Annotated in this window: 42 protein-coding genes and 3 riboswitches; of the genes, 8 read left to right on the top strand and 34 right to left on the bottom strand. The window is 37.6% G+C overall.

What is annotated here, in order from left to right; all coding sequences use genetic code 11:
* Nucleotides 1-352: 352 nt before the first annotated feature.
* Together H9635_RS18515 and H9635_RS18520 are read right to left on the bottom strand one after the other, a co-directional pair.
* Entirely contained in the window at nucleotides 353-883 is a 531-nt protein-coding gene (locus H9635_RS18515) for a GNAT family N-acetyltransferase (protein WP_191701799.1), read from the bottom strand.
* Between the two features lie 146 nt (nucleotides 884-1,029).
* Nucleotides 1,030-2,361 (bottom strand): NCS2 family permease, encoded by a 1,332-nt coding sequence (locus tag H9635_RS18520; RefSeq protein WP_191701800.1) that lies wholly within the window; start codon nucleotides 2,359-2,361, stop codon nucleotides 1,030-1,032.
* A gap of 137 nt (nucleotides 2,362-2,498) precedes the next feature.
* Nucleotides 2,499-2,600: riboswitch (purine riboswitch) on the bottom strand.
* Nucleotides 2,601-2,799: 199 nt separating this feature from the next.
* Here H9635_RS18520 and H9635_RS18525 point away from each other — a divergent pair.
* The gene (locus H9635_RS18525; protein ID WP_191701801.1) at nucleotides 2,800-3,207 is read left to right on the top strand and encodes an NUDIX hydrolase; all 408 of its coding nucleotides are present in this window, start codon (nucleotides 2,800-2,802) and stop codon (nucleotides 3,205-3,207) included.
* An 86-nt stretch (nucleotides 3,208-3,293) separates the two neighbouring features.
* Nucleotides 3,294-3,695, top strand: coding sequence for a hypothetical protein (locus H9635_RS18530; protein ID WP_191701802.1), 402 nt, complete (start codon nucleotides 3,294-3,296; stop codon nucleotides 3,693-3,695).
* Nucleotides 3,696-4,012: 317 nt separating this feature from the next.
* Here H9635_RS18530 and H9635_RS18535 read toward each other — a convergent pair whose 3' ends face one another.
* The 9 genes from H9635_RS18535 to H9635_RS18575 form a co-directional block, all read right to left on the bottom strand.
* Complete coding sequence (locus tag H9635_RS18535) at nucleotides 4,013-4,516, bottom strand: general stress protein (protein WP_191701803.1); 504 nt, start codon at nucleotides 4,514-4,516, stop codon at nucleotides 4,013-4,015.
* Between the two features lie 238 nt (nucleotides 4,517-4,754).
* On the bottom strand, nucleotides 4,755-4,904 hold the full coding sequence (locus tag H9635_RS18540; protein WP_191701804.1) for a hypothetical protein: 150 nt from the start codon (nucleotides 4,902-4,904) through the stop codon (nucleotides 4,755-4,757).
* A 297-nt stretch (nucleotides 4,905-5,201) separates the two neighbouring features.
* The gene (guaA, locus tag H9635_RS18545) at nucleotides 5,202-6,740 is read right to left on the bottom strand and encodes a glutamine-hydrolyzing GMP synthase (protein ID WP_191701805.1); all 1,539 of its coding nucleotides are present in this window, start codon (nucleotides 6,738-6,740) and stop codon (nucleotides 5,202-5,204) included.
* A 134-nt stretch (nucleotides 6,741-6,874) separates the two neighbouring features.
* Nucleotides 6,875-6,976: riboswitch (purine riboswitch) on the bottom strand.
* A 31-nt stretch (nucleotides 6,977-7,007) separates the two neighbouring features.
* A complete protein-coding gene (locus H9635_RS18550) occupies nucleotides 7,008-9,161 on the bottom strand; it encodes a transglutaminaseTgpA domain-containing protein (protein WP_191701806.1) in 2,154 nt (717 codons plus the stop codon).
* Nucleotides 9,158-10,345, bottom strand: a complete 1,188-nt coding sequence (locus tag H9635_RS18555; RefSeq protein ID WP_191701807.1) for a DUF58 domain-containing protein — start codon at nucleotides 10,343-10,345, stop codon at nucleotides 9,158-9,160. The genes H9635_RS18550 and H9635_RS18555 overlap by 4 nt, the downstream gene beginning before the upstream one ends.
* Nucleotides 10,342-11,286 (bottom strand): AAA family ATPase, encoded by a 945-nt coding sequence (locus tag H9635_RS18560; protein ID WP_191701808.1) that lies wholly within the window; start codon nucleotides 11,284-11,286, stop codon nucleotides 10,342-10,344. The genes H9635_RS18555 and H9635_RS18560 overlap by 4 nt, the downstream gene beginning before the upstream one ends.
* Nucleotides 11,287-11,416: 130 nt before the next feature.
* Nucleotides 11,417-11,752 (bottom strand): hypothetical protein, encoded by a 336-nt coding sequence (locus tag H9635_RS18565; protein WP_191701809.1) that lies wholly within the window; start codon nucleotides 11,750-11,752, stop codon nucleotides 11,417-11,419.
* Between the two features lie 103 nt (nucleotides 11,753-11,855).
* Nucleotides 11,856-12,683, bottom strand: coding sequence for an ammonia-dependent NAD(+) synthetase (nadE, locus tag H9635_RS18570; RefSeq protein WP_191701810.1), 828 nt, complete (start codon nucleotides 12,681-12,683; stop codon nucleotides 11,856-11,858).
* 18 nt (nucleotides 12,684-12,701) lie between these two features.
* Entirely contained in the window at nucleotides 12,702-14,165 is a 1,464-nt protein-coding gene (locus tag H9635_RS18575; RefSeq protein WP_191701811.1) for a nicotinate phosphoribosyltransferase, read from the bottom strand.
* Nucleotides 14,166-14,526: 361 nt separating this feature from the next.
* Here H9635_RS18575 and H9635_RS18580 point away from each other — a divergent pair, with 361 nt between their 5' ends.
* The 3 genes from H9635_RS18580 (at nucleotide 14,527) to H9635_RS18590 (ending at nucleotide 17,607) form a co-directional block, all read left to right on the top strand.
* Nucleotides 14,527-14,868: a P-II family nitrogen regulator gene (locus tag H9635_RS18580; RefSeq protein WP_191701812.1), complete on the top strand. Its 342-nt coding sequence runs from the start codon at nucleotides 14,527-14,529 to the stop codon at nucleotides 14,866-14,868.
* A 29-nt stretch (nucleotides 14,869-14,897) separates the two neighbouring features.
* Nucleotides 14,898-16,241 (top strand): ammonium transporter, encoded by a 1,344-nt coding sequence (locus H9635_RS18585; protein WP_191701813.1) that lies wholly within the window; start codon nucleotides 14,898-14,900, stop codon nucleotides 16,239-16,241.
* Nucleotides 16,242-16,632: 391 nt separating this feature from the next.
* A complete protein-coding gene (locus H9635_RS18590; RefSeq protein ID WP_191701814.1) occupies nucleotides 16,633-17,607 on the top strand; it encodes a proline dehydrogenase family protein in 975 nt (324 codons plus the stop codon).
* A gap of 52 nt (nucleotides 17,608-17,659) precedes the next feature.
* On the opposite strand, the gene H9635_RS18595 is transcribed toward H9635_RS18590, so the two are convergent.
* The 11 genes from H9635_RS18595 to H9635_RS18645 form a co-directional block, all read right to left on the bottom strand.
* Nucleotides 17,660-18,265, bottom strand: coding sequence for a response regulator transcription factor (locus H9635_RS18595; RefSeq protein WP_191701815.1), 606 nt, complete (start codon nucleotides 18,263-18,265; stop codon nucleotides 17,660-17,662).
* Complete coding sequence (locus H9635_RS18600) at nucleotides 18,262-19,398, bottom strand: sensor histidine kinase (protein WP_191701816.1); 1,137 nt, start codon at nucleotides 19,396-19,398, stop codon at nucleotides 18,262-18,264. Before H9635_RS18600 ends, H9635_RS18595 begins: the two co-directional genes overlap by 4 nt.
* 83 nt (nucleotides 19,399-19,481) lie before the next feature.
* Nucleotides 19,482-20,525, bottom strand: a complete 1,044-nt coding sequence (locus tag H9635_RS18605) for a fatty acid desaturase (protein WP_191701817.1) — start codon at nucleotides 20,523-20,525, stop codon at nucleotides 19,482-19,484.
* Nucleotides 20,526-20,655: 130 nt separating this feature from the next.
* Nucleotides 20,656-21,168 (bottom strand): GNAT family N-acetyltransferase, encoded by a 513-nt coding sequence (locus H9635_RS18610; RefSeq protein WP_191701818.1) that lies wholly within the window; start codon nucleotides 21,166-21,168, stop codon nucleotides 20,656-20,658.
* Between the two features lie 68 nt (nucleotides 21,169-21,236).
* Entirely contained in the window at nucleotides 21,237-24,665 is a 3,429-nt protein-coding gene (metH, locus tag H9635_RS18615) for a methionine synthase (RefSeq protein ID WP_191701819.1), read from the bottom strand.
* Nucleotides 24,658-26,502, bottom strand: coding sequence for a bifunctional homocysteine S-methyltransferase/methylenetetrahydrofolate reductase (locus H9635_RS18620; RefSeq protein ID WP_191701820.1), 1,845 nt, complete (start codon nucleotides 26,500-26,502; stop codon nucleotides 24,658-24,660). Before H9635_RS18620 ends, metH begins: the two co-directional genes overlap by 8 nt.
* Nucleotides 26,503-26,611: 109 nt before the next feature.
* Nucleotides 26,612-26,709, bottom strand: a riboswitch (SAM riboswitch).
* Nucleotides 26,710-26,805: 96 nt separating this feature from the next.
* Nucleotides 26,806-28,191, bottom strand: a complete 1,386-nt coding sequence (hemG, locus tag H9635_RS18625) for a protoporphyrinogen oxidase (protein WP_191701821.1) — start codon at nucleotides 28,189-28,191, stop codon at nucleotides 26,806-26,808.
* 180 nt (nucleotides 28,192-28,371) lie between these two features.
* Nucleotides 28,372-29,604, bottom strand: a complete 1,233-nt coding sequence (locus H9635_RS18630; RefSeq protein ID WP_191701822.1) for a globin-coupled sensor protein — start codon at nucleotides 29,602-29,604, stop codon at nucleotides 28,372-28,374.
* Between the two features lie 373 nt (nucleotides 29,605-29,977).
* Complete coding sequence (locus tag H9635_RS18635; protein WP_191701823.1) at nucleotides 29,978-30,469, bottom strand: chemotaxis protein; 492 nt, start codon at nucleotides 30,467-30,469, stop codon at nucleotides 29,978-29,980.
* Between the two features lie 89 nt (nucleotides 30,470-30,558).
* Nucleotides 30,559-31,416: a tetratricopeptide repeat protein gene (locus H9635_RS18640; RefSeq protein ID WP_225231406.1), complete on the bottom strand. Its 858-nt coding sequence runs from the start codon at nucleotides 31,414-31,416 to the stop codon at nucleotides 30,559-30,561.
* Nucleotide 31,417: 1 nt separating this feature from the next.
* Nucleotides 31,418-32,305, bottom strand: coding sequence for a LysR family transcriptional regulator (locus tag H9635_RS18645; RefSeq protein WP_191701824.1), 888 nt, complete (start codon nucleotides 32,303-32,305; stop codon nucleotides 31,418-31,420).
* Between the two features lie 195 nt (nucleotides 32,306-32,500).
* Here H9635_RS18645 and H9635_RS18650 point away from each other — a divergent pair, with 195 nt between their 5' ends.
* Nucleotides 32,501-33,247, top strand: a complete 747-nt coding sequence (locus H9635_RS18650) for an alpha/beta hydrolase (protein ID WP_191701825.1) — start codon at nucleotides 32,501-32,503, stop codon at nucleotides 33,245-33,247.
* Between the two features lie 194 nt (nucleotides 33,248-33,441).
* Here H9635_RS18650 and H9635_RS18655 read toward each other — a convergent pair whose 3' ends face one another.
* The 3 genes from H9635_RS18655 to groES form a co-directional block, all read right to left on the bottom strand.
* Complete coding sequence (locus tag H9635_RS18655) at nucleotides 33,442-34,815, bottom strand: S-layer homology domain-containing protein (protein ID WP_191701826.1); 1,374 nt, start codon at nucleotides 34,813-34,815, stop codon at nucleotides 33,442-33,444.
* Nucleotides 34,816-34,989: 174 nt separating this feature from the next.
* Nucleotides 34,990-36,621, bottom strand: a complete 1,632-nt coding sequence (gene groL, locus H9635_RS18660; RefSeq protein ID WP_191701827.1) for a chaperonin GroEL — start codon at nucleotides 36,619-36,621, stop codon at nucleotides 34,990-34,992.
* A gap of 117 nt (nucleotides 36,622-36,738) precedes the next feature.
* Nucleotides 36,739-37,023 (bottom strand): co-chaperone GroES, encoded by a 285-nt coding sequence (groES, locus tag H9635_RS18665; RefSeq protein WP_191701828.1) that lies wholly within the window; start codon nucleotides 37,021-37,023, stop codon nucleotides 36,739-36,741.
* Nucleotides 37,024-37,297: 274 nt separating this feature from the next.
* Here groES and H9635_RS19510 point away from each other — a divergent pair, with 274 nt between their 5' ends.
* On the top strand, nucleotides 37,298-38,026 hold the full coding sequence (locus H9635_RS19510; protein ID WP_191701829.1) for a CPBP family intramembrane glutamic endopeptidase: 729 nt from the start codon (nucleotides 37,298-37,300) through the stop codon (nucleotides 38,024-38,026).
* Nucleotides 38,027-38,349: 323 nt separating this feature from the next.
* Here the strand turns inward: H9635_RS19510 and tatC are convergent, their stop codons facing one another.
* From tatC to H9635_RS18685, 3 genes are all read right to left on the bottom strand, one after another.
* A complete protein-coding gene (gene tatC / locus H9635_RS18675) occupies nucleotides 38,350-39,171 on the bottom strand; it encodes a twin-arginine translocase subunit TatC (protein ID WP_191701830.1) in 822 nt (273 codons plus the stop codon).
* A gap of 16 nt (nucleotides 39,172-39,187) precedes the next feature.
* Nucleotides 39,188-39,415 carry a twin-arginine translocase TatA/TatE family subunit gene (gene tatA / locus H9635_RS18680; protein WP_318245232.1) on the bottom strand — a complete coding sequence of 76 codons (228 nt, stop codon included), beginning with the start codon at nucleotides 39,413-39,415 and terminating at the stop codon, nucleotides 39,188-39,190.
* Nucleotides 39,416-39,498: 83 nt separating this feature from the next.
* Nucleotides 39,499-40,131 (bottom strand): redox-sensing transcriptional repressor Rex, encoded by a 633-nt coding sequence (locus H9635_RS18685; protein WP_191701832.1) that lies wholly within the window; start codon nucleotides 40,129-40,131, stop codon nucleotides 39,499-39,501.
* Nucleotides 40,132-40,345: 214 nt separating this feature from the next.
* Between H9635_RS18685 and H9635_RS18690 the strand changes: the two genes are divergently transcribed.
* Nucleotides 40,346-42,286, top strand: coding sequence for an ABC-F family ATP-binding cassette domain-containing protein (locus H9635_RS18690; RefSeq protein ID WP_191701833.1), 1,941 nt, complete (start codon nucleotides 40,346-40,348; stop codon nucleotides 42,284-42,286).
* A gap of 567 nt (nucleotides 42,287-42,853) precedes the next feature.
* Here H9635_RS18690 and tsaD read toward each other — a convergent pair.
* From tsaD to H9635_RS18720, 6 genes are all read right to left on the bottom strand, one after another.
* Nucleotides 42,854-43,867: a tRNA (adenosine(37)-N6)-threonylcarbamoyltransferase complex transferase subunit TsaD gene (gene tsaD / locus H9635_RS18695; RefSeq protein ID WP_191701834.1), complete on the bottom strand. Its 1,014-nt coding sequence runs from the start codon at nucleotides 43,865-43,867 to the stop codon at nucleotides 42,854-42,856.
* Nucleotides 43,867-44,310, bottom strand: coding sequence for a ribosomal protein S18-alanine N-acetyltransferase (rimI, locus tag H9635_RS18700; protein WP_191701835.1), 444 nt, complete (start codon nucleotides 44,308-44,310; stop codon nucleotides 43,867-43,869). Before rimI ends, tsaD begins: the two co-directional genes overlap by 1 nt.
* Complete coding sequence (tsaB, locus tag H9635_RS18705; RefSeq protein WP_191701836.1) at nucleotides 44,310-45,014, bottom strand: tRNA (adenosine(37)-N6)-threonylcarbamoyltransferase complex dimerization subunit type 1 TsaB; 705 nt, start codon at nucleotides 45,012-45,014, stop codon at nucleotides 44,310-44,312. Before tsaB ends, rimI begins: the two co-directional genes overlap by 1 nt.
* Nucleotides 45,011-45,463, bottom strand: coding sequence for a tRNA (adenosine(37)-N6)-threonylcarbamoyltransferase complex ATPase subunit type 1 TsaE (tsaE, locus tag H9635_RS18710; protein WP_191701837.1), 453 nt, complete (start codon nucleotides 45,461-45,463; stop codon nucleotides 45,011-45,013). The genes tsaB and tsaE overlap by 4 nt, the downstream gene beginning before the upstream one ends.
* A gap of 154 nt (nucleotides 45,464-45,617) precedes the next feature.
* Nucleotides 45,618-45,956 carry a hypothetical protein gene (locus H9635_RS18715; RefSeq protein ID WP_191701838.1) on the bottom strand — a complete coding sequence of 113 codons (339 nt, stop codon included), beginning with the start codon at nucleotides 45,954-45,956 and terminating at the stop codon, nucleotides 45,618-45,620.
* A 140-nt stretch (nucleotides 45,957-46,096) separates the two neighbouring features.
* Nucleotides 46,097-47,188, bottom strand: a complete 1,092-nt coding sequence (locus tag H9635_RS18720; protein WP_191701839.1) for an NADH-dependent flavin oxidoreductase — start codon at nucleotides 47,186-47,188, stop codon at nucleotides 46,097-46,099.
* Nucleotides 47,189-47,613: the final 425 nt, after the last annotated feature.

Below are 47,613 nucleotides of genomic sequence, written 5' to 3' on the forward strand. Positions count from 1 at the left end.
TGAAAGCTCATTTGCTTTGCTAGCGATTTAACTTAATTAAAAGTTAAAATCTATTGTTTGCTTCATTTAAGAAGCTTATTTCATTAACGTTGCTTGTTCAGTTTTCAAGGTTCATTTGTCAGTCGTTTGTGCGACTGTTTCAAATTATAACTGAGTTGTTTTTACTTGTCAACAACTTTATTAAAATTTGTTTTTCGTTTGTGTTGCTTGCTTCAGTGTGTCGCAGCAACGTGATTAACTATACACCCGTATGTAAGCTTTACGCAACCCCTTTTTAAAAGAAAAAATTTTCTGATATTTAGACTGGCATTCATATAGAGTTTCTTCCTATTATATATAACGTAAAGTTCTTTTACTTGTCACCCCCAAAATTCATCTTCCCCCCCTCCCATCTAGAAGAAAAAAGATATTTAATATCGATTCGCATTCTTCTACTAATAGCTTTCATGCCTTGTTTCTCATAAAATGCTAATGCATCTTCATTAAATTCCCACACATTCAACTCCACTGACGTTACATTTTTTTCTTCCGACCATTGAATACACCTTTCAAAGAGCTTCGAACCGATTGATCGACGTTTCTTTTTTTGATCAACGCCAAAATCATGTATGTAGGCATAATTCCGAGAAACTAACGAAGGGAATGGCGGTGATACTTCCAAACTTATTATTGCAAAGCCAACCGTCTCTTCTTCTAATTTTGCAATAAATATTTTACTATTATCATTCTTTAATAGTTCATTGTAATAATCTTCAGGCATCACCGTTTCTACACTTCGAAAAATAGACCGATCCCCTTCTACGTGTTCCTCATGCCCTTCCCTTACAATTCGGTTTACTTCTATATAGTCAGTTGTACTAGCTTCAATAATTTTTACTTCCATAATCTACTCACCCCTTATACATTTATCTTCTACCTCGATATTGGTTGTCCTTCTAATCATCCGTAACTTAATTTGTAATCGGGAGGTACCGCCGAATAAAAAAAGCTACTTAAACGAATTGTCTAAGTAGCTAAGATTAAATTTTATTAATGTGCTGCAGTACCTAAGTAAAGCAAGAATATAAATCCGAACACGTACATAATTGGATGAACTTCTTTTGCACGCCCTGCGACAATCATTGTTAATGGGTAGAATACGAAACCTACAGCAACACCTGTTGCAATCGAGAATGTTAAAGGCATCATTAACATAGTGAAGAATGCCGGTACTGCAATTTCGAATTTTTCCCACTCAATTTTCCCAAGTGATGCAACCATTAATACTCCTACAACGATTAACGCTGGAGCCGTTACCGCTGAAGTTACAACACTTAGAATCGGTAAGAAGAATAGTGCTAATAGGAAGAATACACCTGTCACAATTGCTGCAAAACCAGATCGAGCACCAGCAGCTACTCCCGAAGAAGACTCAACAAATGAAGTTACTGTCGATGTACCAAAAATAGATCCTGCAATTGTTGCAATCGAATCAGAAATTAAAGCTTTACCTGCACGAGGTAGTTTATTGTCCTTAACAAATCCAGCTTGGTTAGCTACAGCCATTAATGTTCCCGCATTGTCAAAGAAGTCAACGAATAGGAAAGTTAAGATAACTGAAAGCATTGCTAAAGTATAAAACTCTGCGTCTCTAAAAGCCGAGAAAAGCGCACCGAATGTTGGTTCTAAAGATGGTGGCATCGCTGCAATTTGTGATGGTAATTCCACTAATCCAAAGATCATACCCGCTACAGCGGTAATAGCCATCCCGACGAATACTCCGGCTTTCATACCACGAACTAAGAAAATAACCGTAATAACTATACCAAATATAGCCAACAATACTTCTGGATCTGTTAAGTTACCAATACCAACAAATGTTGCTGGATTCGCAATAACAATTCCGGCATTTTTTAAACCGATAAATGCGATGAATAAACCAATACCTGCACCAACTGCTAATTTTAATTCCATTGGAATTGCATTAATTAATTTTTCACGTAAACCTGTTAAAGTTAAAATCAAGAAGAACACACCTGAAACGAATACCGCTGCCAAAGCATGCTGCCATGGACTTCCGTTTGTTAAAACAACTGTATAAGCAAAGAATGCGTTTAGTCCAAGTCCCGGTGCCAAAGCCAACGGATACTTTGCCAAGAATCCCATTACAAACGATCCAACAGCTGCTGATAAGGCTGTTGCTACGAATACTGCACCATAATCCATACGCATTGAATCCGGAAGATCAGGTACATCCGCTAATGTTAATGTTAATGGATTAACAATTAAAATATAGGCCATCGCTAAGAATGTAGTGAAACCACCTAATATCTCTTTGCGATAATTTGTCCCAAGTTTATCAAACTCGAAATACTTTTTCATAATGAAATTTTCCTCCGTGTTGTCGTCTTACAACTATCGAGGGTTTCGATCCTATAAAACAAAAAGACACGCTAAGCTGTTAGGCTGCATGTCTACGATTTATGGAAATAAGAATAGTTTCTATTAGTTAAATAGAATCGAAACTTATTTTAAATCGTAGTCGAATCATTTACGGTGATTCGGTAGAAACTTACGGGCCATATTCCCGACATTATACGACGACATATTTAATTTACGCTAGTAATATAACATTTCATTTTTCAAATTACAAGCCCATATCCGAACATTTTTTAATTTTTATTGAAAAAGGTTCGTGAAAACATTCATAATTTAGCCAAGTCTTTTCTTAAAATTTACTAAACGCCTTTTTGCCGACTTGGTATATACTGTAATTCTACCTATTTTTCTATTACATACATTTACTTTGGAGGGGATTTTTTGAATGAAATAAAGGTTGTTGTAAAAGGCGTTCTTATTAGAGATAACAGAATATTAATTATTAAACGGTCACATACCGATTCTTTCGGCGCAGAAACATGGGAGGTAGTAGGAGGAAATTTAAACTTCGGTGAATCCTTGGAAGAAGCACTTAAAAGAGAATTTCTCGAAGAAGTAGGATTGAGAATAACCGTGAAAAGCCTCTTATTTTCCACCACCTTCTTTACAAGTAATGACCGACAAATTGTTTTACTTTCCTATTTATGCGAGAGTGAAGAAAGTCAAATATCTTTATCAAGCGAACATGAGCAGTATCTTTGGGCATCAAAAGAGGAATTGCTCACTTTCTTACCTAAAGAGATATTAGCTGACTACGAGCTATATGATGTGTTAGATTTACTGGAATAATAGAATATTTTCTTAGGAAAGTTTATAGAGATGTCATATTACTCTTTTATAGTTAACTTGAAATGAATTTTTTTGGAGGGATTTTTTTGACACAACAACGAATATGGGCGATGCGTTTAATTCGCTTCGCGGCAATTTTTGGCTTTTTAGGTGTTTTAATCGGTTCTATTATGAGTGGAGAAATGAATTATGCTTTACGTCCAATTCACGCTCACTTTGTATTAGTAGGATGGTTATCGGTATTTGCGTGGGGAATTTTCTATTATTCTGTACCAATCCGCAAACTACTTTACGTAAAGATTCAAAGTATTTTAGGTATGATTGGTGCCGTTGGGTTATGTATAGGAATGTGGCTACACTACTTAGATCCTTTGAACACTAATGAAACATTAAATATGATATTTTTCATTGTAGGTGGATCAATTTTATTAATCGCATTCTTCCTATTTTTCGTCATAACGTTCTTCATCGAAAAAAAAGAAAACTAATCATATTAGCCTGAGTATGCCTATAAGCTACTTAGGCTTTTAATTTATTTTGTTAACTTCACCAGCTCTAAATTGTACATTCTATCTTTTTAATATGTTAAAATAATATTCGTTAAAGATAGTTTAAAGGAGGGCTTTAATTGCCGTATTGGTTGCATAACACATTATTTGTACTTTTATTAATTGTGACATTAGGTTGTGTATCGAGTGGAATTGAGTGGAAATCCCGCCCAAAAGATACTATTGAAGAGTAAATACTTTTAAACATAAAAAGGAAGCCTATACAATATAGACTTCCTTATATTTAATTACAGCTCTTAATATTGACGATTTGTTCGATTTAACGACTCATCTAAATTTGTTGATGTGTTGTGAATATCATTTTTTTCACGTTGTAGCAACTCTTCTTCATGAAGGGCTAACCGCTCTTCTTCAGTTTTATTTACCCCGTAATTTTCTGTACCTTCATCGAAGTAAGTTCCATAATCTTTATCCACATACAATAAATACTTACCTTCTTGTAAATCTTTATAATAACGATTTCGTTCATCTTCTGTTAAACCCATTTGTGTGAAATATTTATCACGCACTAAATCTTCCCCCATGATGAATGCTTTGAAGCGATCCCACCATGAACCCTCTTTTACATCATTTCCATATGAAGACGATCCTCGATACATTGAAAGCTGTTGGTTATGATTCGACACGATGTACATGTCCTCTTCACCATATCCTTGTGTACGAAGGCGATCCATTTCTGCTTGTAATTCCATTTCCGTATTGTAAATACCATGTAATTTTTTGTTTTCACTTGTTTCCATGTTTCATTCCTCCATTTTTTTAATAGTTTAGTTCATACCGCTCGTTTATCTTGATTATAGGTATACTAATCAATACCTTTTCTCAGAAATACTAAACCCGAGTAATATAAATTTAACAATTCGCAATAAAACTGAAAGAATAAAAATGTTTATTTAACCGCTATCTTTTTTAAGTCCTACTTGTTCAAAAACAAGAAAAACATAGGGGAAAAAGCATCCTCCTATGTCTACAGTTATCCTATTTATCTGTTTGTTCTTGTTTCTTCTTCAAATACTCTGCACGTATTTTTTCAAGTTGCTGTTTTTTATCAAATTTGGCAGGTTTGTTTTTTTCATGATACTTTGTCACAGCTACCTTACCTTTTGTATCCAATTGATATTTCCCCACTTTGTTCACCTACTTTTCTAATCCTTAAAGAGAATCCATCCAACAAATATACTATACCTTATTTTACTGAAGTAAACCTTATAGTGCACTGTTAACCTTACATATATTCGCAAAAAAATTTAAAACTAAGTAAAAAAGCTCAGCAGAAACCTTATCAAATAAGGCTCTACTAAGCTTTTTTCATTGTTAATTAATTTATTGTGCTCCTGCGCCGCTTTGCTTGCTCGTCGCAAACGCTCGCTTTGCTACCGCAAAAAACTTCTGCGGTGCAGTGGCTCCTCGAAATTTGGCGAGCGTTTATTCCCACTCAATCGTTGCTGGTGGCTTAGAAGTGATGTCATACAGCACGCGGTTTACGTGTTTCACTTCATTTACGATACGCACAGAAATCTTCTCTAATACATCATAAGGGATACGTGCCCAGTCAGATGTCATGCCGTCGATTGACGTTACGCCGCGGATACCGATTGCGTAGTCGTACGTACGACCATCCCCCATTACACCTACTGAACGGATGTCAGGTAATACGCAGAAGTATTGCCAAATATCACGGTCAAGACCTGCTTTTTTAATTTCTTCGCGTAGAATATAGTCAGCTTCACGAACGATATCTAGTTTTTCTTCTGTTACTTCACCAAGTACACGGATACCTAAACCAGGGCCTGGGAATGGTTGACGCCATACTACTGCTTCAGGAAGACCTAGCTCTAAACCTAAAGCACGCACTTCGTCTTTGAATAATGTATTTAAAGGTTCGATTAATTCAAACTTCATGTCTTCTGGTAATCCACCAACATTATGATGTGATTTAATTGTTTGAGCAGTTGCTGTACCTGACTCGATAATGTCCGTGTAAAGCGTACCTTGGGCTAAGAAATCCATATCTTTTAGTTTTGATGACTCTTCATCAAACACGTAAATGAACTCGTTACCGATAATTTTACGCTTTTGCTCTGGGTCAGAAACACCTTTTAACTTGTTCATGAAACGTTCACGAGCATCGATTTTAATTAGTTTCATATCAAAGTCTTCTGTGAAGGTTTTCATTACTTGCTCAACTTCGCCTTTACGGTTTAGGTTGTGGTCAACGAACATACAAGTTAACTGATCACCAATAGCTTTGTGGATTAATACCGCTACTACAGAAGAATCTACTCCGCCTGATAATGCACAAAGAACTTGCTTATCGCCAACTTGCTCACGAATTTTCGCAATTTCGATATCAATGAAGTTAGCCATTGACCAATCGCCTTTTGCTTCACATACATTGAATACGAAGTTTTTCAGTAAATCATTTCCGTATACAGAGTGGCGTACTTCCGGATGGAATTGGACTGCATATAAGTTACGAGATGTATCAGCCATTGCTGCTATCGGACATGCAGGACTAGTCGCGATTACTTCAAATCCTTCTGGTACAGCTGTTACATGGTCACCGTGACTCATCCAAACAACTTGATTTTTTGGTAAATCCGCGAAAAGTTTATTATCTGAAGGCACGTTAATTTCTGCTTTCCCATATTCACGAGTAATGGCACCTTCTACTTTACCACCCTGAGTGTGTGCCATTAACTGCATTCCGTAACAGATACCTAAAATCGGTAGCCCTAATTCAAAAATTGCCGGATCAACATGAAATGCTGATTCATCATACACAGAGTTTGGACCCCCTGAGAATATGATACCTACAGCATTCATTTCTTTGATATCTTCTGCTGTAACCGTATGTGGATGTAATTCTGAGAATACGCCGAACTCACGGATACGACGCGTAATTAACTGATTGAACTGACTACCGAAATCAAGAACGACAATCTTTTCAAGTTCTTTTAACATAGGAGTTGACACAATTTCCACCTCTTCTAATTTTTTGCGGCCTATAATTAAGAAAAAAACGCGTAAGAAAGTAAATTCTACGCGTTCATATTTCATCTCTTCTTCAAGTGGGTATACCTGTCCCTATTAAGGGATATAGTGAAACCCACCGTCATAGATAAGTTATTTAGGGTAACTTAGTAGAAACATCTGGACCATATTACCAGACTTATATGAAGGCACAATACTATTCATTTTTCTAAATTTTACTCTTTCAATGAGCTAAAATCAACCACTCGTGCGATTGATTAAATATTCCCAAATTTCTTTCATTTCTGTCGTGTCTAATTTTTTGGTTTTTTTGTCATAAATCAGTTTCTCATAAAAGGCAGTTAACTCTCTCATCTTTGTTGTATTTAACTGATTATCAACACGTAGCGCAAATTGTTGTAACGTCTCATCTTGACGACGCTTCAAATGAATACGTTCCAATTGTTTTAACAATACTAAATAACCTTCTTCAAATGTGTCCGAGTGATCTAATTTTGAACGGTTCATTTTCACAGCAAGTTTCGGTTGCCACGTGCCGCGCTTTCTCCACATAACGATAAACCCTATTAGTAGTATGGCTAATAATCCATAAACTACCCATTTGAAATTAGACCAGTTGATTGTATTTGCAGCACCATTAGCAGGCTGCTGTGAATCTTGTTCTTCTAGTTCTGGTTGCACGACTTCCGGTTGTTCTTCCATTTCAGGTAATTGTTCTTCTTCAGGCATTTCTAAATCGACATCATAATTAATATTCATCGGGTTACTAAAACCAATTGTCGGCTCAAAGGGTACCCAGCCAATGCCGTCAATATATGCTTCCACCCATGAATGGGCATCATTATTTGTCACTACATACGTATACATACCATCGTTTTCTTGTACTCGTTCTCCACTTGAGAATCCCTTAACCCAACGTGCCTGGATCCCTACCGAACGAAGCAATACAACCATTGAAGTTGAGAAGTTATCACAGTAGCCGAGTTTTGTTTCAAACAAAAACTGGTCTACGTAATCTTGATTTCCTTTAGGAACTTGTACGTTTGTCGTTTCATATTGAAAGCCACTTCTCGCAAAGTAACCTTCCACTGCACGCGCTTTATCATAAACACTTTCATACATATCTGTAATTTCATACGCTAAGTCTGTAACTCGCTGCGGTAAATTATCAGGAAGCTGCAAATAGCGCGAATCATTTTCCGTGGAAGATAAAGAATCTTTTAATGCGGTATAGCTATATTCTGGTTGTTGGAATGTCATTTCATACGACGAAGGAGAAACCACATTATTATTTATAACCGGAACCATTTTTTCGTTACTCGCATCAAACCTAATTAAACTTTGTGGATCATAAAGTTCATAGGAAGTTGTTCCATATGCCTGTACCAAAAATCGGTAAGCTGGATTTACCGCTAGCACCTGTACAGATTGTGGGTCTTCCGGTCCTGGATTAATGGAAAGCGGTAACCTATCCGTCATTTGCAGCGTCTGTTGCATAGACTCGTCACCAGAATGAATCCACCCTTTTGATGTGTAAAAATCTTTCGTTTCTACACGCCAATATTGGCGAATCGGTGTTTGAATTTCATAGACAAGTGTATTATCGCCAACAAACGGACCTCCAAGACTTTCATCATTATCCCCGTAACCTACTGTGGCGAATGATTGTGAAGAAGATCCCCCAATCCCGGCAACCCCCTTCATATACGGTACTGGGTCCGGCCATTGCGGCTCTGATTTTGGTAAATAGATTGCTATAATCCCTGCGATTGTTACAAAAATAATAATCGGGGTCGCATAAACTAAATAACTCGTCCAATCCTTTTGCATATTAGCCGCTGCCATCAATCGTTTTATGAAAAGAAGAGCTGTAAGGATAAGCCCTAAAATCATTACTTTTATAATGGCCATCGTTCCATCATATTCGGTAAAAGTATCAAGTGTACCGATGAAAAACACTGTAAGCAGAAGGAAATAGTAGATGCTAAAGCGCACACTTACCCAATGCTGAATTAAATAAATCAGCATCCAAATTAAAATGAAAAACAAGCTTGTACGGAATGGATCACTTACATAAATCCATTCACCCGCTAAAATTGTATTCACATTATTTTTTAGTTCATTCGATAAAAATTGCATTGCCGTTAGTTGACCATCATTATAAACACTTACAATAAACCATGTAATATAAACTAACTTAATAATCCAAGATACCGCAAACGGTAATGAAAAAATCCCCAATATTAAACAGATGCCCATAAAGACTAAAAACTGCATAAAATAGCCTGTACTTGTCAATTCCATAATCGGTAAAAGCCATTCTCTTAAAATCAGGAAAATAATAATATAGAAAATAGTGAATTCAATCTTTTCGGAAGTACTGCGTCTCATGCGTGCTTCACCTCCGAATATATTGACTGCAGCTCATCCGAACCTACGTAATGAACCTCGTTGTTTTGACTAAAGAGCTGCACGGAATCTTTTTCGTCATTTACGACAAAGCAAATAATTTTACGGGCATATTTTGTTCCTGAATTTAAAATTTCCCGCAGTTCCGGCACGAGTTCACCCGTTACAATAACTACGACTGAGCGGCTCATGAATTTTTGTTCTTCATATAGCAGACGCTCTATACCAAACTGCGCATCAGGCTGTACAGTTACCAAGTGTTGAAGCACCTTCTCAAATTGTTTGTCTGTTTTTATTATTGGTGCAAAATATCGATCATCACCCGCACTTAAAAAAGAAACATCACCATTTCCTTTTACGATTTTATTAATATAGGATGCTGTATAATCGATTACTTGCTCGAAATTTTTATGAACAGCACGATCTATTAATATAAACATATTTTGCGATTTACGATCTTCGAATTCTTTCGTCCGTAGTTCGCCATTTTTCGCAAAGGATTTCCAATGTATCCAGGAAAAACGATCCCCCGGTATATATTCACGTACTCCGGTTGCCATCGTTGTATCCTTTACTAAAGAATAGCGCGACTGACTGGAGCCTTGATCATATTGCATCCCTATCGGCAATACGTTCACATCCGACACTTTCGGATAAACTAAAAAGAGTTGAGGATGATTCACTGCCACTTTACGAATCGTCCATCCAAAAAAGTCCGTACACGTAAACTCCAAGCCTTTAAAATGATATTCCCCGCGTTTTAATGCTTTCAATTCATATGTCCATTCGAATTCACGTTTCCATCCAACTAAAAATAACTTTGTCACATTTCCATTTGGTCTTTCATAAAGCCCATTGTCCATCGGCAACTCCTGCACCATCATAAACACGATTGGAAACCAACTCGTATTCCGAAACCTTACCGTCACCTGCACATTGTTCCCTCGTTCAATCCGATCCTTCGATAGTGTTCGGGATATTTCTTTAAAATGAATGGGGAAAACAGCAAGTAATATTGAATAGAGCAAAAAGGGTAAGATTGTAAAAAAGACAAACCAGCTGACAAAGCCCCCTTGGAACATCGCATAGCAATACGTTATAACTAGCAATAAAATAACGGTAACTAAGCGACCGCTATGCCGGAAAAACTGTTTGAATCCCCTCATTCCGGAACATACCTTTTCACGGGAACATGGGCATAGTGAAGCACATTTTCAATTACTTGCTCTTCTGTAATCCCTTCATAGCGTGTTTCTGGTTTTAGAATGATACGGTGACTGAATACGAATTTCACTAAATATTGGACATCATCCGGGATAACATAATCTCTCCCTTTCATAAACGCATAGCTTTGTGCAGCACGCATTAATGCAATAGAAGCACGGGGACTCACTCCTAAATATACATTGTGATGCTGACGAGTATTTTGAGCGAGTGACACAATATATTCTTTTATATTATTTTCTACATGCACTTCTTTCACTTGCCTTTGCAGTTCCATTAATTGCTCAATCGTTAATACTGCCGAAATATCATCAATCGGTACCGTTCTCTCGGCACGGCTCAGTACTTCGATTTCCTCTTCTTTTGTCGGATAGCCCATTTTAATTTTGAGCAAAAAGCGGTCTAATTGAGCTTCAGGAAGCGGGTATGTGCCTTCATATTCAATTGGATTTTGTGTAGCCATGACGAAAAATGGCTTTGGCAGTTGAATCGTATCACCATCTACTGTAATTGATGCTTCTTCCATACTTTCCAATAAAGCTGCCTGTGTTTTCGGAGATGTACGGTTAATTTCATCCGCTAAAACAATGTTCCCTACTATCGGTCCTGGACGAAACTCAAATTGTAAAGTTTTCGGGTTGTATATTGAAACGCCAATTACATCAGATGGCAGTAAATCTGGTGTAAACTGAATTCGCTTAAAACTAGTACCTAAAGATTTCGAAAGGGCACGTACCATCATCGTTTTCCCTACACCTGGTACGTCCTCCAATAATACATGTCCTCCAGCGAGTAATGAAACAATACTTAACTCAGCAATCTCTCTTTTCCCTATCATCACTTTTTCGATATTTCTGATTATTTTCTCGATTTGTTCGTTCATGAATAGTCCTCCCAGCTGAAATGTACCATATATTACATATAGTTTAAGCATAACTAAAACAAAATGTTAGTACAACTAGTTTACTTTATAAATGGAAAATCACCTCACTTATATTTCAAAGTGAAGTGATTTATATAGATGTTTTATAGGTTGTTATCCGGCGATTAGCATTATTGAGGGTAGTTACCCGCTCAGAATACTGCAACAAACGCCTTAAGGTTTCTGCTGAATTCGCATTGTACTGCATTCCTTTAATAATATAGTGACCCTTGTTATGTAAAAGCTTTTTAGGACGTTGCTGCGGTTTCTTTTTTTGTTTCTTTTTAGGTAGCTGCTCGCGAGGGTCACGAAAATGATCATGCATCCCACTGTTGATCACATCCACAAAATGCGTATCCGATAACATTGCACGCGTCGAGTTGCGATAAATACTACTTGGTGTAGCGGCAACTCTAGAAGTCCTCATAGTGTAGTTCCCCCTTCCTCCCTTTTATATCGACTTGTTCAAAAATTATTATATTTACAAATAAAAAAGCTGCGTCACTTTTCCCGTGACACAGCTTTAATTATCATTTCCAAAAATCATCAAAAATTGTAATTGGCATATGACGTTTATGCATCGAACGCAAATAATGTCCTTCCAGCGTAATACGCGCCTGTTCAGGAATCTCTTTACCTTCTAAATAATCATCAACCTGATCGTATGTGATCCCCAATGCCACTTCATCCGGTAATGCTGGACGATTTTCTTCCAAATCAGCGGTTGGGACTTTTTCATATAGATGAACCGGACAATTTAAATACTTCAATAGTTGACGGCCTTGTCGTTTATTTAAACGGAAGATTGGTACTAAATCTACGCCACCATCTCCATATTTCGTATAGAATCCTGTTACTGCTTCGGCTGCATGGTCAGTTCCAATTACGACCCCATTATGCATGGCTGCAATTGAATACTGCACCTTCATACGCTCACGGGCTTTTTCATTCCCTTTCGCAAAATCGCTCAGCGTTACACCCGCCGCTAATAAAGCGTTGACACTAGCATCAACAGATTCTTTAATATTCACCGTATAAATTTTTGTCGGTTGGATAAAGTCGAGCGCATCTTGACAATCTTGTTCATCCTTCTGAAGCCCATACGGAAGTCGTACCGCCCAAAATGAATATGTGTGTGTGCCGGCTTCTTCATTTAACTCATCCACCGCCATTTGTGCAAGCTTCCCTGTTAGCGTAGAATCCTGTCCACCACTAATACCTAGGACAAATCCTTTCAAAAACGGATGCTTTTTTGCATAATCCTTTAGAAAATCAATAGATTTACGGATTTCCTCTTCAACATTAATTGTTGGCATTACTTTTAATTCTTCAATAATTTGTTGTTGTAATAATGACAATGTACACACCCCTTAACGTTATTCGAGTTCTGTTACCATATCTCGCACTTCTTGAATGTTGCGCATTTTATTATCCCAGCATTTTTGACTCAAATCTACTGGATATTCTTCCGGGTTTAAGGAACGCTTATATTCATCCCATAATAAATCTAAATTGGCATGAGCGTATTTACGTATATCTGTTATTGATGGGTTATCATATACAATTTCCCCATGATCAATAATGAGTTGATGAAGCTCTTTCGCTTCAAAATTTGTAACGAATTTCGAAATGAATGTATGAACCGGATGGAACATTTTAATACGTTCTTCTGCTGCCGGGTTCTCATCAGCCATCGCGATATAATCGCCTTCCGATTTACCGTTTTTCTTATTAATAATACGGTAAACTCGTTTTAATCCTGGCGTTGTTACCTTTTCAGCATTAGCAGAAATTTTTATCGTATCTTCCATTTCACCATGTTCATTTTCAATTGAAACCATTTTATAAACCGCACCTAACGCCGGTTGGTCGTATGCAGTAATGAGCTTTGTGCCAATACCCCACATATCAACTCGTGCACCCTGCGCTTTCAGGTTTAGTATTGTGTATTCATCCAGATCGTTTGAAACAATGACTTTCGCATTAGGGAATCCAGCTTCATCAAGCATACGGCGCGCTTCTTTGGAAAGGAAAGCAATATCCCCACTATCCAATCGAATACCAACAAAATTGATTTTGTCCCCAAGTTCTTTTGCAACTTGAATCGCCGTCGGTACACCTGACTTTAGCGTGTTGTACGTATCGACTAAAAATACACAGTCTTTATGACGCTTCGCATACGAATGAAATGCATCATAGTCATTTTTATACGCCTGAACTAAAGCATGCGCATGCGTGCCCGATACAGGAATATTGAACAATTTACCTGCACGTACATTTGAAGTAGATTCAAAACCGCCTATTACTGCGGCACGAGCTCCCCAAATTGCAGCATCCATCTCTTGTGCACGGCGTGTTCCAAATTCCATTGCAATTTCATTGTGGACCACTTGCTTTATGCGACTCGCCTTCGTTGCGATAAGCGTTTGATAGTTGACGATATTCAATAAAGCCGTTTCGATTAACTGTGCTTCAACCAATGGTGCTTCGATGCGTACAATTGGCTCATTCGCAAATACAAGTTCTCCCTCCACCATGGAATACATCGAACCTGTAAAGCGGATAGTTTTTAAATAGTCAATAAAATCGTCTTTATAATGGAGTTCTTCACGTAAATAGTCGATATCTGTTTCACTGAATTTAAAATCTTTCAAATAATTCAACATGCGTTCCAGTCCTGCAAAAATAGCGTAGCCATTCCCGAATGGCAACTGCCTGAAATAGAGTTCAAATACAGCTTTGCGTTCATGTATACCGTCGGCCCAATAGCTTTCTGCCATATTAATTTGATATAAATCGGTATGCAAAGCGAAACTATCATCTACATACTTTTCATTCATCGTGAGTTCCCTTCTTCCAAAACATAATTAGTCATAGTATACACTATCTTGAATTAATTCGAAGTATGAAGATTTTTTATTTTCATTATCTGCATTTTCACACACATTTTAGTTTCAATACATTTCAGTTTTCCCCAAATGAATCAATAAAAAACGTTCGGTATGTAAAGCTTCCGTTGAATCGCTCCTCCTATTCTTTTATAAAGCTATTTCAAACTATTCACCCCTCCTTCTTCACTTCATCTCACAATGCGATTAAACCCATCGAATATCCATGTCATTTTTCCTAACATAAGATATTGATTTATTATGAAAATCGATTTATCATGTTAGATAACATAACACAAGGAGTTGGGGAGAAATGAAAAAGATCGAAGCAATTATTCGTCCTGAAGTTTTCGCAAGAGTGCGAGAAGGTTTAGCTTTGGAAGGTATTGATGGGCTGAGCATTTCCGAAATTGCCGGTGCAGGTCGACAAGAAGGAAAAATCGGATTGTTTCGCGGCAATTCCTTTTCAATGGAGTTCTCTCAAAAACTAAAGCTTGAAATGGTTGTAGACAACGCAAAAGTTCAAGCGATTATCGATGTTTTATTACGCGAAGCTTCTACAGGAGAAGTTGGTGACGGTAAAATTTTCATCTATCCGGTAGAGCAGGCGATTCGTATTCGCACGAAAGAACTCGGTTCCATTGCAATTGATTAATTAACCGTTAACTAAAGGAGGATATTTTTATGACAAACGAAGCTTTAGAATTATCGATTAACTTAGTATGGGTTATGCTTGGTGCATTTTTCGTTTTCTTCATGCATGCTGGGTTTGCAATGGTTGAAGCAGGCTTTACTCGTTCTAAAAATGCGGTCAATATATTAATGAAGAATATTTTAACAATTTCAATCGGCGGTATTGTCTATTTTGCAGTTGGCTACGCCATAATGTTTGGTGACACAGCAAGCGGACTTATCGGTACTACCGGTTTTGCATTAAGCGGTGTTGATGACATTGCCTTCTTCGTATTCCAAGCTATGTTCGCTGCAACATGCGCCACTATTATTTCCGGTGCCGTTGCTGAACGTATCAACATTGTTGCCTATATGGCATTAGTAGTAGTCATGACAGCAATCATTTATCCTGTTGTTGGGCATTGGATTTGGCAAGGTGATGGTTGGTTAACAGCATTAGGTTTCACTGATTTCGCAGGGTCCACAGTCGTTCACTTAACTGGTGCAGTTGGTGCATTAGTTGTTGCAGCAATGGTTGGTCCTCGTGTAGGGAAATATGCAAAAGGCGTCGTGAATGTTATTCCAGGTCACTCCATTCCACTTGGCGCATTAGGTGTATTCATTTTATGGTTAGGTTGGTATGGCTTCAATGGTGCTTCAACTTTAGCTGCCGACCCAGCATTAGTTCCAGGCGTTATTGCAAATACATTTTTAGCTGCATCAGCCGGTGTTATTGCTACAGCATTTTACACTCGTTTGCGTTACGGCTTTATCGATGGTTCATTAACATTAAACGGAGCTTTAGCAGGCTTAGTTAGTATTACAGCGGGCGCTGCAAACCTGAGTATTGTCGGTGCCATTATCTCAGGTGCAATTGGTGGCTTCATTTTAGTGGAAGCTGTACGCTTCATTGACCATAAGTTAAAAGTTGATGATCCAGTTGGAGCAGTAGCAGTACATGGCGTTGCCGGTATTTGGGGTACATTAGCTGTTGGTCTGTTCGATATTACTGGCGGAGGTCTTTTATATGGTGGTGGCGCAACACTACTTGGCGTGCAGGCATTAGGCGTTGTTGCAATTATTGCTTGGACGGCTAGCACAGTCGCTCTTGCCACTCTTGTCATTAAAGCTTTCATCCCATTACGTGTGACTCAAGAAGAAGAAATACAGGGCTTAGATATTGCAGAACATGGTGCCTATGCATATGAAATGCAAGATACATTTAAAGGTGTTACAAAATCAAATGATAGCTTTGCTCAACGTTTAACAAACTTAGGCAAAGTATCGACTCCTAGCAATGTGCAGGATAGTGGATCAAAAGGATTCCCAAAACCTTTAAGCTCTACAAAGGGCTAAAGCGAGAATGTGTTCCCCCTTCCCCTACACATTTTCGAACCGTTCTTTCCATAAATACTTAAACTGAACAAGGAGCTGCTCTGAAAAGATTTTCAGGCAGCTCCTTGTTATTTTGCTTTGTTTACTTAATGGCATTATCCAAAGCACCCTTTATATAGTTTTAGTGATTTCGTTAATTATTTTAGCAGCTACGTTAAATGCGCTTAAAAAAGGGGAAAACATTAAAAGTTATCACTTGGAAATTAATACTTATATTTATCAAGTTTGAAGCCGTTATTATGAATGTTCTGTGAAAATCAAAATGGGTGTAAAATAATTCAAGCTTTGTAATTTCCGCAAATAGCGCTATGGTATAATTTTAAGAAAATAACGAATTTAAGGAGATGTTATTATGGCAGCATTACGTGATTTTTTCATTTCGTTATCCGAAAACCAAACACTTTCAAACGCCGCACAACAATATGGTTTAAAATTAGGGGCACAAAGTGTTGTCGCTGGGACAACTATCGAAGAAGTAATCGACAGTATTCGTAAATTGAACGAACAAGGGATTTCATGTACCGTCGATAATTTAGGTGAGTATGTTATCGATGAATCAGAAGCAACGAAAGCAAAAGAAGATATTCTAGCTATGATTGAAGCTATTCAAGTTGAAGAACTGGATGCACATATTTCATTGAAACCTTCACAGTTAGGATTGGATATCGACATTGATTTTTGCTACGACAACTTATATGAGATTGTTGAACGCGCCCATGAATATGGTATTTTCGTCAACTTTGATATGGAGGATTATGATCGTCTGCAGCCATCATTTGATATGCTGGAGGAACTTTCAAAGTCATTCGATAATGTGGGGACTGTTATCCAAGCTTACTTCCACCGAGCAAAGGAAGATGTCGAGCAATTTAAAGACTTCCGTCTGCGTATCGTAAAAGGAGCTTATAAAGAGCCAGAAGAAGTTGCCTACCAAGACAAATTAGATATTGATATTAACTTTATTGAGCTAATTGAATACCATTTAGCTCATGGTCATTTCACTTCCATTGCAACACATGACCACAATATTATAAAACACGTAAAGTATTTCGTTGAGCAATATGATATTCCGAAAGAAAAATTCGAATTCCAGATGCTTTACGGCTTCCGAAAGGACTTACAGCTGGAGCTTTCACGTGAAGGATATCAAGTTTGTGTATACGTACCCTATGGTGAAGATTGGTACGGGTATTTTATGCGTCGCCTTGCCGAGCGCCCGCAAAATATTTCACTTGTTACAAAGCAAGTATTCAATAAAAAGACGAATACCTTATTAGCTGTAGCCGCTGGTGCATTCGTCCTCGGGCGCTTAACGAAAAAAGATTAACGCTAAAAGCAAAAAAATGCTTCGCCTACTTGTCAAAAGTAAGCGGAGCATTTTATTTATTCCAGCCCTTTTCTTTAAATCGGGCTATCGCCTCAATTCGATTCCCAACCCCCAGCTTATCAAGGATTGTAGAAATATAGTTACGGACTGTACCAGCAGACAAGTAAAGCTCAGCTGCAATTTCCTTCGTCGTCTTTCCTTCTGCAACGAGTTCGAGCACTTGGCTTTCACGTTCAGTTAATGGGTTTTCACTATCATCTTCATATACAAAGTCTACAAGCTCTGGTGCATAAATACGTCGACCATCCACGATAATACGAATAGAATTGACAAGTTCCTCAATCGGGCTATCCTTCAGTAAATACCCGCGCACTCCTGCTTTTCGCGCTCTCTCAAAATAACCCGGACGTGCAAAAGTCGTTAAAATGATTATTTTACAATCACTTTCCCGTAAAGCTTCAGCAGCATCCAACCCGGTTTTTATCGGCATTTCAATATCCATAATACAAATATCCGGCTTTAATTCCGTTACCATTTCAATTGCTTCTTCACCGTTTTTTGCAAGACCAACCACTTCCATATCATCTTCCATACTAAGCAGTGATTTCATTGCTCCTAGTAGCATTCCCTGATCTTCCGCAATAACAATTCGAATCATCTCTTGTTCTCCCCCTTTTGATGCGTAATAGCTAACGGTATTTTTAAAATAACCGTTGTCCCATCACCATTTTCTATTTCAAGTGAGCCATTTATAAATTCTATACGCTCCTGCATTCCCTTTAAACCATTGCCGCCTTCCAATTCATGTGAGCGCTTAAAACCAATCCCATTATCTTGAATCATCATTTTAAACTCATCATCACTTTGGTAAAAACTAATTCGGCAAATTGTCGCCTTACTATGCTTTACAATATTTGTTACAGCCTCTTTCAAACACATACTAATGACATTTTCCGCCAAAGTAGGCATATGAATTTCACTTTTATCACCATTTAATCGAAGTTTAATTTGCGCGGCTTTTAATATTTGCTCGACTCTGTACAGCTCTTCCTCAATACGAACAGCCCGCATATCCGCGACTAACTCACGGACTTCTTTTAAGGCAAGTCTTGCCGCTTGTCGAATATCCTTTATTTCCAAAATTGCCTGCTCAGGGTTTTTTTCCACTAACCTTGCAGCTAAGTCACTTTTCAGACCAATCATCGAAAGCTTTTGACCTAGTGTGTCATGTAAATCACGCGCAATACGCTGACGCTCTTCAAATATCGTTAATTCTGAAATTCTTTCACGCGCCGTTTCCAGTTCGCCTTCCAAATTTTCACGACGCGTTTTCGAATATAATGTAAACGGCAATAGTACAACACCAAGTACATTAATAATTATGAACGGGGTTTGCGATATAAATAATTCAAGGAAAATAAAATATCCTCCAACTATCGATAGAACGGTAAAACCGATATGTAAACCATACATAATATAAAATCCAACTGCCTGCTTTATATTACCAATAAAAAATGCAGTAAATAAGGATAAATACACATAACCAAATACAAGAGTCATTACGATATTGAGCACCATTTGGAAACTGATCCACATATATTTGAGTCCAGGCTTAGCCGTGAAAGAAAAGTAATGGCACAAAAAATAGGCCAATATTAAATTGATCCCCAATATAATTTGCCACAACGTGAAGGATTGGATAATAAAGAAGAATGGCATAATACAAAAGATTATCCATATATAAATACTTAACATCGGACTTTTCGGGATGATACTATACCAAGTTTGCATAATAACCTCTATTCTCTTTTTCTTTATTCTATAATAAAACAGGTATCTCAATCCATGGTTGAGATACCTGTTTTTTAATGAAGTTAGTTAGTAAGTGTTTTATTACGTGTTTTATCACGCTTTGTTTCGCGTTCTGCTGCTTCTTTAAATGTAACAAAACGGTAGTTGTCCGGATCATATAACTTGTAGCGAATTGATTCTAGACTTGTCTTTAATGTAATCGTTGTCGCCTGCTGAAGTGGTTTAATCGACTCATGTGCATCTTCAAGCTTGTAGTTTGGTACACGCGGTGATAAATGGTGCACATGGTGGAAGCCGATATTACCAGTAACCCATTGTAGGATTTTCGGTAATTTATAATATGAACTTCCTTCTACAGCCGCTTTAACATAATCCCACTCAGAATCTACTTCAAAGTACGAATCTTCGTAAGTATGTTGGATATAGAATAACCAAATCCCTAAAGCACCTGCGATAAATAGTGTTAATCCGTGTACTAATAAAAACGTCGTCCAACCAAAGATTAAAATAAGGGTTGTACAAATTACCAATAATACAATGTTTGTAAAATACGTATTTAAACGCTCTTTTCGTTTTGCATCTTTGCGGTTTACGCGATTTAATACAAGTACCATAAATAGTGGTCCTAAACCAAACATAACAATTGGATTACGGTATAAACGGTAGCCTAAACGTCCTAACTTTGATTTTTCGAGGTATTCGTCCACTGTAAGCATATCGATATCACCAATGCCACGCTTATCCAAGTTCGAACTTGTTGCGTGATGAATCGTATGCTCACGTTTCCATTTTTCATATGGGAATGATGTTAAAAGTCCAGTGATATTCCCAATAATTGCATTCGCTTTTTTATTTTGGAAAAATGAACCGTGTGTACAATCATGGAAAATAATAAATGCACGAATTACAAATCCTGAAGCAAGAATACTACAAAGCGCTGTGAACCAAGGTGAATATTGCAACAATACATAGCCTGCTCCCCAAATCAATAAAAGTGGTCCTAGCGTATTAATAAGTTGTTGAATACTAAGCCTTGTTTCTGATTTAGCGAACGGCGCTACATCTTTTCGTAGTTGCTTTGTTTTCTCTGCATGTATGTTTGCCATGTGTTAATCCCTCTTTCCTGTAAAAATAATTAATTACATCGTACAAAAAGGACACACATGACGAAACGCTTAAATATCACGACTTTTTTATGACAGTTGTCATATGACCAGGTGACAAACTAAATTATAGTTAACCTTCCTGCGGGTTTTTAGGTCCTTCAAAATTAAGCTGATAAAATACTAAATCCAACCATTGTCCAAACTTATATCCAGCATTGCGAATGGTGCCACTGTACGTAAATCCTAGCTTCTCATGAATTTTTATACTTGCTGTATTTTCTTTATCGATACATCCAATCATTGTTTTTACGTCATTCGCCTTTGCCTCTTCTATTAGCGAATGCATGAGCTTACTAGCAATCCCTTTTTTATAATGATTTTTATGCACATATACAGAATGCTCTACCGTATATTGATAGGCAGGATAGGCACGGAAACTTCCGTAGGTGGCATAACCCGCAACTTCCCCATTAATATCAAACACAAATAATGGCTCACCGGAAATTTGTTTTTGTTCAAACCAGCGTAATCGGTCTTCTAATGTTTGCTCTCTATACATATAAATGGCGGTTGAATTTAAAATATTGTCATTAAAAATTGCCAAAATCGCAGGTACATCTTCTTTTGTCGCTTGTCTAATCATCTATTCCACCCTCCAGGTAGCAAAAGCCGCCTCACCCTAAACTGCGGTAAAACGGCCCTTGAATTGAATTATACGTTGAAGTAGCGTGCATCTGGATGTGCGAACACAATCGCCGATACACTTGCTTCAGGTTCCATCATAAAGCCTTCAGTTAATTGTACACCAATTTTTTCCGGCTTTAATAGATGAAATAGCTTTTCTTGATCTTCTAAATTTGGACATGCTGGGTAACCAAAACTGAAACGTTGCCCTTGATATTTGGCAGCAAACCGGTCACGCATTGTAAAATCTGTCGCATCCGGGAAGCCCCATTGGTCACGTATTTCCTGGTGAATACGCTCAGCAAAGCCTTCAGCTAGCTCGAGTGCAGTCGCCTGCAATGCATGACTCTCCAAAAATTTCCCTGCTTCTTTTAACTCATTTGCCTTTTTGCTGACACCTTTACCTGCTGTCACGACCATTAATGCGATGTAATCCATCTCTCCGCTATCGACTGACTTCAGGTAATCAGATAAGCATAGGAATGGCTCCACTTGCTGGCGTGGGAATGTAAAACGTTGAATCTCTGTTTTTGCATCTTCAGGACTATATACGACTACATCATCACCGTCAGATTGAGCCGGGAAAAATTGATACATACCTGATGCACTTAATACATCACTTTTCAAATATTGATTTACTAAATCATTCAATAATATTGCACGATCATCCTGGTCAGCTAGCATTTGTTCTAAATTGCCCTTTAACCCTAAATGATGTCCGATTAATGTACGCATATTTACATATGGGTGTAAATGGGCAATCGAGTAGTCCGGTTTAATATGCGGCACTAAATCTTTCGGCTTCCATACGTCAGCTTCCTTCACTGTGCGAACAGGTTTAACGGCAACAGCCACAGGTCGTGCCGCGCGTTTTGCATCTGATTCTAGACGTTTTTCCCGAGAATCACGTAACTCTTCCAACAGTGCTTCACGCTCGTTTACATTCATTAATCGGTTTGCCTGTTCCAACCCTTGCATCGCATCTTTTGAATAAATGACCGGTCCATCATATTGAGCAGCAATTTTTGTTTCCGTAAAGCGTCGCGATAATGCTGCACCACCTACTAAAATTGGCACATCAATTCCTGCTTCTTTAAAGTCCTGTGCTGTAATGACCATTTGCTGTGCTGATTTCACTAGTAATCCTGATAAACCGATAAAATCAGGCTTTTCTTTACGAACGGCTTCAATAAGTTGGGCTGGCGTTACTTTAATCCCTAAATCCACAACACGGAAGCCGTTATTACTTAATATAATATCGACTAAGTTTTTTCCGATATCATGGACATCACCTTTAACGGTTGCTAAAACCATCGTTCCTTTAGTAGAACTCGTATCGCCTTTTTCCATAAATTGCTCTAAATGAGCTACTGCCGCTTTCATGACACCTGCGCTTTGCAGTACTTCGGCTACAATTAACTGGTTTTCATTAAATAGGCGACCAACTTCCGCCATTCCCGCCATTAATGGCCCATTAATAATATCCAGTGGTGCATCAAATTTTTCCAGTGCTGCATTTAAATCTTCAATTAACCCTTCTTTCGTACCTTCTAATATGTAATACGCAAGACGTTCTTCCACTGTCGCCGGTAATTCTTTCACAACTGCATCTTTCTTTTTATCGCGGTAAAAGTCAGTAAATACAGCGAGTGTTTTATCATTTGTATTGAAGATTAAATCATTCGCCAGCTTGATCTCCTCTTCAGGAATCGACGCATAGCGCTCCAGTTTTTCAGTATTTACAATCGCATAGTCCAAGCCTGCTTGTGTACAGTGATATAAGTACACTGCATTTAATACTTCACGTCCAACTGGTGGTAAACCGAACGAAACATTACTTACACCGAGCACTGTTAAGCAGCCAGGTAAATGTTCTTTAATGAGCCGAATTCCTTCGATTGTTTCCTCAGCGGCACCAATATATTGCTCGTCACCTGTACCTACCGGGAACATTAACGGGTCAAAGATAATGTCTTCTGCTGACATGCCCCATTTTTCTGTTAACAGCTTATAAGAACGCTTCGCTACTTCAAGCTTTTGCTCACGTGTAATAGCCATTCCAGTTTCATCAATCGTACCGACAACAAGTGAAGCCCCATATTTTTTCACGAGTGGCATAACAGCATCGAAACGCTCTTCTCCATCTTCCAAGTTAATCGAGTTAATAATGGCCTTCCCTTGCGAAAACTTCAGTGCGACTTCCATTACATTTTCATCTGTAGAGTCAATTACAAGCGGCACTTTAACTTTTTTCACAACTTCCTGCATGAAGTTTTTCATATCTTCTACTTCATCACGGTCAGGGTTTGCTAAACAAATATCGATGACATGCGCCCCGTTTTTCACTTGTGCACGCGCAATTTCCGCTGCTTCTTCAAATTTGCCGTCAACAATCAGGTTTTTGAATTTACGAGAGCCGATTACATTCGTACGCTCTCCGATAAATAACGGACGCATAGATTCATCATATTGCAAAGGCTCGATACCCGATACGACATGTCCGTGTGTTACATCTTTCGGCTCACGCGGTTTATAGCCATCTACAGCTTCACGGATCGCCGCGATATGTGCTGGCGTTGTGCCACAGCAGCCGCCGACAATGTTTAGCCAGCCTTTTTCTGCGAAGCCTTGCAGTTTTTTCGATAATGAATCCGGCGTTTCATGATAGCAGCCTTCTTCGTCCGGTAAACCTGCATTCGGGTAACAGCTAATATAGCCATTCGAAAGTTCCGCCAATGAACGGATATGATCGGTCATAAATTCCGGACCTGTCGCACAGTTCAGTCCGACAGACAACGGTTTAATGTGCTCAATAGAAATATAAAATGCTTCGATTGATTGCCCGGCAAGCGTTGTTCCCATTGGCTCAATAGTCCCTGAAATCATGACAGGCAGCTCTTTGCCAAGCTCTTCGAATGCACGGTGAATTGCAATCGTTCCTGCTTTAACATTGAGCATATCCTGGGAAGTTTCCATTAAGAGCAGATCCGCCCCAGCTTCGATTAGCGCTTTTGCCTGTATATAAAAGTTTTCCTCTAGCTCTTCAAAACTAATACCACCTGTTACCGACAATGTTTTTGTCGTTGGGCCGATTGCACCTGCAACAAAGCGCGGCCATTCTGGTGTCGAAAATTCTTCTGCCGCCTCTAGTGCAATTTCAACCGCCCGCTTATTAATTTCAACCGCCTTGTCACCTAAGTCATATTCATCCAATACGAGTGGTGTTCCACCAAACGTATTGGTACAAATAATATCAGCGCCAGCAGCTAAATATTCACGGTGGATTTTACCCAATACATCAGGTCTTGTAAGTACCAGGTTTTCATTACAACCGTCTAAGTCTTCTCCGCCAAAATCTTCATATGTTAGGTTTTCTGCCTGAAGCATCGTCCCCATAGCACCATCGATGATTAAGATTCTTTTTTGTAATTGCTCATGAATCGGGTGATTATACATTTGACTGAACTCCTTTACTTTCCACATCATATTGTTTTACATAGTCCATTAATTCCAACGTCATATCATAGCGTAAAAACGGTGTAATTAAATAAATCCCGTTAAAGTATTTGCATGCCGTATCGAGCAGCTCTTTGGCAATGGTGATTCCTTCTGCTGTCGATGCTTCCTTGTCATTCCCGCAGGCAGCCATGCGCGCAAGCACTTCGTCGGACAGTTTAATGCCTGGTACTTCATGATGTAAAAATTCCGCGCTTCGTGAAGATGTAAGTGGCATAATCCCGATATAAATCGGTGTTTCCAAATGCTTCGTCGCCTCATAGATTTCGATAATCTTTTCTTTCGTATAAACCGGCTGTGAAATAAAGTAATCTGCACCATGCTCGATTTTCTTCTCTAAACGAGCTACAGCACGGTCCAATACACGGACATTCGGATTAAAGGCAGCAGCCACAGAAAAATCCGCTTGTTTTCGCAGCGATTTCCCAGTAAAAGAGCTGCCTTTATTTAGCTGCTTAATAAGTGAAATAAGTTCCATCGACGAAACATCATATACGCTCGTCGCCCCCGGGAAATCCCCCACTTTTGTCGGGTCCCCTGTGATGACCAAAATATCGTGAAGTTCCAGCGCATCAAGTCCCATTAAATGTGACTGAAGCCCAATTAAATTGCGGTCACGGCACGTTAAATGTGGCAATGAACGAATTCCATGCTCTTTTAAAATCGCAGCCATCGCGATATTACTGATGCGTGGGGATGCAAGTGAGTTATCCGCCATCATAATGACATCGGCTCCCGCTTTTGCCAGTTGTTTTGCCCCATCGACAAACCCGTCAATTTCCAGATGACGCGGTGTATCAAGTTCCACAATAACAGAACGTTCACGTTTTGCTTTTTCATGGAGCGGCTCTTGCTTACGTGGTTCCGGAATACGGACAAATTGTGTATGACCGGGTTTTTCTTCTTTCGTTTCAATTGGTTGCATATTCGCCAGACGTTGTTTTACCGCCGCAATATGCTTCGGTGTCGTCCCACAACAACCGCCAATTAAACGGACACCTTGATTTACGAGTTCAACGGCTGCACGTGCGAAATAATCGGTTTCCGACTCATAGACAACACGGCCATCTTCAATATCTAATAAAGATGCATTTGGATAAGCCGATAAAAAAGCCTTGTTCGGTAAATTGACTCCTTCAAACGCCTGAATTGTATGGAAAGGACCTAACCGGCAGTTGCTCCCAACAATATCTGCACCTAACCTTTCCAATTCATGAAATGCTTCATTTAAAGACATTAAATTTTGAAGGATACCTGGTTCCTGCATCGTCACTTGGGCAATGATCGGTAAATCGGTCATTGATCGTAATAGGTGAACACAATGTGATAATTCTTCAAAGTCGTAATACGTTTCCAATAAGAAGCCATCCGGTTCGCCAGCTAGTAATACTTCCACTTGCTCTTGAAAGGCAGTTAAGATTTCATCTAATGTGGCATCACTTTTTCGAATCCCTCGAATGCCACCGATTGTTGCCAGAACATACTGCCCCCCTGGAGCAGCCGCACGCTTCGCAATCTTCAGCGCAGCTTCGTTAAATTCCTTTACTCGATTTTCAAAACCATATCGAGCTAACTTGATCGCATTCGCTCCATATGTATTTGTTTGAATAATATCTGCACCTACAGCAATATATTCACTATGAATTTTCTCGATAATTTCAGGCCGCGCAATATTCATTTCCTCATGGCAGTAATCCAACCCATAAGAATAAAGTAAAGTTCCAATTGCTCCGTCCGCCGTTAAAACGCGTGTTTTTAAATCTTGTAGTAAACCCAATTATTTCACTCCATTATTCACAGTATTTTCAGTATATTTTTAATGCAAAAAAGCCTTCTTTCATTAAGCAAAAGAAGGCTTGATAGTTGTCAGTCGTCAACTTAATCCCTTCTCATCTTCTGGCAATCGCCACTGGATTTAGCACCTGACATAATGTTGGTTGCTGAAGTTTCAACGGGCCAGTCCCTCAACTTCTCTCGATAAGAAATTTTATGAATTTTTCTAAAAATTTAAAATTATTTAAGCTATCATATCGTTATCTAAATAAGACGTCAATACCCTTTAGCCTAATAAAGTATTTCTTTACATAATTCGTGCAATAATTTGTTCCGCCGTTTTTTTACCGTTTTGAATACAAGCGCCGATCCCTACCCCAAAGTACGAACATCCAGCTAAAATCAGATTCGGATAGTGTACGTCTAAATAGTCCACAACTTTAGATAACGCTTCATTATGCGCTAAATCATAGCGTGGCATCTGATTAATCCATTTCGTTACATTTACGACGGTTGGTTTCGCTTCAATACCCAAACTTAAACGAATATCCTCCATTGCGACTTTCTCCAACTCTTCATCTGACATGGCTGCCAGTTCTTCATAACGCGGATTAATATTTTTATAAAATAAACGAACGAGCAGATTCCCTTCTGCTGAAGTATGCTTCCATTTACGACTTGTCCATGTCGAGGCATTACATACTAAATCACTATTATGAGAGACGATAAATCCTGTACCATCAGCCGGTAAAACACTGTCCGGTACATCAAAGCCAACATACATCGTTAATGCAGATGCTGTTGTAAACTTTTCTAACTGTCCATCCAATTTGTCATCTTGCAATACAGTACGTACTGTATTATTCGGTACAGCAAGGACCACAATATCCGCTATAATCGTTTCGTCCTCTAATACAACTTTATACTGTTCCCCTACTTTTTGTATTTGCTCAGTTGCAGCTTTTTTTATGAATTCCACTTCTGGCAATTGCTCTTCAAGGCGGTCAATTAATGAAGATAAACCTTTTTCGAAAGATATAAATTTCTTATCCGCTGCTTTTTCAAACTGCTCACGATTAGCTTCAAAACCTTTCATAATCGATCCATAATTATTTTTATAATCAACTAAATACGGTAACGTTGACGCTAAGCTCAGCTGGTATAAATCTCCCGAATATACCCCTGCCAATACAGGAGCAATTTGTTTTCGCACAATTTCTTCACCTAAAAAATATTCCAAAAATGCACCAATGGAACTTTCCTTCGTAAAATCTGTATTTGGAATGTCTATATCCTGTATCGCTCTTTTCTTTCCTTCTTCTGAAATTAACGTGCTCGACATAAGTGATTCCACGCTCATCGGAATCCCGAATGTTGACCCCGGGGGAATAGCATGTAGCTCATTATTCGTATGAATATAGGATATACCTGTTTCGTTATAAACAAGCTCCGAATCAAAGTTAAGCTCTTTTACTAGCTCTAAGACATTTGGATGGCGAGCAACAATGGAATCCGCGCCGGTTTCCATAATAAACCCTCCTTCATGTACGGAATGTATTTTTCCGCCTAAATAAGGATTTTTTTCAATTAATACTAATCTTGCTTCGATATTCTTTTCATGCATTTGATTTTTTAAATAATGCATCGTACATAATCCAGTAATTCCGCCACCTACAACTACTACTGTTTTCATGTTGTTCTCTCCTATTTCGTTCGCTATTTCTTCTCTTAGTATAATCTTTTTCACAAGAGATATGGACAGACAGATCAAACAATTTTTGAAATTTAATGTTGAGCCTATTCATTAGCTATTATTTAAAGCAAAAAAGCTATACGAAAAGGTTTAGATCCTTTCGCATAGCATTCATTTACTTTATTCTAAGTCCTTTGAAATTTGCGCCAATGTATCTGCTGAATTTGTTACTTCATCAAAGGCACCCGCAAGTTCTACAATAACTTCTCCAATTAGTTCCATCTCTTGCTCAACTAAATCATTTTGCTTTTTCGTTTCAACCATTGAATCAACAATGGCATTAAACTGAACTTCAGTAGATTTCATACTTTCTTCCCCGACAAGTAAAACCGATTTTATTTCCTTCAATGACTCGAGCAGCTTTGTCGTACGGCTATCCGTATTTTGAAGCAATACTTCTACATTTAATGCTGAATTTTTCGTCTGCTCCGATAGTTTCCGCACTTCACCCGCTACAACACCAAAGCCTTTTCCAGCTTCGCCGGCACGGGCTGCTTCTATCGCTGCATTTAACGCCAATAAATTGGTTTGATTCGCAATGCTTGTTACTATACCCATCGTAGATTCCATCTCTTTTGATATGTCGGCTAGTTTATCGATTTCTGATGAAATCATTGCTACTGATTGATTTATTGCGTTCATACTTTCTGATTGGTTGCGTACTTGAACTTTCCCTTGATTTGCCTGTTCTGTAGCCACTGATGAAATATCACTCGCTTTTTTCGAATGGGAGACTATAACCATGGATTGTGCAGTTAACTGTTGGAACGATGCATTTGTTTGCTCAGACATGGCCGCTAAATTAGAGGAAGACTCAATAATAGAGTTTCCTATTTTGCGTTTTTCTTCTACTAGCTTTTCTTCCTTACTTTCCACTACTGCTTCATACTCTTCTAAAACGACTTGCTGCTCCAAGTTTAATATTTTCGATATGGCTGCAAGCGTAAGAAAACGTTGCTCGTCTTTATTAATATGCCTTATTACTAAATGAGTAAAATCTATTAACAGATTTGAGAAGGCCGTCATATACCATTTCGTTTTTAAACCAATATGTACATGGATACGCGCAATTTTTTTCCGTTTCTCAAAATATGAATCGTCAATAATTCCACTAAACATTTCACAAATATGTATTTTCAAAGTACCTTTCAAACGGTCAATTGAGCTATGCTTATTAATTATTTCAACTAAACTACTTTCCAAACCTAGCTTTTTATAAAAGTTGTCTACAATATATTCAATGTTATCATCAACATATGGTTTCATTACTTTTAAATATTTCAAATCTTCCTCGGTCAAATCCAACATTTGAACTTGTGTCCTTAGTTCTTTATCAGATATATACGCTAACATTACCTCTAAATGTAATGGTAAATCTTCATGACTCTCTCTATCCCTCTTCTTAAAAAACATATGTTTCCTGTCTCACCCTTTTTGAATTTTCTTTCGCCTAAATACGAAAACTGAAATAGTGTAATTTTATAGGGTTTTCCTTATTGAACTTTTCCCCACTCAAAAGCCTTAGTTCATTAAGATAAGAGCAGGATATAAATAGTCATTATAAGAAATTTATGTTTAAAAAAACAAAGCTATAATTTAATATATTACTTTTTGCTATTTTGTATAATTTACCAAATAATTACAAAAAAAGCAATCCTATTCTAATAATTCTTGTTAGGATTGCTTCTCATTTTCAATTAATCTTAGTCGATGGCACTGAGTCATCTTATTTAAAAGATAGTTCCTGTGTCAGTGCAATAATCTCCGCTTCCAACGAAGCCGAACGTTTATCAAAATAACGGATGCGTTCTAAACTACGATTTTCGATATGTTTATTGGAATCCAACATATTAATAACATCACATGTGAAAAGTTTTAACGTTCGGAAACCCGATTCAATTTTCCTTACTTCTTTTCCAAATGTTAAAGCCGTTTTATCAGTAGTTTTACCTTTTTTTATTTCGATAATATTTTTATTAATGAGATGATCAATCTCATTATAACGATCTGTTTGTTTATACGTCATCATTTGGATTCTTTGATTATATTTAATGACATCTTTATTGTCTAATCCAGTTTGGACATATTCCCTTAAATATTCAACAATTGTACAAAGCGTTGTTAAGTTTTCTCGTTGCTCCAATAGAATTTGCTGTAGTTTTTGAATAACATCTTCACTGTCATTAGAAGAGATATGCGGTACGGCAAACATGAACATAAAAATTTCCCTCCTTATCACTTTCCCCTTATTGGCTATATTCCCAAGTTTACTGGAAAATTAAACATAAAAATTACTAAGAAGTATAACTAAATTCCATCCAATTCGTTAAGGTTTTCAAGGCTTTTCAATTTTTCATGCCACTTAGTAGCTTCTATAGAATTTGCTTTTTCATAATAGTCTACTACCCTTTTTGTAGCTTCGATATCGCCTAGTATACTGGCCTGCTTGTAATAAGCCATGGCTCTGTCTACATCCTGCATGACGCCATGACCATGCTCATAGCAGTAACCTAAGTTATAAATTGCATCGACATGGAAATGCTCGCCCGCTTGTCTAAACCAGTTGATTGCTTCTCTATCGTTCTGCTGCTGGTTAAGTTCCCCTGAATAGAAAATCATACCTAGCCGATATTTAGCCTCTACATATTGAAGAGCAGCACTGCGCTTATAATAGTCCAAAGCTTTGGATGCATTACATTTGGTTCCCAAACCTTGCTCATACATAATTCCCAGTGTATACATCGCTTCTGGTACACCAAGCTCCGCTGCTTTTTCAAACCAAAAAAATGCTTTTTTCTCGTCGACTTCTGTAGCTTCACCATTGAAATACATATCAGCCAAATTATTCATTGCATCACGGTGACCTAATTGTGCAGCACTTTTATACAAGGATAAAGCTTGATGCTCACTGCCTTTTCCACCAAGGCCTTCAATATAACAGTTCGCTAGCTCATACATCGCCTCTGAATTTTTTCGTTCACTCATCTCATTGAGTAAATCGTACATTTCACCAAAATTACCATATTGTTTATATAATAAAGCAATATTGATAATTGCTTTTTCGCTACCTTTTTCCGCTAACTCGAATTCCTGTAACCAAATCGCTAAATTGTCTACTTCCCGTTCCTTAAGCCACACTAAAAATTTTGCATACTTGTCCATCATTTTAAACTTCCCTTTGCTGAAAATAATCTAATAAATATTGTCTGAATTCAACAACAGCAGGCGGGAGATATCGGTTTTTCGCCCAAGAAACACCAACAGAACGATAGCATGGAGGCTCTACCTTTAACCTCTTTACCTTATAATGGTCAAGCCCTTTAATATTTGGAATGAGGGAAATACCCATCCCCGCGCCTACAAATCCCGCCACAGTATGCATTTCTTCAGCAGCAAATGTTGTATTAAGTTCAATTCCCGCATCTAAAAAAAATTCATCGACTAACTGTCGTAGCGAGTTGCCTTTTTTTATTGCGATAAATGGTTCATTTTTTACTTCATCTAGTTTTACGGATTCCTGCATAGCTAATGGATGTGTTGTCGGAACAATTACGAAAAGTTCCTCCACAAATAATTCCTCAGTTTCTATTTCAATTACCTTTGATTCTATTTTTTGAGATAGGCACAAATCAATGGCCCCTTCTTCTAGTCTTTTCATTAAATTTAGTGAAGTAGCCTGTGTTAAAGAAAAATGCATATTTGGAAAAGCCGAGCTTGTTGAAGCGATTAATTCGGGAACTACTTCCATACCGAGTGTATGAATAAAACCAAATGATACTTCTCCTGAACCTGGCTTAATAATATCTTCAAATTCCTCTTTAATACGATCATATTCATCTAAAATTACATTTACACTTTGCAAAAAAAGCTCACCAAATCGATTTAAATAAATCGAACGACCTTCACGGTTAAAAAGTGGCACACCGAGATGCTGTTCGATGTTCGCAATTGATTTACTTAATGCTGGCTGGGAAATAGCTAAAACTTCTGCCGCACGTGTCATATGTTGCATTGTAGCAACGGTTTTGAAATATTGAAGCTGTTCAATCTCCATAATTCAACCCCCACATTATTCATAACTTTTTCGAATCAAAACAATAAGAATAATAAATTGTACTTATATATCTATACTCTTTATAATAAGCGATAGCAGCAAGTTTTCATAACAAAAATAATTTAAAATTTCAATAGTTTTTATAAATTTTTATAAAATGGACATAATTAATTTTACAAAGGGGTCTAATAGACAATGAAACTCATCGCGCCGAAACCTTTTACAATGGAAGCCGGTAAACGTGCTGTTTTATTACTGCATGGATTTACTGGAAATACAAATGATGTAAAACGTTTAGGAAAATATTTAGCGGATCGTAACTACACAGTTCATGCACCATTATATAAAGGTCATGGCGGTGGTCCTGACTTATTAATCCAATCTCAACCAACTGAGTGGTGGGATAGTGTAATCGAAGGCTATGATGATTTACGTAATCGTGGCTATGAAGAAATCGCAGTAGCAGGTGTTTCTCTTGGGGGCATTTTCTCCTTAAAGCTTGGAGAAGAACGACCAACAAAGGCAATTGTTACAATGTCTGCTCCAGCAATGTCAAAATCGACGGATAGTCTGCAAAATCGAATTGTTGAATATGCGATTAACTATAAAAAGTTATCAGGTACGTATGACGAAACAGTGGATAGCCATACTAAAATTGCTGAACTCATGAAAATGCCTTCTTTAAATTATTTACAGAGTATGATTAATGAAACAAGCGAAAAGTTAAATGTCATTGAAACACCTGTTCATATTTTACGTGGTTTTGAAGATGATGAATATTATTGTGAAAGTGCCGATCTAATTTATAGTTCAGTAAATTCACGAATTAAATCAATTAAAACTTTCATTAATTCCGGACATATATTAACATTAGGTAAAGAACGTGAATTAGTGTTTGAAGAAATTTACCGTTTCTTTGAAGGTTTAAAGTGGAAAGAGTAGAATTACTCGAAGTAAGTGTATTAAGATAAAATAGTGTCCCCTTGCAAAAATCCCCGTTTTTGCAATGATATATTTGAAAGACATTCCATGCTCTTCTGGGTGGGAATGTACCCTTTCTTGACGAGTGGAGTTTTATTTACTCGTCACAAAAAACGAGCGCCAAATGGATCCCCGTCCATTTAACGCTCGTTTTTCTATTCTTTTGAATTTGCGAGTACGAGAATTTTTGCTAATTGCGCACGAGTAATATTGCCTTGTGGCGAGAATGTAGTAGCGCTAGTTCCTTGTACAATACCACTATCAAATAAATAAGTAATTGCTGCTTGTGTTTCATAAGCATAGTTCTCGATATCCTTAAATGGAGCAAGTTCTTTTGGTTCAAACTCTTCTCCAGCTAAAGCATTTGATAGGCGCATTAAAACTAAAGCTAGCTGTGAGCGTGTAATATTGCCTTGTGGATTGAAATAGCCATCATTTTCAAGGACTAATCCCGCTTCATATGCTGCAGCAATTTCATTTTGTGTTTGCTGAGCATAATGGCTAATGTCTTTAAATGGGGCAGGTTTTGTTGCCTTTAATTCAAAAGCACGTGAAATAACCGATAATACTTGGGCACGTGTCATATTTGCATTCGGCTTAAAAGAACCATCTTGGAACCCACTCATAAAGCCTTGAGTATAAGCGATATCAATATATTCTTTACCCCAATGATTTTTAGTATCCTGAAATGGTGCTTCTTTCAATACCTCTTCTGGAGTCATTTCTTCTACTTCTTTAATGATGGAGTTTAAATAATCATTCATCATCTTATCTGCGACCACTTTATAGCCCGCTTCACTTAAATGAATATTTGCAGGGTTAGGGAGGTACGCTTTCGAATCAGCTGCAATTAATTGGGCTACTTCTGAAAAAATACCTTTATTTGTTTCTACTATATTTTTGATTGAATTGTTTATCGTTGTTACAAGCATATTTAATTGTGTTTGGATAACTGGGTCTTGAATAGCGGGAAATGGATTGTAAAGTCCCATTACGATAATATCAACATTCGGATTAATCGAATAAATAGTTTTGAAAATCTTATCATAGTTCGATGATACTTCCTGTACTCCTTTTAAAACACCTGCTGCATCAAATGTAATGCTGCCTGTCTCTGACCGAGTCACATATTTCAATATATCATTTGCACCTACACTTAATGTAATTAGGTCGGCTTCCTGAATTGCCTGTTTAATAGAAGCTGTTTTTTCTGACTGACCATTTAGATCATAAATTGGCTTTGTAACATTTTCAACAATATCGTTTAATACATTTACAGTTGTATAACCCGGGTAAGAAAACCCTTTGTTAAACTGGATTCCCTCTTGCTCATCCATATAACTTTTAGCGATTAGATCGGCATACCCAAGTCCAATTTCACTATTTTCATTCATCCCTGCTGCTAATGAATCACCAAGCGCTAAATAGTTCAATAAATCACTATTTTCTTCAGCACTTACCGTTGTAGAAAAAGGCAGTATTAGTTGCAATACCATTAGTAGTACTACAAAAACCGAGAATCTTTTCATCCAATTTCCCCCTTATTATGTAACTTGTTCATATTATAATTTATTGGTTATTAAAAAACAAAATCTTCTTATATCCTTATTTACAAAAAAACATCGTATGACTTCATAATCATACGATGTTTTAACTCCAATTAAGGTTTTCTATATTAATTTCGGATAATGATTAATTACGAATTACATCATCCCTGGCATACCCATGCCGCCCATATCCGGCATACCGCTGCCAGCTGGTTCTGGAATATCTGCAACTACTGCTTCAGTTGTTAAGAATAGTGAAGCTACAGAAGCTGCATTTTGTAATGCTGAACGCGTAACTTTTGCTGGGTCAACTACACCTGCTTCAATCATGTTTACCCACTCGCCTGTTGCTGCGTTAAAACCGATTCCAATTTCTTCACGTTTTAGGCGGTCCACGATAATTGAACCTTCTAAACCAGCATTTTCAGCAATTTGACGTACTGGCTCTTCTAATGCACGTAAAATAATACGTACACCTGTTGCTACATCGCCTTCTACTTGTTCTAATACTTTTTCCACTGCTGCGTAAACATTTAGAAGTGCTGTACCACCACCTGATACGATACCTTCTTCTACTGCTGCACGTGTTGAGTTCAATGCGTCTTCAATACGTAATTTGCGCTCTTTTAATTCTGTTTCTGTTGCTGCACCAACTTTAATTACTGCAACACCACCAGCTAATTTTGCTAAGCGCTCTTGTAACTTTTCTTTATCAAATTCTGAAGTTGTTTCAGCAAGTTGTGCGCGGATTTGGTTTACACGACCAGCTACTGCATCTGTGTTACCAGCACCTTCAACGATTGTTGTGTTATCTTTTGATACGATAACTTTAGCAGCACGACCTAAAGATGATAAATCAGCTGATTTTAAATCTAAGCCAAGATCTTGAGTAATTACTTGTCCACCTGTTAATACAGCAATATCTTCTAACATTGCTTTACGACGGTCACCGAAGCCTGGAGCTTTTACAGCTACTGCGTTGAATGTACCACGTAATTTATTTACTACTAATGTTGCAAGAGCTTCCCCTTCAACATCTTCAGCAATAATTAAAATTGGACGACCTTGTTGTACTACTTGCTCTAACACTGGTAAAATTTCTTGAATGTTAGCGATTTTTTTATCTGTAATTAAAATGAATGGGTTATCTAGTACCGCTTCCATTTTATCTGTGTCTGTTACCATGTAGTGTGATGCATAGCCACGGTCAAATTGCATACCTTCCACTACATCTAATTCTGTTGTAAAACCTTTTGATTCTTCAATTGTAATAACGCCGTCGTTTCCTACGCGCTCCATCGCATCTGCAATGTATTGACCAATTTCTTCATCTGCTGAAGAGATTGCCGCTACTTGTGCGATTGATTCTTTATTTTCTACTGGACGTGAAATCGCTTGAAGCTCTGTTAATGCAGCTGCAACCGCTTTGTCCATCCCTTTACGAATACCTACTGGATTAGCACCAGCTGTTACGTTTTTAAGACCTTCACGAATCATAGCCTGCGCTAAAACTGTTGCAGTAGTTGTACCGTCACCAGCGATTTCATTCGTTTTAGAAGCAACTTCAGCTACTAATTTTGCACCCATATTTTCAAATGCATTTTCTAATTCAATTTCTTTTGCGATTGATACACCGTCATTTGTAATAAGTGGAGAACCGAATTTTTTCTCTAAAACAACGTTACGTCCTTTAGGTCCTAAAGTTACTTTTACAGCGTTAGCTAATTTATCTACACCAGATGCCATTAATGAACGTGCTTCTTCTGAAAACTTAATATCTTTTGCCATAATTCATTTTCCTCCTAAAATTTGCGATCTATTATTTAAATTTATTTTTTATGAAGATGAGCAGCTAGCAAAGTTTATTATGTAAAACTAGCTGCAAAATTACGTTTTAATTTGGAATTATCCGACAATTGCAAGTACATCGCTCTCACGTATAATTAAATATTCTACGCCGTCGTACTTCACTTCCGTACCAGAGAATTTAGAGAAGATAATTTCGTCGCCTTCTTTTACGTCAAGCTCAAGACGAGTGCCGTTGTCAAGAACACGACCTGTACCTACTGCCACTACTTTACCAGTTTGTGGTTTTTCTCTTGCTGAGTCGGGTAAAACGATACCAAATGCCGTCTTTTCCTCTACCTCAACAAGTTCGATAATGATGCGATCTCCTAATGGTCTTAACAATTGAAACAACCTCCTAAAGAAATTTTCTTTTTAGCACTCTCAATTGTCGAGTGCTAACACATTTATTAGTTTAATGAATTCTATATTTTTTTGCAAGTATGTGCTTTAAAAAATTTTGTTTTATTGCCAAATTCCTCTACAATAAAGAAGTAATGTATGCTAATGGCTATATCATAATAGTCCTTAGGTAAATGTATAATAAAAAATACGGCATTTCATACGATTTTTGTGAAGAATTTCATGCTGTAATATTTAGAAAGAAGGTTATTAATCCGTGACGTCTACCTCATCTTCTAAGTTTAAAACACAGAAAACTGCATTTTATGTGTTATTAACTTATATCATTTGTCAATTATCAGTCTTAATACTTATATTCATTCCTAGTTTAAAAGATTCCCTTTTACAACTTTTTTCTGGTGCGTCTGAGCAGGAGCAGCTTATTAAATTACAGGCTTGGTGGACAACAATAGCATTTGGGGTCGCATTTGTCGTGAGTTTCATTTTGATCTCCCGCAATAAGCAATTTTGGGATGTTTTTAAAGGGGAAAAAGCGTCGATTGGGTCATCCATCGGTTGGGGGATTATTGGATTTTTCCTCGTATTTTTAGGGCAAACTATTGGAGCGTATATAGAGCTCGCCTTAGGAATCGATATGGGTTCGGAAAATACAGAAGCAATTATGAATGTCACAAAAATAGCACCTATCATGATTGTTGCTACCGTATTTCTAGGACCAGTTTTGGAAGAACTCGTATTCCGTCGCGTTATTTTCGGTTCAATTATTCAAAATTATAACTTCTGGATTGCGAGCATTATTAGTGCTATTATCTTTGCAGCCATTCATATGGACTTCACTCACATTTTACTTTATACCATTTGTGGTATGATTTTTTCATTTTTATATTATAAAACAAAGCGACTTCTCACACCGATTATCGCCCATATCCTTTTAAATGGATTCGTGACATTTGTTCAGATGAATGCAGATAAGTTTCAAGTATAATTTTTTATGAGGCAGGGACTTAAGTAGAAATTTCTTTTTATAAGGGAAATAATCTTTTTACGAAATTGATACTATATGAATTGATTGGAGTGAAGGGGCGACTCCTGGGGGAACAGCACGACGTCTGAGACTACAGGCTCAGGCCGTGCCCCCGGAAAGCGTCCCCGTAACGGAAATCAATTTTGGCAGCAGCAGAAAGCTATCTATTTTTTCTTTGAAAAATAGATAGCTTTCGTTTTGTCCCAGGCTTTTTTCAATTCCATAAATATGGACTGCAGTATTTTACAACAAAAAAACGCTACCCCTTTTGATAGCGTTTCACATTAACTATTCATTTGCTCCATTTGTCGACGTTGCTGTTCGAGCAACTCTTCTACTTGCAGCTCACGTTCACGTTCTTCCTCTTCTAATATGCGTTCCTTTTCTGCCGCTTCGTATTTCCGATAGCCGATACGTGAAATGACAATGCTGATCTCATATAAAATAAAAAGCGGAATCGCAATAATAATATTTGATACTAAATCAGGCGGTGCCAACAGTACTGAAATAACGATTAATACAAAGTAAGCATACTTACGAAACTTTATCATGAGATTAGGATTAATAATACCAAGACGGGATATAAACAATGTAACAACAGGTAATTGAAATAGTATACCAAACGGTACTACCAGTTTGATTAGAAAAGAGAAGAATTCGTTAATACCAATTGTTTGTGTAATATTCAAGTCTGCCGATAAATCCGTCATAAAGCGCATAATAAACGGGAATAATATATAGTAGGCAAAGGCAATTCCTCCAATACCTAAAACAAATGCATAAGGGATATACTTCAACGTCGCTTTACGTTCCATTTCATGCAAGCCAGGAGTAATAAAAGCCCATAGCTGATAGAGCAAAAGCGGAGACACAATGACTGCTGCCACAATAAAGGTTACTTGTAAATAAACAGTTAAAGGATCTGCCGGACTAAATGCATTCATGGAAAAACTAGCAGCTAAATCGCTACGTTGAATGTGTCGAATTAGTGGTTTCGCTGTATAAAACCCTACAAAAAGAGCCATTACAAAGAAAATCGCCACGAAAAATAAGCGCTTTCTAAGCTCCTCCATATGTTCAACTACAGTTAATTCTCTTGAATTCATAGTAAGACTTCCTTATTTACTTAACGTCATTTTTTTCATTATCTTTATGTTCAATAACTTTTTTCTTGTTATCAAAATCATCATCGTCATCTGTCAAGCCTTTCGTAGCGCTGCGGAACTCGCGTAAAGTAGTCCCCATTGCACGACCTAATGATGGCAATTTTTTTGGTCCAAAAATTAATAAAGCAATAAGTCCAATGATAATTAGACTCACCGGTCCAATCGCATTTAAATGCACAACCACTATAGCCACCTCCTCTATTATTATGTACATTTTACAGTAATTAACTAGAATTTGCTATTTATAGTAATGTGAACAATTTGTTACTAACCTGAATTTCGCACTAAATAAATAAGTGCCTGTAATTCTACCGACAAATCGATGTTCATTACTTTCAATGTATCGGGTACGGATAATCGTACAGGCGTGAAGTTTAAAATCCCTTTTGCATTCATTTTAACAAGACGGTCTGTCATCATTTGGGCAGATCGCGATGGGACAGTAAGAATGGCTAACTCTGCGCCAAACTCTTCATACATTTCCTCTAAACGATCTGGATGGAATACAGGGATGTCGCTAACTGTCGTTCCTTCAAGAGGTGCTTTCGTATCAAATGCGACAACAATACGTGTATTATGATTTTTTTGGAAGTTATATTTTAGCAGACCATTTCCTAGGTTCCCGACTCCTATTAACGCAACATTCATCGCTTCGTCCTGGTCCAATGTTTGACGGAAAAACTCTAGCAAATATTGTACGTCATAGCCATACCCCTTTTTACCGAGTGCCCCAAAATAAGAAAAATCACGTCGAATCGTTGCTGAATCTATTTTCATCGCATCACTTAATTCTTGTGATGAAATACGCTTTTTACCTTCATTTGAGAAGTTTTTTAAAAACCGATAATAAAGAGGAAGTCTTTTTGTCGTTGCTTGTGGAATTTTTATATCTGGTTTCACACATTCTCCTCCTATGTACATTTGAAAATTGTTGGGCCAACATAATGTTGGTCATTCAGGTGTTGCTATATAATCCAGCACTCTTTGCCTGAGCTCTCCGTATTTGAGCAGAAGCAAGTTAATCTTACTAAACTACTAGCAACAAGTAAAGTATCCATCGTTGCGTACGATGTTCCCATCCATTAAACTAAATAGGAGAAACTGAGGTGTAAAAATGATTGTCTTACAAGTAAATCAATTATATAAATCCTTTATTACCGATGAAATTTTAAGTGGTGTAAAGTTGGAAGTTCAACACCGTGATCGTATTGCATTAGTCGGTCGAAACGGTGCAGGGAAATCAACGTTATTAAAAATAATTGCCGGGCAAATGAGTTACGACTCAGGTGAAATTATTATTCCGAAAGATATACGACTCGGCTACCTGGAGCAACATGCAGGAATCGATTCAGAACTATCAATTTGGGACGAAATGATGACAATTTTTTCAAGCCTACAAAATCAAGAGCAGAAGCTGCGCCAGTTGGAAAAACAAATGGCAGATCCAAGCATCTATGAAAACACTGAACAGTATACACGCGTTACTGGAGAATATGACCAATTACAGCATGATTTCAAAGATGCAGGTGGCTACCAATATGAAGCCGATACACGCTCCGTATTACATGGGATGCAGTTTTTCCCTGAGGATTATGATAAGCCGATTCGCTCACTTTCTGGCGGACAGCGGACACGCCTAGCCCTTGCGAAGCTTCTTTTATCAAAGCCGGACTTACTAATTTTGGACGAGCCGACAAACCATTTGGATATCGAGACATTGTCTTGGCTGGAAGGGTATTTAAAAGGATATGAAGGAGCAATTCTAATCGTTTCCCATGACCGATACTTTTTAGACCAGGTCGTGTCGATTGTTTATGAAGTATCACGTACGAAAGTATCAAAATATGTTGGGAATTACAGTGGTTATTTAGAAGAAAAGGCAAAAAATTATGAGCGGGACTTAAAAATGTATGAACGCCAAATGGATGAAAAATCAAAGCTAGAAACATTCATTCAAAAAAACTTAGCACGTGCTTCGACAACAAAAATGGCACAGTCCCGTCGTAAAGTATTGGAAAAAACAAATTGGATGGACTCTCCGGATGGCGATGAGAAAAGTGCGAACTTTGGCTTTACTATTGAGCGTCAAAGCGGAAATGATGTACTATCCATTGATGATTTATCAATCGGCTTCTCCCAAAAAGAAATTTCGACGAATATTCGAATGCGCGTATTTAGGGAAGACCGCATTGCACTTGTAGGACCAAATGGTGTCGGCAAGTCTACCTTATTAAAAACGATCGTTAAAGATATACAGGCACTTGCCGGAGATATTCGTTACGGTACGAATGTCCAAATTGGCTACTATGATCAGGAACAAGCAAAACTCCATTCCAATAAATCTGTATTAAGTGAACTTTGGGATGAATGGCCATTATTAAACGAAAAAGATATCCGCAATATTTTGGGACGTTTCCTTTTTAGTGGTGATGACGTCGCGAAATCTGTAAACTCACTGTCCGGTGGCGAAAAAGCACGTCTTGCACTGGCAAAATTGATGATGCTAAAATCAAACTTTCTTGTACTAGATGAGCCTACAAACCATTTGGACTTAGACAGTAAAGAAATTTTGGAAAATGCATTAATCGATTATCCCGGCACGCTTCTATTCGTTTCACACGACCGTTACTTTATTAACCGTATCGCAACTAAAGTCATTGAACTATCCAGCACAGGTTCTTTTGAATATTTAGGAGACTACGACTATTATTTGGAGAAAAAAGAAGAACTTCAAGAGCTGGCTGCCATGCAAACACCAGCAACGGAAAAAAATGCGGCAGAAAAAAACACTCAAATAAAATCAACATCTATGATTGATAAAGATACGAAAAAGAGAGAACGCCAAATTCGCCGTGCTGTTGAGGAAATCGAAGTAAATATGGGTGCATTGGCTGAAACTATTGCGACATTTGAAGAACAACTTTGTGATCCTGCCATTTACTCAGACCACGAAAAAACATTATCGATACAATCTGAATTAAATGAAGTAAAGCAGCAACACGAGGAACTTGAAATGGAATGGCTTGAACTAAATGACGAATTAGAACAACTATAGTAAAGGAGTGTCCAAAAGAAATTTTGGGCACTCTTTTTTGCTATCGCCTCTTTTGTAAGTAACTCTATTTCTCATCATTATTGTATAATACTAATTCTATAATTTGCCTATCTACATATTAATCATATATATAGGTCAATACGCCAAATTTCTACAAATTTCTCCACAATTTTATTCACATTACAAATCTACTTCTACCAACATATCAACATAGTTTTCCACATTATCCACAATTAAAATCAAAGTTATACACAATCCGATGTGAAAAAGACACCACTATATATAGATAAGTCACATGTTTTCCACAAGTTATTAACACTTTGTGCATAAGTACGCATGTTCGTACAACTTTTTTGTGATTAATTAACTTTATCTGTGGATAATTTTCAGAAAAATTCAACATCGGATAAAATCTTGTTATAAATGAGATTTATCTATCATAAATTATTAGTTTCGACTTTCTTATATTATTGCAATACACTAAAACAATTATCCCTTTATTTTTTTCCATAAAAAAGCATGATAGAACGGAAATAATATAATTCCGTTCTATCATGCTTTTGTTTCTTATTTCCAACTTTTTAGTTCCATACCAGGGCGGCCATTCATAGCTAAATCCCCACGAATACCTGATTGATACATTTCATAGGCAGCTGCACCAATCATTGCAGCATTATCTGTACATAATTTTAACGGTGGTACGTAAAACGGAATACCTTCTGCTTTAAATGCATTCTCCAATGCCGCTCGCAGCCCTTTATTTGCCGATACGCCACCAGCTGCAATAACTTGCTTTACATGAAATTCACGTGCCGCGCGTACTGTTTTTGCTGTTAATACTTCCACAACACTATCCTGGAATCCTTTTGCGACTTTCTCAGGAATAATTTCTTCCCCACGCTGATCCATATTATGCTTGTAATTAATAACAGCCGATTTTAAGCCACTAAAGCTAAAATCATAAGAACCATCTTCCAACCATACCCGTGGAAAAGGTACAGCTTCGGTTGCTTCGTGCGCCAAACGGTCAATATGCGGTCCACCCGGATATGGCATATTTAATACACGTGCAACTTTATCATAGGCTTCACCAGCCGCATCATCACGAGTTTCACCGATTACTTCAAATATGCCATGTTCACGCATTAGGACAAGTTCAGTATGTCCACCTGACACAACTAATGCCAACAATGGGAATTCCATAGGCTGAACAAGATTGTTAGCATAAATATGCCCTGCAATATGATGAGTACCGATTAACGGTAAGCCGTGAACAAATGCAAAAGCTTTTGCCGCATTAATCCCGATTAATAAAGCTCCTACTAGACCTGGACCTTCTGTTACCGCTACAGCAGTTAAATCTTTTGGTTCCATATTAGCCTGATTTAATGCTTCTTCCAATACAATTGTTACCTGCTCTACATGATGGCGTGAAGCAATTTCAGGAACAACTCCTCCAAAGCGCTTATGACTGTCAATTTGTGATGACACAACATTTGAAATAATTTCCGTTCCATTTTTAATGATCGCTGCTGCTGTTTCATCACAGCTTGTTTCTATTGCTAATATATAGTTATCCATTATAATTTCACCCACATTACTAACGCATCTTCATGATTATCCGTATAGTATCCTTTTCGAAGTCCACCCTCTTGGAATCCAAGCTTGCGATATAAATTTTGTGCAACCGTATTAGTCACACGTACCTCTAAACTCATGACATCCATATTAGCTTCTTTGGCTATTCGCATCGCCTCACGCATCAATCCTTCACCGATACCTTGACCACGCACAGAGTTCACAACAGCTACATTTGTGATTTGAGCTGCATCAATAACAAGCCAAATTCCACAAAAGCCGATAATGTCACCTGTCTCATTTTCAGCTACTAAGTAATGAGAAAATTGATTTTCTGTCATTTCATAATAAAACGACTCCAGAGTCCATGGTGTTGGAAATGTGGCAAGCTCAATTGCATGGACAGCCGGAACATCGTCAATCACCATTTTACGATACTGAACCATTAGTGTTGCTCCTTTTTTTGTTCCTTAATCCAGTTCGCTTCTGCTTCTGCAATACGGCGATATTGGGGAACAAATGTATGAGTAGATTCAATGTCCGGTAATGGCATTTGCTGAGCTAAGGCTATTAGCTCGGAAGCTCTCGGTAAATCCATTGTATAAGGTGCTCTTATGGCTAAATCACCTAATACATGCTGGATTTTTTCAAAGTATACTTCAACATCGCTCCCTATAAATAAAATGGGACGATTAAGTTGTTGAAGCTTAAGTAATAACCCGTCTATATGATCGTGATAATCTTCAATCATTGTATTTAAACTACCTAATTCATAAACCGCTGCATATACATTTTGACGACGAGCATCGATTAAAGAACAAATCGCATAATTAGAAATACGGGCATTGGCAGCCAGCACTTTTAAGCTGGAAACTCCTACTAAAGGTTTTTTCAATGACCAAGCTAAAGTTTTGGCAAGGGTAACACCTATACGGACACCCGTATAAGAGCCAGGTCCTTCCGAAACAGCAATAGCCTCTATCTCTGCTGGCACTAATCCTGCTTTTTTTATTACTTCTTCAATGGCAGGCATAGCACCTACTGAATGCGTTAACTTTATATTTTGTACAACCTCAGCCAGCACTTTATTTTCCTTCACTATTGCGACAGAAAGCGGTGCATTTGCTGTTTCAATTCCTAACCAAATCATTTTAATAACTCCTCACAAAGGCGAATATATTTTCCGCCAATTGGTTTCAATACAAATTTACGTTTCGTTTCATCAATACGGGTAATTTCTATTGCTAAACGTTCCTCTGGTAAATCCTCATCAATTAAATGGGCCCATTCAACAACTGTGACCGCATCGCCAAAAAAGATTTCCTCCCACCCTAAATCTTCATCGCTATCGGCTAAACGATAGACATCTAAATGATTTAGTGGAATTCGCCCTTCATACTGTTTCATAATCGTAAACGTTGGACTATTAACTGTACGTTTTACACCCAGACCTTTTGCAAAGCTCTGTGTAAAAGTCGTTTTACCAGCACCTAAATCGCCTTCAAGCGTAATTGTATATTGGGGTTGAACTAAACCCGCCAGCCTTATCGCAAGTGCTTGCGTCTCCTCAAGTGTTTCTATATATTTTTCGTATATCATTTAAAGTTGCTTCCTTCCACAAAAAAATCCATTACCTCTAGTTTACTTGAACTGAGGCAATTGTTCAAAATGTATCACTTTTAGTTGGATGTTTACAGGATAAAAACTATATAAAAAGAAAAATCTTATAAGCAAAATGCCTATAAGATCCATTTTAACGTGAAGAGTTACCTTTTCGTTCTACTATTTCTTTTTGGACTAAACCTTCCTCTTTAAATTGAAGACGATAAGCCTGTGTCAATAAAAATTCATCATTCCATTCATAAACTCCATTTTCTATTTCTTCACCTGCACCTCCCGTAATCCGAACTACCTCCAGATACGACATACCTTCTTCCAGCTTATTAAATTCCTCTTCGTTCATGTACTTCTGCCACGAATACGCATTACCTTCTTCAATTTCCAAAATTTCATCAGTACATGCAGAAACGAGCATCATTAGAAAGAAAACCAGACAAATAGATAGGTAGATAATAAAACCCTTTTTATTCATCAGTATCCCTCCTTTACTTATGTATATAGCGGACTTTTCCCGTAACATCGCACTATAAAACATTTCTGTAGCATAAAAAAGGTTTAGTAAAGGAATTTCCCCTTTACTAAACCTCTTGTAATGAACTTATTGAATCTTAATTAAAAACCTGGTACCCACCCTGGTCTAGATTGCAGTCTTTTTAGTAATGGACTTGGAAGAACAGTATCGATGTTCTCATTGTAAGCTGTATGAACTTGCTCTCCCTTTTCAACTTTTTCAACCCAGTGAGGTTCAATAAGTAAGGCACGACCTAGTGCTACTAAATCTGCTCCTAACTGTAATGCATGTTCTGCTTCTTCAACAGTATATATTGAACCAACACCAATTAAAGGCTTTCTACCATCTAATAAATTTTGAATAGCGGAAATGCGATTTTGTTGCCCTTTTTCAAAGCGATGTGTCTCAGAACGGAAGTCACCTAGTGAAATATGCAAGTAAGTTAGCTCTGTTTTAGCTAATTCATCTACTAACATAATTGTATGATCCATCGTAATTCCATCTTCTTCTGGCTCTTCTGGACTAAATCGATAACCAACAATGAACGATTCATCTGCATACGTATTTTTAACTTTTAAAACTTCTTCGACTATCTCTAAAGGGAAACGCATCCGTTTATCGATCGTCCCACCATATTCATCGATTCTTTTATTTGTAAATGCTGAGTAGAATTGCTGAATTAAATACGTATTCGCTCCATGGATTTCAACCCCATCAAAGCCTGCTTGAATTGCTCGTCTTGTTGCTTCTCCATATGCCTTAATAATTTGTTTCGTTTCATCGAGTGTTAATGGTCGTGCTTCATTTTTTTCTATAGTAATAGCTGCACTTGCGCTTACAACATCGCCATTTGGAACTAAATGCTGAAGTGACTGACGACCGCCATGATGAATTTGCAGTACCGCCTTAGCGCCACCTTGTTGAATAGCTTGTGCAATCTTTTGTAAGCTTGGGATATAGTGATCCTCATGAGCTGCTATTTGCCCCGGAAATGCCTTTCCATTTGCCGCAACATAAGCACATGCCGTAATAATCATGCCAGCTCCTGAAGCACGTTCTTTATAATAAGCAATCTCTTCATCAGAAACTGTATCATCTTCGTTAGCCGAATATGTTGTCATTGGGGCCATTACAAAGCGGTTTCTAAGTTCAACCTTTTCATTTAACTTTACCTTTTCAAAAAGTGCCTTCATTACTTAATTCCTCCTTTGCTATGACTATGACTTTATCTAAACAATCAATTATTTTCAAGCAACAGCTACTAAACTTATAAGTTTGCTTTTGGAATGTTTTATATTGGCACTAGTGGATGGGGAAATGTTCATGCCATCAACAGAAAATAAAATAAGCGGAGTTTTTCCGGTTATTTGTAGAAGGGCACTAGTTTAAGTTTTAAATAAAGGTCTAATTTCCGGTTATTCATGGAAAAAGTATGTATTAATTATATTTTTGTGATCATAGGCGGAATTCTTCCGTTTATTTTCGCCTTTTTTTAATTTAATTTCTAAATAAACGGAACTTCTCCCTCTATTTTTTGACGAAAAAAAACCACTGAAAATTCAGTGGTTTTGCGTGTGCGAAGCGACGTCCTACTCTCACAGGGGGAAGCCCCCAACTA

This window comes from Solibacillus faecavium (genome assembly GCF_014836905.1).
Lineage (GTDB): Bacteria > Bacillota > Bacilli > Bacillales_A > Planococcaceae > Solibacillus > Solibacillus faecavium.

What these genes read in the sequence shown, in the direction of transcription:
- H9635_RS18590 (WP_191701814.1), top strand. Translation starts at nt 16,633, where the DNA reads ATGGCAGCATTACGTGATTTTTTCATTTCGTTATCCGAAAACCAAACA.
- H9635_RS18600 (WP_191701816.1), bottom strand. Translation starts at nt 19,398, where the DNA reads ATGCAAACTTGGTATAGTATCATCCCGAAAAGTCCGATGTTAAGTATT.
- H9635_RS18605 (WP_191701817.1), bottom strand. Translation starts at nt 20,525, where the DNA reads ATGGCAAACATACATGCAGAGAAAACAAAGCAACTACGAAAAGATGTA.
- H9635_RS18520 (WP_191701800.1), bottom strand. Translation starts at nt 2,361, where the DNA reads ATGAAAAAGTATTTCGAGTTTGATAAACTTGGGACAAATTATCGCAAA.
- metH (WP_191701819.1), bottom strand. Translation starts at nt 24,665, where the DNA reads ATGTATAATCACCCGATTCATGAGCAATTACAAAAAAGAATCTTAATC.
- tsaE (WP_191701837.1), bottom strand. Translation starts at nt 45,463, where the DNA reads ATGATATACGAAAAATATATAGAAACACTTGAGGAGACGCAAGCACTT.
- H9635_RS18715 (WP_191701838.1), bottom strand. Translation starts at nt 45,956, where the DNA reads ATGAATAAAAAGGGTTTTATTATCTACCTATCTATTTGTCTGGTTTTC.
- H9635_RS18595 (WP_191701815.1), bottom strand. Translation starts at nt 18,265, where the DNA reads ATGATTCGAATTGTTATTGCGGAAGATCAGGGAATGCTACTAGGAGCA.
- guaA (WP_191701805.1), bottom strand. Translation starts at nt 6,740, where the DNA reads ATGTTAAAAGAACTTGAAAAGATTGTCGTTCTTGATTTCGGTAGTCAG.
- H9635_RS18610 (WP_191701818.1), bottom strand. Translation starts at nt 21,168, where the DNA reads ATGATTAGACAAGCGACAAAAGAAGATGTACCTGCGATTTTGGCAATT.
- H9635_RS18690 (WP_191701833.1), top strand. Translation starts at nt 40,346, where the DNA reads ATGATTGTCTTACAAGTAAATCAATTATATAAATCCTTTATTACCGAT.
- H9635_RS18650 (WP_191701825.1), top strand. Translation starts at nt 32,501, where the DNA reads ATGAAACTCATCGCGCCGAAACCTTTTACAATGGAAGCCGGTAAACGT.
- rimI (WP_191701835.1), bottom strand. Translation starts at nt 44,310, where the DNA reads ATGGTTCAGTATCGTAAAATGGTGATTGACGATGTTCCGGCTGTCCAT.
- hemG (WP_191701821.1), bottom strand. Translation starts at nt 28,191, where the DNA reads ATGAAAACAGTAGTAGTTGTAGGTGGCGGAATTACTGGATTATGTACG.
- H9635_RS18575 (WP_191701811.1), bottom strand. Translation starts at nt 14,165, where the DNA reads ATGAATGAAAAGTATGTAGATGATAGTTTCGCTTTGCATACCGATTTA.
- H9635_RS18550 (WP_191701806.1), bottom strand. Translation starts at nt 9,161, where the DNA reads ATGAGACGCAGTACTTCCGAAAAGATTGAATTCACTATTTTCTATATT.
- H9635_RS18560 (WP_191701808.1), bottom strand. Translation starts at nt 11,286, where the DNA reads ATGAACGAACAAATCGAGAAAATAATCAGAAATATCGAAAAAGTGATG.
- tatC (WP_191701830.1), bottom strand. Translation starts at nt 39,171, where the DNA reads ATGAATTCAAGAGAATTAACTGTAGTTGAACATATGGAGGAGCTTAGA.
- H9635_RS18720 (WP_191701839.1), bottom strand. Translation starts at nt 47,188, where the DNA reads ATGAAGGCACTTTTTGAAAAGGTAAAGTTAAATGAAAAGGTTGAACTT.
- H9635_RS18535 (WP_191701803.1), bottom strand. Translation starts at nt 4,516, where the DNA reads ATGGAAACAAGTGAAAACAAAAAATTACATGGTATTTACAATACGGAA.
- groL (WP_191701827.1), bottom strand. Translation starts at nt 36,621, where the DNA reads ATGGCAAAAGATATTAAGTTTTCAGAAGAAGCACGTTCATTAATGGCA.
- H9635_RS18515 (WP_191701799.1), bottom strand. Translation starts at nt 883, where the DNA reads ATGGAAGTAAAAATTATTGAAGCTAGTACAACTGACTATATAGAAGTA.
- H9635_RS18555 (WP_191701807.1), bottom strand. Translation starts at nt 10,345, where the DNA reads ATGAGGGGATTCAAACAGTTTTTCCGGCATAGCGGTCGCTTAGTTACC.
- H9635_RS18635 (WP_191701823.1), bottom strand. Translation starts at nt 30,469, where the DNA reads ATGTTCATGTTTGCCGTACCGCATATCTCTTCTAATGACAGTGAAGAT.
- tsaD (WP_191701834.1), bottom strand. Translation starts at nt 43,867, where the DNA reads ATGGATAACTATATATTAGCAATAGAAACAAGCTGTGATGAAACAGCA.
- H9635_RS18580 (WP_191701812.1), top strand. Translation starts at nt 14,527, where the DNA reads ATGAAAAAGATCGAAGCAATTATTCGTCCTGAAGTTTTCGCAAGAGTG.
- H9635_RS18640 (WP_225231406.1), bottom strand. Translation starts at nt 31,416, where the DNA reads ATGATGGACAAGTATGCAAAATTTTTAGTGTGGCTTAAGGAACGGGAA.
- tsaB (WP_191701836.1), bottom strand. Translation starts at nt 45,014, where the DNA reads ATGATTTGGTTAGGAATTGAAACAGCAAATGCACCGCTTTCTGTCGCA.
- H9635_RS18585 (WP_191701813.1), top strand. Translation starts at nt 14,898, where the DNA reads ATGACAAACGAAGCTTTAGAATTATCGATTAACTTAGTATGGGTTATG.
- H9635_RS18655 (WP_191701826.1), bottom strand. Translation starts at nt 34,815, where the DNA reads ATGAAAAGATTCTCGGTTTTTGTAGTACTACTAATGGTATTGCAACTA.
- H9635_RS18565 (WP_191701809.1), bottom strand. Translation starts at nt 11,752, where the DNA reads ATGAGGACTTCTAGAGTTGCCGCTACACCAAGTAGTATTTATCGCAAC.
- H9635_RS18645 (WP_191701824.1), bottom strand. Translation starts at nt 32,305, where the DNA reads ATGGAGATTGAACAGCTTCAATATTTCAAAACCGTTGCTACAATGCAA.
- H9635_RS18630 (WP_191701822.1), bottom strand. Translation starts at nt 29,604, where the DNA reads ATGTTAGCGTATATATCTGATAAAGAACTAAGGACACAAGTTCAAATG.